The sequence below is a fragment of the Pseudomonas yamanorum genome, from assembly GCF_900105735.1.
Taxonomy (GTDB): Bacteria; Pseudomonadota; Gammaproteobacteria; order Pseudomonadales; family Pseudomonadaceae; genus Aquipseudomonas; species Aquipseudomonas yamanorum.
The window spans coordinates 6,950,090-7,007,760 of sequence record NZ_LT629793.1 but is presented as its reverse complement, the minus strand read 5'-3'; the positions used below and the strand labels follow the sequence as shown (position 1 = coordinate 7,007,760).

Below are 57,671 nucleotides of genomic sequence, written 5' to 3'. Positions count from 1 at the left end.
ATCAGCACGTTCTGCGCACCGACAATCCGGCCGCCGCCCTTTATCCGGTGTGCCAGCGTTGCCAGCCCTTCGACGTCCTTGTTCGCATAGCATTGCATCAACACGCCCATGTCCTCTTCCAGGCTGAGCGCCAGGTTCTTGATGATGGTGTTCACCGACTCTTCGTCGCCCCGCGCCAATTGAATCAGCGAGGTCAGGTCAAGGTTGATCCCCTGCCCCACCATCGCTATTGGCGCTTCATTCGGATGTATCAGTGGCTCGATGACAGTCAATCGGGCACTCAGTTCTCCGAGCCGGATGGGCTTGAATAGGCAATCGTCCATTCCGGCGTTCAGGCACCGCTGTTTCTCCTCCGGCTGGGCATTGGCGGTCAAGCCTACGATCACGCAGGGTTTCGAGTTTTGACGCTGCTCTTCGTCACGGATGGCGCGGGCCAGGTCGTAGCCATTCATGATGGGCATATGGCTGTCGGTGATCACCACGTCATACGCACCCTGGCGCCACGCTCTCAGGCCATGTGCACCGTCCTCCGCATCACCGACGTCATGCCCCAGGTAAGTCAGCTGCTGGGAAAGCAGCAGGCGGTTCGCCGGATAGTCGTCGACCACCAATACGCTCAAGCGTTTCGCACGCACTACCGGTGCTATCGAATCCACGATCGGCGGACCAAGGCTCTCAAGGACTGGCAAGCGCAACGCAACATCAATACGGGTACCGCGCCCCAGCTCACTGGACAAGGTCAACTGCCCGCCCATCATCTCGCACAACTTGCGGGAAATGGCCAAGCCCAGCCCGGAGCCCGTACGCATGGCTTCCGCTGGTTGGCCGACTTGGGTGAAGGGGCTGAACAACAGGGCCTGATCCTCCGGCGAGATGCCAATGCCGGTGTCGATGACACTCATCGTCAGGTCCAGCTCGGAGCCGGCCACAACCGGTGTGCAGCGCAGGAAAAAACGCACCTGGCCTTTAACCGTGAATTTGATCGCGTTACTCAGCAGGTTCGACAACACCTGCTTGACCCGCATGGCGTCGACGAGCACGTCGCAGTCGGCCTGGGGGTCGAGTTCAATCTGCAGTTCGAGAAATTTTTGCTGTGCCACACCGTCGAAGATGCGCGCGACCTTGAGTACCTCGTCATGCAAATTCGCTCTTTTCGGGGCCAGCGTCAGTTGACCTGATTCGATGCGCACGATGTCGAGGATATCTCCCAGCAAATCCACCAGACTGTTGGCCGAGCTGGAAGCAATGTCCAGTGACACCCGATCGATAATGCCTTGCTCGGCGCGTTTGGTGGCCATTTCGAGCATGCCCAGCACCGCGTTCATGGGCGTACGGATTTCATGGCTCATGGTCGCCAGGAACAAGGTCTTGGCGTTGTTGGCGTCGTCCGCTTCTTTTTGCGAGGCCTTCAACTGAATCATCAACTGCTCGCGGTCGCTGACATCGACCCATCCCGCAATCACCCCGACCGCTCGCCCCCGCGAGTTGAAACACGGGAAAATCCAGTAGAAAAGCGCCAGCGTTTCACCGTAGGGCGCCACCAGGCTACCGCTGCCGATCATCGGGATGCCGTCGCGCACGACCCGCAGGTAATGCTCATGGTACTGCCGGGACTCGGACAGCGGCATCAACTGCAACTCGGTAATTGGCTTGCCAATCACCTGGTCCAGGTCCATGGAAAGGAAGTCCAGGTAACTGTCGTTACACGCGACCAGCCGGCCCTCATGATCGCGGATGAACACCGGCCGCGGGACGTTATCAAGCATCAGGCGCATGTTGGCGACAAAGGTTGCCAGGACCCGGCGCGGGTCATCGGCCCTGCGTCGCCACAGCATCACCGCAAGGTGCCAACAGATGATGGAACCCACCCCTGCCAGCACCATGCCCCAATAGAGCGTGGATTTACCCTGGGTACGGAACACCATGTCGAGTTCGAAGTCGGAAGTCCCTGCGATGTGCGGTTCAGCGTGTACCAGCATCGGCAACCCGACCATCAGCAGCGCAGCAACAATCGTTTTGGCGGATTTCATCAGATAATACTGTTGCGCTTGGCCACTTCCGAAAGTGACACGACGGATGTCACTTCAAAGCGCTCCAGCAGTCGCGTCTTGTACGTGCTGATGGTTTTATTGCTGAGCAGCATGGAGTCGCCGATTTCCTTGTTGCTGAGACCCAGGGCAAGGTGCTTGAGGATCACCAGTTCGCGATCCGACAGGTTTTCGATCACCCGCGCTTCATTCATTTCGACGTCACTGCGACGAACCGAGCCGATCGCCAGGTTGGGGAAATGCGTGTAGCCGGACATCAGCACTTTGACAGCGCGACGCAAGTCGTCCAGGTCGTCGATTTTCGAGAGGAAACCGGCAGCACCGGCACTCATACAACGCTTGAGATACAAACCTGCTTCCAGGGACGTCAGTACCAGGATTCGCGTGGCGATATTCAGATCGACGATGCGCCTGATGACTTCCAGCCCATCGAGCTTGGGCATCGAAATATCCAGCACCACCAGATCCGGCAACTCCTGACGTGCCTGTTGCACGGCGTCGGCACCGTCGCCCGCTTCTACCACCGTTTCGAAACCTTCCTGTTTCAAGACCATTTTGACCGTCGCCCGAACTATCGGGTGATCGTCCACTACCAGCGCCTTGCGCATATCTATCTCACTTATTCTGTTTATCTGGACACAGATCACGAAACGAGAAGGCGTAGAGGGAGGCAAGCGACTACACCGGCAAAGTCTAGTCCAACCGCACCTGAACAATGCAGGTTATTTTGCCCTTCGCGCGTTGTGATTTTCAGATTGACTGAGTCATTCCAGCCACTCTTTCAAGCGGCGTGCACTCATGGGTTTGGCCAAGTGAAAACCTTGTGCAAAGGTCCCGCCCATGGCGAAGGCCTGGTCACGTATTTCTTGGCTGCTGACACCCTCGATCACCAGGTTGATATCCAGCGCCCGGGCCAACGCAATCGTGCTGAGCATCATGGCCCTGCTGTGCAGGTCGGACAAATCCTGCACCACCGAACTGTCGAGTTTCAACTCCTGGAAAGGCAACTGGCACAGCAGCGTCAACGAGGAAAATCCTGTGCCAAAATCGTCGATGGACAAGCCACATCCCAGTAGCCGCAAACACAGCAAACTTTTCTGGGTGGCCACCGACATATCCAGCAGGCCGTTTTCGGCCAACTCAAACATCAGTGCGCAGCCGGGTAGATCGTGCTCGATCAACGCGTTTTCGATGTGCAGCGCCAAATCGAAACGGGCCAATTGCGAGGCGTGGAGGTTGAACGCAACCTGCAGCGTGATATTACGTCCACGCAGCGCAACCAGCAGGTCAAGCCCCTGGGCGAAAACCTGCTTGAACATCTCGTCGATCAGGTCGTAAGCCAGCACTGCCGGCAGGAACTCACCGGGCAGTAACAAGCCACGGGTCGGGTGCTCCCAGCGCGCCAACGCTTCCACGCCGCACAGGGCTCCGGTGCGCAAGTCGAACTTGGGCTGGAACCACGCCTTGAACTCTCGCGCTTCCAGGCCCTTTCTAACCTCGGACTCGGTAGGCAACTTCAAGGAGTCCGGGGCCAGCAACGGTGCGAAGGTTTTGTGCTTGATGTAATCACGCAGAATCGAGCTCAAGTCATGCAGGGGCGCGTCAGGCCCCATCACGCCGATCAGCCTGAGCAGTGAAAACTGATTGATACACTCCACCGCGCGCAAAAACTGAGGCTCAAGCGTCGAGCCTAAAACCAGCGCATTGACCAGGTGTGCCCGTCCTGCGGCTAACAGGAAATCGAAATAGCCACGTTTCTCGTGGCTCAAGTCGCAGATGACAATGTCCACGCCTTCTGCACGGGTGATGAGGTCCAGGGCTTTGTCACATTCGGCTGCATGGAAAACCGCGCGCACACCCAGCTCCGCCAACATCTGAGTAATGGCTTTGCGGCGTGGCAGGCGATCCTCAAGTACGAGGATTCTTAAAGAAATCATGTCGGTACAGGCCTTGTTTTCGTTGCGGCCATGCTGCCGTCTTTATTGACGAATTACGAAAGCCGTTTTCCTGCATATCGCACGGAAATTTCCGAGGGTATGGCAGAAGGCTTTTATTCGTCGGACTGGACACCATGGGTCCATGGCCCTGCCTGTAGAAGGCGCCTACTGATAAACGAACGTAACGCCGATAATGGACTGCACATTTCCTGCGACTACCTGCCCACTGGTCCTCGCGTAGGAGGCCGTCATCCCAAGTTCCACGGGACTGACCCCTACTGAACCCATTGAGATACTGTTGTTGGTAGCAATCACGCCATTGCGGTTAGATAGCTGCACACCAATTCCTGCTGCGGGGGAGATGGAAGCCGTATTGCTGAAGATTGTGTTGGCGCTGTCTGTCGTCGGGCCCGTCAGGTAATAGAACAGATTTTGGTTTTGCGCACAGTGCACGTTCAACGGGACTGCCGCTGTTCCCGGGTAATCAGGAAGGGTGACGATTACATCGTGCGATGAGACATCACAGCCTCCCGTGGGAACAACAACTGTGTTATTGGCATAAATATTCCAAGTATATATTTCATCTGCGATGGGAGGTGTGTTGAACTTCGTCATTCTGATGACGGCGAGCATCTGCCCGGCATTAACAGCGATTCCAGCGGCGTTGGCACCGATAACTTTCAAATAGAGCATGGTATTCCATGGCTCGGGCGTGCCCCACGTATGGTTGACTGTCTTGGTGGCTGAGTTAATAGGGAAATTATAGGGCGTTCCATAATAGCTTATGCTGCCTGTAAGATTATTGAGTGGCCCAGTGTACTGGCCGGAAGTAATAGCTACAGGGTCGAGAAAGCGGGTAGGGTCTAAGTTCATGCACGAGATGTTTTCGCCGAGGTTGACGACGAGATTTCCTCCTACTTGAACGGACGGGTCCAGATTTACATAGATGTTGGAGACGTTGGAAGAGTCGGGAACTGAAATAACTCCGTTCGCATAGCACAAAAAAGCATTGGCACTGGTTGAAAGCCCCAGGGTTAGTAACAGCACTAGCACGGCGCTGATTTTCATCTTCATTGGTCACACCTTTACTAGGAGTATGTATACGTAACGTTAATCATGGCTTGAATACTGCCTTGCTTTGCATTGCCATTAACGGATAACGCACGCACCTGTAGCGACAGGCTCGCTGACTGCTTCGACTCATCTACATGGACGGTAGTCGAGCTGCCATTATTCAAATTGTTGCCGTTGGTATCCTGCAACTCCAGCTGAAGATTGAGCGCGTCGCCCTGGTTCTGGTAATAGCCGGTGTCGTCAGCGACGCCTGTAAATGTCGCTGTTACGCTTGATGTTCCCACCGGGCAGTTAGTCAAACCCAGCGTCACCGGGTACCAGCCTGAACTTGATCCTGCCTGACTGAAATCAGCGGCAAACAGGTCTCCCAGAGCAACGGCTGCCGGTGGGGTTGAGACCGTACAAGGTTGCGCTACAACTCGCCCATTGACCGTAATGGTCACGTCTGCCGCATGGGCGTTGATGATTCCGGCAATCAGTAATAATCCTGCTAACAGGGTTGTCTTCATAGCGTTCATTCCCAGCCTCCTTTTTTATTGGAACTCGAGCGTGAAATTGGCAGTCGCATTCACGACTCCCGCCGTCACAGGGGAATGGGTCGCCATCAGGCGCGCATAAAAATTCAGGGTATTTGATTGGCCCGCGATCAGGTGCGTCCAGCTGAGGGACTGTTCAGCGGTGTTTAAAGGGATCGCCTGTTTGTCACTGTTCAGTATCTGTATGCCCATACCGCTGGCGGCATTAACGCCATCGTCAATTTTAAGCAGTGCGATATTGTCATTGTCTGATGTGCCACTGTAGCCAACCCTGACGCCAGTCGTTGAGCCACCGCATTTATCAAAGACTATCGTGAAGGGAACAGGAACAGTCGTCGTCCCCACATGATTGAGTTGTTTGGCCGCATTGCTCGTCAAGTCCACAGTAAAGTCTTTGGAATCGACCGACACGGAACAGGAATTGTCTTTAAGGTAACCGGTGATAGAAATGCTAGTGTCCGCTGCATAAGATTGATTCGCGAGGCACGGCATCAGGCACAGGATACGAAGGTACTTTTTCATGGCTGGAGCATCCTGGTTTGATTACTGGCACGTCGCCGAGGCATAACTCAAGGCTTGCGCCAGGCTGTCGGCCGGCAGGCTGTACGTTGCGGTACAGCGATCGTTCGTACCGTCCCCCCACTTCACGTTTACTTGCCCTGTCGGCGACAGTCCGGTCAGATAGACTTGGCCACCTTCGGCAACAATGCTCCCCACCAAGCCCTCGTCGTATGAGGCGATTGAGCCGAATGGCACCGGCTTGTCGTTGTGGGTCAGCGTCATCAGGACTTTCATCCCGACACGGGCTTTAAAATCAGCACGCACGACGGCCCCACGCGTCGGCACGACGCTTAATATCGGGTCTTCCAATTCAATGTTATTGGCCAGCGAGTTAGTGTTCAGGGCTATCCGGTTCTCACGATAATCCGTCGCGTACGGGAGCACGGCATATCCCCTCCAGTCGGTGCGTATGCCGGTCTGGTTTTCGACGGCGACATGCTCTGCCCCCGGTACTTTTATCAGCACCATGGTGTCGTTCAGCGGCTGACTGAAGGTCACGCCATCCGCGTGCGCCAATACGCCACCGCTGACGCCGTAATACACCTGGCTGTAGTTGTCACTGGTGCTGTACCCGATATTGGAGTTGCCGTAGGGGCCGCGATAGTTCAGAGAAGTGTTGCCGGTTTTCGAAGCGCCTTCGACACCACCACTGGCGTATCCGGTTTGCACGCTGTAACTGAGGTTGTGATCATCAAGCAGCGTGCCATAGAGCCCCGCCGTACTGGTGTTCCGACCTTTTAAATCACTGGCTGTATTGAAGCTGGCATTGGTGTTTTTAAAGGATGAGTGACTGTCTGAACGCATCCAGTGGCTAAAAGGAATACTGATATTGATCGCCAGCAACTGATCTTTATTGTCCGCCCAGGCGCTCTTTGTCAGGCTGTAGCTCACCCCCCAACTGATGTCTCCGATTGTGCTGTTGTACCCGAGTTGGAGTTGTTCGTCCGACTGCCCCGTTCCCCAATAGCTCTGTTGGCTACCGGTTAAATACACCGTAGACGTCTTGCCCACCTGTTGCGTCAACGTGGCCTGGAAGCGACCCCGCTTGCTGTAGTTCAGATTGTAGGCATCCGTGATTTGCGGCGTTATTTGAACCGGTTGATTCTGGCTGACCACCGTGAAGCCGCTCATCTGGCTCCATGCCGTGTCAGCCAGGGTGTAGAAATTTTTCGTCGAGTAGCGATAGCCCAACAATTGCAGGTTGGTCCCCCACTGGTTGATGGACTTGTTGTAAAGAAACCGCAGGGACTGCCCTTGGTGTTGAGTGTCGTCAGGCAATGTCGCACGGGCCTCCGTCAGGTCGGCCGATATCGCACCGAGGTCGCCCAGGTTCTTGCCCAAGCCAATGTCCAGGGCGTGATAATTGTTCGAGACCTGCGTGCCTCCGAAGACTGTCCAGTCATGAGGCAAACCCCAGAATGCAGTGCCCTGAAGAAACTCCGGCGTGTGTTGCTGCGCATTGCCGCTGCGATACTGCCCCCCCGTCATCGAATACTTCAGTTGGCCTTCACGCTCCAGCATCGGCACAGATGAATAAGGCACCGTGAACGATTGCGTTGAACCGTTAGCCTCTACAACCGTGACCTGTAAATCGCCGCTGGTGCCTGGCGCATAGATGTCGTTGATGGTGAAAGCACCGGGGGGCACGGTGGCCTGATAGATTTCATACCCATTCTGTTTCACCGAAACCTTGGCTGTGCTTCGCGCGATGCCGCGCACAACGGGTGCAAAGCCTCGCTGACTGTCCGGGAGCATGTTGTCGTCCGACGCAATTTGAGCGCCGCGGTAGTTAATGCCATCGAAAATGTCGCTAGCGGTGAAACCGTCACCCAGGGTCAATCGGCTGTGCCACGAGGAAATGCCCCGCTCCACATAGGTGTTGGTGTGTTGCCACTGGTTCTGCGTCACGCCCGCGCCGTGGCTGTAGCTCCACGTAGTGGTGTCCCTTAATCGCCAGGCGCCCAGGTTGAGGCCGCTTTGCAGGCTGAGGTATGAATAGTTGGACACCCCGCCCTGCTCGCTGCGCACTTCGCTGCCGGTGTAGTTGTAATTGAGCAATCCCGCGGTAATGCCGTCATCCCATAGATCTGGCGAAATATACCCACGGGCCTGGCTACCCATGAATGCCTGGGGAACGCTGAGGTACAAGCGTTGCAGACCAACGTCAAATCGGCTGGACGCATCATTGATAAACCGGGTGAATGGAACACAGGCGCTGCTCTTCATGGCGACGACATCGGGCAATGCGAGCGTATTGACGCCAAAGGAAGACAATTGGGAACGCGTCAGGCACGGTTCCAGTTTCTGCCCATCAGCGCTTTTATTAAAGGCAACATCCCGGGTCGCCATGTACCCATCGTTCATATAGATGTCGACGCGGTAAGTGCCGGGAGGCGCCTCCAGGCCTTTTTCAAAGCCGGACAGATCCGCGACTGATGCAGGATCATCGGACAGGAATCGAGGATTGAAATAGTTGTCTGCTCGCGCAGAAAAAGCGGGGCCTACCAGAAGCAATGCCAAGGCTGACAACAGTAATCGTTTAAGTGCTGATTCCCGGGTTCCATTTTTCATTTTGCGTTATCGCCAGTTCCATAACCCAGGTACGACATAGCCCCTCCCGCACAAAAAAACCGTGCAGGCTCTGGATTGATCCGCCTGATGCAAGATCCATAATCAAGGCTTGATGAGCACAACAGTGTTTACTGAAGAGTTCCCTTCATCACTGCAGTCAATGCGCCGTAATCGTTGATAGTTCGATAATTAAGCGCACTGGCTGTACTTCCAAGCAGGTCGACGGTCACAAAACCCATTGGCGGAACCATGGTATTTTCCAGCGCCTGTGTGCCGGCATTCAGTTCTGTAATGGTCAGGAAGTAAGGGGTTGGATTAGTAATAAGCAGCGATTTTCCTCTGCGCTTGAACGTCAATTTTGCCGGTGCATCTTCCGGGGAGATGCTGAGGTCGCGTGGGCGATACAGGAGTTTTATCCGGCTGGTAATCGCCAGTTGCAGCGTATTGTCTTTTTGTTGCGCCTTATCTGCAGAAGGGATTGCCTTTACGTTGATCCAGAATAAACTTTCCCGATCTTTTACCAGGCTATTGTTGGTGGCATCGACAATGCGCAACGTATTGTCTTTTTTTCCCTGCATCACAAACAATGGCGGTGTAATGACAAACCTGCCATCTTTCTTGCCATCACTGTTCTCAACCCACGACTGGATAAGGTAGGTGTCTTTGTCATTGTTATTGCTCAAACCCAGCGCCGTCTGTTTCTGATCGGCCGGGTAAATAACGCGCGTCGCACCCAGGGCCACGCCCGCTTCCACGCGATTGGCGAGGAGCACCACCGCCAACGCGAGCAGGGTTCTAATTGTCTTTGCGGTCATCATCATTTTTTCACGTCAATCTTGTAGGCGAACAAAAACCTTGTGCGAAAAGTTGGCCTCCCTGGCCTGCGCACATCCTTGTCAGTTGCTTGTTACTGGTACTGCACTTTGAAGTTTGCGTTGGCGTTGGCAGTACCCGCAGTGGCTACGCCTGTCGCGATGTAACGCGCCTGGAACGGCAAGGTGTTAGTGCCATCATTCAGGGTCAACGGCTCGCTGAACGTAGCGCCGTCGAACGTCAGAGGAGTACCTACGCGGTCCAGTACCTGAACGCCGACGTTGGTGGCAGCGCCGGCAGCGGAGCTTTCCAGTGCCAGTGCTTCGGTGTTGGTAGGATCAGTTACACCGGTGAAGGCGACGGAGGCTTGACTTGAAACCTTGGTATCGCAGTCATTCAACTGGATATTAAAGCCAACAGGGCTGCTGGTCTGGCCGGCCGTGCTCAGTGCTGCGGTTCTTACCTGACCCAGTTGCACGGTCTGGTCAGTAGAACCGGTGTCTACGGCGCAAGCCGCGTTAACAACTTCACCCTGGAAATGGATGGTGCCGCCATTAACGGTTGCATCAATGGTTGCATCGGCTCGAGCCACGCCAACTGCAAGCAAAGAGGCAGCAATTACACTGTTGATCAGATTAATTTTCCGCATAAATCTAAACTCCATATCTTTGGGGATTCCAGTGCTTGGTATAAGACAACTCAAGCACACGAACTATAAATAGATCGTTCAGGAATAAGAATGGAGGGAAGTCCCGCCGGCTCTTGTGAAAGTTCCGGGGTTTAAAACGATAATTCGGCACGCAGGAGAAATTTCCGTACACGTGCCGGGAAGACGTTATTACAACTAGTCACGCACTGTCAGTAGTTCATTGGCGAACTACTCACTACCCGCAGCGCCAAGCCTTCATACGCATCCAGGGTGATGGTGAAATCGCCCTCGGGCGTCAGATCGCCTTCCACCCGCTCATTGATGATGTCCACCACCGGCCCTGGCGCGATATTGGGCAGGTGCAGGGTTTCCGTGATGGGCGTGGAGCCGAAATTAAGCGCCGTGATCTGAGTACCTTTGCCCGCCGGCAGTTCGTGAACCATGATCAGCAGCCCTGGGTGTTGCACATCCGGCACCAGGATCTGGCGGCTGGCGGCGATGTCGTAGGCTCGGCGCACCGCGAGGATTCTTTGCAGTTGCGAGGCAAACGAATCCGGGTCGGCCAGTTGGGTGATCAAGCTGCCATACAAGGTTTTCGGACGCGGCATCTGCCCGGCGGATTGCTCCGCGTCGGGGTTCAGGTCCACCAAGTCATAGGCACCGCGATGGATCCAGCGTGTGTCGCCATCGAGCATCAAGTGGGCCACCTCTTCCGCCGGCAAAGGCAGTGCGCCCACCAGGTCCCAGCCGGACAGTGCAAACACCCCAGGTTGCATCGCGTTGTACATCACCAGCAGCAGGTGAATCTGGCGGATCTGTTGGATATCCGCCGGGGTAATCGCTTCAAGGTCGCGAATGCCCAACGCCGCCGTGATGATGCTGGCGGTGGTGCACGACACGCCGTTGGTCACGAATTTCAGGTTATAGGGTGCGTGTTCGCCGGCGAGGCGTTCGTACATCTGCTCGCGGATATGCTCGCGCAGGATGCCGCCGGGAAAGGTCTGCCCCTGATAGAGGTAGGTGTCATGGGCGTGCAACGTCCAGAAGTGCACCAGTTCCAGGGTCAGCTCGTCATGGTTCTGCAAGGCATGGATCAGCGAGCCGGGGTCGATGCCCAGAGTGTGCATCTCCCGCAGCATCAGGCGCAGGAATTCGGTGTCGCCCATCAGTAAGGCGTGCTGATACGCCGGCCGGGTGATGAAGTCGTAGGACAGGTCGGCGCCGCCGTGGGACATGGCGGCGATGTCGTCCACCGTCAGGTTCAGCTCCTGGAAACTGAAACCGCCCGCCTTGCGAATCGCGCCCCCCAGGATCTGGTTGCCGGTGATGGACAGCGGATGGCTTTCAGACCAGGCGTTACCTTCCAGTTTACGTTCCACACCGAGGAAACCGTTGGCATCCAGGCGCAGGATTTTCGCGCCCATCACGTCGATGGCGTGCAAGGCGTCGCCAATGATCATCTGCTGCGCGGCGAAGGTCGGGTCCAGCCAGTTCAGCGATGGCTGCCCTTCCTTGAAGTAATGCAGGTACACCCAGCGCCGGGGCTTGCCATCTACGCCCATCACCACATCGGTGGCGCTCCAGTCGGTTTCCTTGACTCCGGGTTCGAAGAAGATAACCCGTTGCAACTGGCCGACGATGTAGTGCTTGTCCCTCAGTACGTCGACCTGCTGCGGGCTGAGGTTCTGCGCATCGCGGCCCTCGCTGATGTCGGGCAGCAGTGGCCAGTCTTCTTCGCGGATCTCCACCATGTGGTAGAGCCCGGGATAGTCTTCGTAGGCCATCTCGGCCAGGCGGAAGTCCGCGCCCTTGCCGGTGTGGGACGGGATCACGTCGTCGATGATTACCGCGTTGTGCGCGGCGGCCATGCGGGCCAGCGCCTGAAGCTGGGCTTCGGTGCCCAGTTGCGGGTCGATGTCGAAGCTGATGCGGTCGAAATTGCCGTCAATGGTGGGTGTGTGCTCGGTGCCGGAAAGACCGCCCGAGCGTTTCAATGGGCCGTTGTGAATGCCCTGGATGCCGATTTTTGACAGCGCGTGCCACAAGGTTTCATCCCCCAGGGCCTCCAGTACGCTGCCGTTCTCGCGGGTGACGATGGACGCCGGGTAGGCCGTGAACCACACCGACGACAGGGCTGAAGCATCACGGGGCCGGGTATGGGCATACGGCTGTTGCCACAACCGGCCCTGCCCCGAGTAGAGCTTGGCGCGCTGCTTCGCAGCCTGCAGCATCGATTGTTCCACCAGCCAGGCCACATGTTTCTTATCGGCGTCCGTCATAAATCAATCACCTGAACCCATGAAGTAGTCGGTTGCGGTGGCTGCATGTGAACCACCGTTCGTTACTGTATGAGGCCCCGGGCGACGATTCGTTGCATCCGGGATGGCGACCCTTCCCCGGCCTAGACCCAGCCACCGTCCACAATGAAGTTCTGTGCGGTGCACATCGCCGATACATCAGAGGCGAGGAACAGCGCCATATTGGCGATATGTTCCGGCTCCACACTGCCCGGCAGGCACTGGCTGCGGGCGATCAATTCCCGGGCCGCGTCATCCACCCACATCGCCAGTTGTTTCTCGGTCATCACCCAGCCCGGCACCAGCGTATTGACCCTGATCCGGCTCGGGCCCAGCTCCCGCGCCAGGGCCCGGGTCATGCCGTGGGCAGCGGCTTTGCTGGCGGCGTAGACCGGGTAGCCGCTGGAAGCCATCATCCAGCCAATGGAGCCCAGGTTGATGATCGACCCACCGCCTGCGGCCTTCATCATCGGCACCACGGCCCTGGCGGCAAAAAAGGCGTGCTTCAGGTTGACCGAAATCAGTTGGTCGAACCGCTCTGAGTCGATTTCATCCAGGGTGTGCCGAACGTCGTTGGCGGCATTGTTCACCAGCACGTCGATCGGCCCAAGGCTCTGCGCCAGGCACGCTATCGCGGCCTTGTAAGCGATCTCGTCGGTGATGTCGCAATGGGCGAATTCGACGGCATGGCCCTCGGCCGACAGGATTGCCGCCAAGCGGTCGCCCTGCCCTTGCGCCCGGTCCACGAACGCGACCTTGGCCCCCTGGCGTGCGAAGGCACGCACCATCGACTCGCCGATCCCGGAAGCACCACCGGAGATCAACACGGTTTTATTCCGCAGGTCCGGGTACATCGCTTGGGCGCCGGGCTGTTTTGCAGTGTTCATGGGGCAGTCACTCCGCTGTATTTAGTCTTATTTTATATTGCATGTTTCGCGATATTGGCTATAAATCAGCCTTGCAGCCGAATAAATAGTAGAACTATTTAATTAACAACAATAAAGGTAGCTCAGTCATGCGGCAATCCCGATTCCTGCTTACCGGCCTCGGCCTCTCCCTGGCGATGGCCAGCCTTGGCGCTCAGGCGGCTGGCCTGTCCAGCGAACACAAACCCTTCGGCAAAACCAATGACGGCACCGCCGTCGAGCAGTACGTGTTGCGCAACAGCCATGGCGTACAAGCCACGGTGATCACCTACGGCGCTGTGTTGCAGTCGCTTAAGGTACCGGACAAACACGGCCAGTTCGCCGACGTGGTACTGGGCTTCGATGACGTCCAGGGCTACCAGGCCGGCACCGCGTTCTTTGGTGCGACCATCGGCCGTTTTGGCAACCGCCTGGCCAAGGGCAGCTTTGAACTGGACGGCAAACGCTATCAAGTGCCCCTCAACGATGGGCCGAACTCGCTGCATGGCGGCCCGCAGGGTTTCGACAAGCACGTGTGGAAAGCCCAGCCGGTCAAGCAAGATGACTCTGTGGGCGTGACCCTGAGCTACCTGTCGAAAGATGGCGAGATGGGTTTTCCCGGCAACCTGAAAGTGGATGTTACCTATAGCCTCAACGACAAAAACGAACTGCACATCGACTACAAGGCCACCACCGACAAACCCACGGTGCTGAACCTCACCAACCACAGTTACTTCAACCTCGCCGGCGCCGGTAAAGGTGACGTGCTCAAGCAGCTGGCCACCTTGCACGCCAGCCATTACACACCGGTCAACAGCACCTTGATTCCCACCGGTGAACTGGCCCCGGTGGCCGGTACACCGATGGACTTTCTCAAGCCCACCGCCATCGGCCAGCACATCAAGGACGATCATCCCCAACTGAAATTCGCCGAGCCGAAACAAGGCGGCTTTGACTTCAACTGGGTGCTGGATGCCAAGGGTGATATCGGCAAACTGGCCGCCGACGTTCGTGACCCGCAGTCCGGTCGGCGCTTGCAGCTGTATACCAGTGAACCCGGTGTGCAGTTCTATACCAGCAACTTCCTCGACGGCTCGATCAAGGGTAAAGGCGGCAAACCTTATGCCCACTGGAGTGCGTTTACCCTGGAAACCCAGCATTTTCCTGACGGGCCTAACCAGCCGAACTTCCCCTCTACCCGTCTCGATCCGGGCCAGACCTACACCCAGAATACCGTGCTGAAATTCTCTGCTGACTAACCCTGTGGGAGCTGTCGAGCTTTAGCGAGGCTGCGATGACGTCGGCACTATCAATATCCAAGGTGACTGACCCACCGCTATCGCAGCCTCGCTGAAGCTCGACAGCTCCCACAATACCGGCGTTAACAGGGCTGCCGGGAAACGTCAGCGGCCATCAGTTCCACAAACCGATCTTTTCCAGTTCCTGCTTGAAGTTCTCGCGGGTGATCAACGTCACCTCGTCCATCGCGGTGTACTTCGGTGGTTCCTTGCCGGTGGTGACCCACTCGAACATCATGCTTGCGGTGTTGTAGCCCTCAATGTGCGGGCTGGGCAGCATGGAGCCGAAGAAGCCGCTGTTGGCTTTCTTCAGCTCGCCGATGGCGTCGGTGCCGTTGATGCCGATACCGATGACGTTGGCGGCTGCAAAGCCGGCGCTTTCGGTGGCGCGCACGCCGCCGAGCACCGTGTTGTCATTCATGCCGCCGATGATCAGGTTTTTCGCGCCGCTGGGCAGTTTCACCAGCGCCGAGTTGGTGGCGTCCATGCTGCCGGGGACGTCGAGGGTCTTGAGGGCTGCATACAGGATGTGGTCGTCCGGAATACCCGCGGCCTTCAGGGATTTGACTGAGCCGTCGGTGCGCTTTTTGCCGGTGTCGAGTTCGTTGTAGGTGTTGATCACGGCATAGGTGTCTTTCCAGTCCCAGCCGCGTTTTTTCGCTTCCGTGGCCATGGCACTGCCCTGCTTCTCACCCACTTCAAAGGCGGCCATGCCCAGATACGGCACGTCTTCCATGAAGTTGCCCTTGGCGTCCACAAACCGGTCATCCACGGCGATCACTTTCAAGCCATTGGCTTTGGCCTTGGCCATGATGGCCGGGCCGAGGGACACGTCCGGCGGGCAAATCACAAAACCCTTGGCGCCGTTGGCCGCCAGGCTGTCGATGGCCGAGAGGGTTTTCTCGCCGTCGGGTACAGCAATCTTGATCACTTCAAAGCCCTTGTCCTTGCCGGCCTTTTCGGCGAAGGCCCATTCGGTCTGGAACCAGGGCTCTTCGGCCTGCTTGACCAGAAAGCCGATCTTCACCGGCTCGGCCGCCAGCAACAGGCTGCTCAGGCTGACGGCGGATACCGCCACAGCGGCGCAGCACAGGGAACGGATACCACGACGACGATTCATAGGGTGACTCCTTGTTGTTGTATTTGAATGCGTTAAACAGCCTGTTGGTTATCCTGCAAAGCGGTGACAGATTTTCCCCGGCACATCGACCTCGATCGCCAGCACCGCGCCGTCCAGCGGGTGATTCAGCGGGCTGGCGGCACTGGTGATGTACAAGGTCTTGAGGTCCGGGCCTGCGAACACGCAACTGGTGGGACGACTGACCGGCAGCTCGATCACTCGGTCGACTTCACCGCCCGGCGTCAAGCGCAGCAGGCAACTGCCGTCCCAGCGGGCGTTCCAGATATAGCCTTCGGCGTCCATGGCCGAACCGTCCGGGCCACCCCGGGAGTGAGGCCCGAACCAGACCTGCGCGGGTTCAAGCTGACCATCGTCGGTGATCGCGTGCCGATACAACGTGCCGTCCAGGCTGTCGCCGAAATGCACATGGGTAGCGGCGTCGTTCCACAGCAAGGTGTTGGGAATCCCCAGGCCTTGCAGCAACGGCGTGACCTGCCCGTCGGCATCGACCCGGAACAGGCCGCCGGAACGCTGCAGCACCGGCAAATCTTCACCGTGCGCGCCGATGTTGTTCTGCATGGTGCCCAGCCACAGCCGGCCCTGGGCATCACAGCGGGCTTCGTTGGCGCGGTTGCCCTGTTGCGGGTCGGCGACGCAAAGCAAGGTCAGGCGGGGATCGCTCGGCGCCGAATCGAGGTCGAGGCGATACACGCCACTGCTCAGGGTTACCAGCGCATCACCGCTGGCACACGGGATAAACGCCGACACAGGCTCAGGCAGTTGCCAGGTGTGCAGTTGCCCGTCTTTCAGGCGTAACGCCTGCTGGCCGATGATATCCACCCAATACAGCGCCTGGCCCTGCTCGTCCCAGAACGGGCCTTCGCCGAGCCGAGCGCGGTGCGGTGTGACGGCATTCCACGACATGAAACCTCCTGCTTTCTTGTTGTTTTCAGGTGGCACGGTTACAGCGCGTCGCGCGACGGCTGCCCATCTACCAGACGCTGAATGCGCAACGGGTTGGCATTCTTCAGCGCGTCGGGGAGCAGGCTATCAGGGTAGTTCTGAAAGCACACCGGTCGCAGAAAGCGCTCGATCGCCAGGGTGCCCACCGAGGTGCCACGGGCATCGGAAGTCGCCGGATAAGGCCCGCCGTGGACCATCGCGTCACACACCTCGACGCCGGTGGGATAACCATTGAGCAGGATGCGCCCGACTTTTTGTTCCAGCAGCGGCGTCAACTCGCCGAACTGGGTGAAATCCGCCGGCTCGCCAATGATCGTCGCCGTCAGTTGGCCATGCAGGCCGTGCAACGCGGCACTCAATTGCGCCTGATCGGCGACTTCCACGAACACGGTGGTGGGGCCGAACACTTCTTCCTGCAGCACTTCATCGCCGTTGATCAACAGGCTGGCATCCGCTTTGAACAGCTGTGGCTGCGCCTGATTGCCGGCTTGCGCCTGGCCCGCCAGGTGCTCGATGCCAGGATGGGCGAGCAGCGTGTGCAGGCCTTTGCCGTAGCTGCTCAAGGTGCCGGTATTGAGCATGGTTTGCGCCGGCTGGTCGCCGATCAGTTGGGCGACCTGTTGGGTGAAGGCAGTGAACGCTGGCGACGCAATCCCGATCACCAGGCCCGGGTTCGTGCAGAACTGGCCGCACCCTTGCACCACCGACGCCACCAGGTCGCGGGCGATGGTGTCTGCCCGGGTTTGCAGGGCTTGGGGCAAGACGATCACCGGGTTGATGCTGGACATCTCGGCGAACACCGGGATCGGTTGCGGACGTGCCGCTGCCATATCACAGAGGGCCCGGCCACCCTTGAGCGAGCCGGTGAAACCCACGGCGCGGATCGCCGGGTGCTTGACCAGTGCTTCACCCACCCCGCCGCCGAAGATCATGTTGAACACGCCGTCGGGCATGCCGGTGCTCTGCGCCGCGCGCATGATCGCATCGGCGACCCGCTCGGCAGTGGCCATGTGGCCGCTGTGGGCCTTGAACACCACCGGGCAGCCGGCCGCCAGCGCGGCGGCGGTGTCGCCACCGGCAGTGGAAAAGGCCAAGGGAAAGTTACTCGCCCCAAACACCGCGACCGGGCCGAGACCGATGCGGTACTGGCGCACATCCGGGCGTGGCAAAGGCTGGCGATCCGGCAGCGCCAGATCGATCCGCGCCCCGTAGAAATCACCGCGCCGCAGCACCTTGGCGAACAGCCGCATCTGGCCGCTGGTGCGGCCGCGCTCGCCCTGGATACGCCCGGCGGGCAACGCCGTTTCGCGGCAGACCAAGGCGATAAAGTCATCGCCAAGGACGTCCAGCTCATCGGCTATTGCCTCCAGGAACGACGCACGATGCTGCGCGCTCAGGCTGCGATAAACCGGGTAAGCCGCTGCTGCGGCGTTGGCTGCCGCGTCCACTTCCTGCGCCGTCGCCTGGTAGAAATCATAGGGCAACGCTTCGCCGGTAGTGGCGTCGACGCTGTGCAGCGTGACGCTACCGGTGGCGCTGCGCTGGCCGCCGATGTAGTTGTGGCCGTAAATCCGGGTCATGCCTGTCTCCTTCAAAGGGTGCCTATGCCGCCAGGTGCGACGCCGCCATTGGCCACGGCAATGCCGTTGATCAAGGGCGCGCCGAATTCGGCCTGGCTGATTTCAAACACATCGCCTGGCTGGCTACGAATGCCGTCGGCAAACGATAAGGTTGCGGTGCCGAAAAAGTGGATATGCACATCACCTGGGCGCAGGAACTGGGTGTATTTGAAATGGTGATATTCAAGGTTCTCGAGGCTGTGGCACATGTTGGCTTCGCCACTGAGGAATTCGTGCTGCCACAGCACCTCGCCGTTGCGCAGGATGCGGCTGGTGCCCGCCAGGTGCTGGGGCAGTTCACCCAGGCGCAACTCGGGACCATAGCTGCAACTGCGCAGTTTGGAGTGGGCCAGGTACAGGTAATTCTTGCGCTCCATCACGTGGTCGGAAAACTCGTTGCCCACCGCGTAGCCCAGGCGATACGGCTTGCCGTCGTGACCAATTACGTAGAGCCCGGCAATTTCCGGCTCTTCGCCGGCGTCTTCGGCAAACGCCGGCCACGGGAACGGCTGGCCCGGGCGCACCACGATGGTGCCGTCGCCTTTGTAGAACCACTCCGGTTGTACACCGGTCTGGCCAGAAGCCGGTTTGCCGCCCTCCACGCCCCATTTGAAGATGCGCATGCTGTCGGTCATCGCGCTTTCGTCACTGGCGTTCTGGTGCATCTTGTCCCGCGCCGCCGCACTGCCCAAGTGAGTCAAGCCGGTACCGCTGACCAGCGTGTGCGCCGGGTCCGGGTGATCCAGCGGTGGCAGGATCTTGTGCCCGGCCAGCAGTTCGGCGTAGTCGTGGCTCTCGCCCAGGCCGAGGTGATCTATTTGCTGTTGCAAGGTGACGCCGGCCTCGATGGCGGCAAGTGCCAGGTCACGTACCGTGCGTGCGGCGCGCACCTCGCGTACCTGATCACCCTCGACCACGCCCACCCGGCGTTCGCCGTTGCTCAATTCAAACTGCACTAAACCCATGAGTCTTCTCCTGATTGCCAATTAAGTACGGGTGGCGCCACGGGCGCTGGCGGCGAACTGGTCCGGCGGCAGTACGTGCTTGCGCTCCAACAGCCGATAGACCACAGCCGTCAGCACCACCCCGAACAGCATCACGCAGGCCAGGAAGTACAGGCCCGACGCAAGGTTGCCGGTGTACTCCTTGAGGGCGCCGATCACGAACGGCCCGATGTAGCCGCCGAGGTTGCCCACCGAGTTGATCAAGGCGATGCCCGCCGCCGCACTCGCGCCGGCAAAGAAACGTCCCGGCAAGGTCCAGAACACCGCCGTGCAAGAGAACAGCGCAAACGCCACCAGGCACAGCGCTGCCAGTTGCCACAGCGGCGCTGTCAGCCAGGCGCTGAGGAACAGGCCGATGGCGCCCAACACGTAGAGCACGGCGAGGTGGCCGTAGCGATCATTCAGGCGATCGGAACTGCGCGGGACGATCAGCAAACCGATGATCCCGAAGATGTAGGGCACCGCCGACACGAACCCGGTCGTCAGGTCGCTGCCGCCGAACTGCTTGATCAAGGTCGGCAGCCACAGGCCCAGGCCATAAATGCTCAAGGTCACCGGCAGGTAGAACAGCGCCAGCAGCAATACGCGTTTGTCCTTCAGCGCATGCAGCGGGTTGCCGTGCCGGGTCTGGCCGTAGGCCTGCAGGTCTTTGGCCAGCTCGCCGGTGAGCCAGTCCTTCTCGGCCTGGTCCATCCATTTGACCTGTTGCGGCCCGTCCGGCAGATAACGCAGCACCGGCCAGGTCAGCAGGATCGCCGGGGTGCCGATGACGATGAACAACCACTGCCAGCCGTGCAGGCCGAGAAGCCCGTCCATGCCGAGCAAACCGCCCGCCACCGGGCCGGTGATCATCATGGCGATGGGCTGGGACAGGATGAACAACCCGAGGATCTTGCCGCGGTGGCGCACCGGGAACCACTGGGTGATGTAGTAGAGGACACCCGGGAAAAACCCGGCTTCGGCGGCGCCCAGAAGGAAGCGCATCACATAGAAACTGTGGGGACCCTGGACGAACGCCATGCCGATGGTGATGGCGCCCCAGGTGACCATGATCCGCGCGAACCAGCGCCGCGCGCCGAAACGGTCGAGCATCAGGTTGCTGGGGATTTCCAGAAGGAAGTAGCCAATGAAGAACAGCCCTGCCCCCAAGCCATACGCCGCATCGCCGATGCCGACATCCGCGCCCATGTGCAATTTGGCGAAGCCCACGGCCGAGCGATCCACGTAGGCAATCAGGTACAGCAAGATCAGGAAGGGAATCAGTTTCAGCGTGATGCGACGTATCAGCCGCTGTTCCTGGCTCATGTGAGCAGTCTCCGATTGTTATTTTTATAGAGCATTGCGGGTCGCCTCTCGCGGAAATCCGCCAGGGCCAAGCCTCGTTGAATCGGACTATATAGTATTACTATTTAATCAACAACACTTCCAAAGCGTCGAATTTACGCCTATGTTAAGCCAGGATTAGATCAATATAGTCTTACAATAAGAGAGTCGACCATGTCCGAGAAAAAGCCCGTCCTGCGCTCCGCCAGCTGGTTTGGTACCGCCGATAAAAACGGCTTCATGTACCGCAGCTGGATGAAAAATCAGGGGATTGCCGATCATCAGTTCCATGGCAAACCGATCATCGGGATCTGCAACACCTGGTCGGAACTGACGCCCTGCAACGCGCACTTCCGCCAGATTGCCGAGCATGTGAAGCGTGGGGTGATTGAAGCGGGCGGCTTTCCTGTGGAGTTTCCGGTGTTCTCCAACGGCGAATCGAACCTGCGCCCCACCGCCATGCTCACCCGCAACCTGGCCAGCATGGACGTGGAGGAAGCCATTCGCGGTAACCCCATCGACGGCGTGGTGCTGCTGACCGGCTGTGACAAAACCACCCCGGCGCTATTGATGGGTGCCGCCAGTTGCGACGTGCCGGCAATCGTTGTCACCGGCGGGCCGATGCTCAACGGCAAGCACAAGGGCCAGGACATAGGCTCGGGCACCGTGGTATGGCAGCTCAGCGAACAGGTCAAGGCGGGTACCATCACCCTCGACGATTTCCTCGCGGCCGAAGGCGGCATGTCCCGCTCGGCAGGCACCTGCAACACAATGGGCACCGCTTCGACCATGGCGTGCATGGCCGAAGCACTCGGCACTTCCCTGCCCCACAACGCGGCGATTCCGGCGGTGGATGCGCGGCGTTATGTACTAGCGCACATGTCCGGCATGCGTGCGGTGGAGATGGTGCGTGAAGACTTGAAACTGTCGAAGATCCTGACCAAGGAGGCCTTCGAAAACGCGATCCGCGTCAACGCAGCCATTGGCGGCTCAACCAACGCGGTGATTCACCTGAAAGCCATCGCCGGGCGTATCGGCGTCGAGCTCGACCTGGACGACTGGACCCGCATGGGCCGTGGCATGCCGACCATCGTCGACCTGCAACCTTCCGGGCGCTTCCTGATGGAAGAGTTCTACTACGCCGGCGGCCTGCCGGCGGTGCTGCGCCGCCTCGGTGAAGCCAACCTGATCCCGCATCCGAACGCGTTGACCGTCAACGGTAAGTCCCTGGGCGAAAACACCCGGGAAGCGCCGATCTACGGCCAGGACGAAGTGATCCGTACCCTCGACAACCCGATCCGCGCCGACGGAGGCATTTGTGTGCTGCGGGGCAACCTCGCGCCACTGGGTGCGGTGCTCAAGCCTTCGGCCGCCAGCCCCGAGCTGATGCAGCATCGCGGGCGCGCCGTGGTGTTCGAGAACTTCGACATGTACAAGGAACGCATCAATGACCCGGAACTGGACGTGGATGCCAACTCGATCCTGGTGATGAAAAACTGCGGGCCCAAGGGTTATCCGGGCATGGCGGAAGTCGGCAACATGGGCTTGCCCGCCAAACTGCTGGCCCAGGGTGTGACCGACATGGTGCGGATTTCCGATGCACGCATGAGCGGCACGGCCTACGGCACCGTGGTGCTGCATGTGGCACCGGAAGCGGCGGCCGGCGGCCCATTGGCCACGGTCAAGGAAGGCGACTGGATCGAGCTCGATTGCGCCAATGGCCGCCTGCACCTGGACATCCCGGACGCCGAACTGGCGGCGCGCATGGCTGACCTTGCGCCGCCGCAGCAGCTGATTGTCGGGGGCTACCGCCAGTTGTACATCGACCACGTACTGCAGGCAGACCAGGGCTGCGACTTCGACTTCCTGGTGGGCTGCCGTGGTGCGGAAGTGCCGCGTCATTCCCACTAATTGGGACGGGAGCAATGCTATGATGCCGCCTATTTCGCCAGAGTAGCCTCCCTGTTATGGATCAGCAGCCGACCAAGCCGCGCAAGAGCATGCACGCCCAAATCGTTCAGGACTTGGGCATGCACATCGTTTCCGGACGCTTCAAGCCGGAAGAACGATTGCCCATGGAGGCCACCTTGTGTGAGGAGTACAAGGTCAGCCGCTCGGTATTGCGTGAGGCGACTCGGGTGCTGAGCGCCAAGGGCCTGGTGATTTCCAAGCCCAAGGTCGGCGCTGTGGTGCGCCCTCGGGTGCAGTGGCACTTGCTGGACCCGGACGTGCTGTCCTGGCTGATGCAGTCGACGCCCCACAGCGAGTTTTTCAACACCCTGGCCGGTGTACGTCGGATCCTGGAGCCGGAAATCGCCGCCATGGCTGCGACCACCGCGACCGACGACGACATTGCCACCATCGAAAAAGCCTACCTCGGCATGGAAACCGCCAATACCCACGACGCGCTGTTACAGGCCGACCTGGACTTCCACCGCGCAATTGCCGATGCGACCCGCAACGACTTGCTGGCCTATATGTGCAACATGCTGTCGCTGCCACTTCGCGAGTCCATCAACATCACCAACCGCCGCCCCGACATCCAGGGCCTCAGCCTGCCCCGGCACAAGGCGATCCTCACGGCGATCAAGAACCGTGACGCCCTCGGCGCGCGGCATGCCTCCCTGGTGCAACTGGACGATACCCGGGTCGCGCTGGACACCGTGATGAATGTGCTGACGCCGCTGTAGGCCAGGCAACCCACCGTCAAGATCGAGGCCGCCCTTGGATTACTTCGCTGCGTTAACCGCCTTTGTCGAAGCCGCCGAGGGCAATAACTTCTCCCGCGCCGCCGACCGGCTTGGCATCAAGGCCTCCACGGTTTCCCGCTACGTGAAGGACCTTGAACAGGACCTCGGCATCGCCCTGTTCAACCGCTCTACGCGCACGCTGCACCTGACTGAGGGTGGCCAGACATTCCTGATGCACGCACGCCGAGTGCTGGACGAACTGGAGCAAGCCAAGGCCGCCACCTCCGCACTGAACGAGCACCCACGGGGCGTACTCAAGCTCAACCTGCCGCCCGCCTTTGCCCGTCACCATATCCTCCCCACTTTGAATACCTTCCTGGCCCGCTACCCGCAGATCAAGCTGGAACTGGTGCTGGACGACAGCCACGTCAACCTGATTCATGCCGGCGCGGACCTTGCGATCCGTATTGGAACCCTGGCGGATTCCACCTTGAAGGCGCGCAAAATCTGCGATGAGCGCTACCGGCTGGTGGCCAGCCCGGGGTTTTGCCGGGAACATCCGGCGCCTTCCGTTCCTTCGGAACTGGCGGCGCTGCCGGTGATTCTGGGGAGAGATATCGCGGCGGATATTGCGTTTGCCAACGGGCATGAAGTGTCGCCATTGGTGCATAAAGACGCTATCCGCATCAACGACCTCGACGCGCAGTTGATCGCCGCACAACAAGGCCTGGGGTTTGCCTTGCTGCCTGACTGGCTGGTGGCCAAGGGCATTGAAGCCGGCGAGCTGATGGTGTGGCTGCCAGAGTGGACTATCCGGATCGCCGGCCGCGCACCGGCGGTGTGGTTCGTCTATCCACCCAAGCGCATCGTGTCTTCCAAAGTGCGGTGCTTCATCGACTTTATCGTCGAGCAGCTGGGCGAAACACCGCACTGGAAACGTCTCAACTGAAGCGGATATCCAGTGACCGCAGATAGGTTTGCAGCCCGGCATCCTGGATCGGAATCAGGAAGGCTTCCGTATCGGACTCGTTGAAGTGAGCATGCCAGTAGCCTGGCGGGGTGACGAACGCCAGGCCCGGCGACCAGTCGACCCGCACCGGGTTGCGGATCTGCCCATCGGCGTCCAGTTCGGTGCCCACCAGCGAGTAGCAACCTTGTGGGCAATCGATGATGAAATCCAACGCAATCGACTGGTGCCGATGAGGCTTTTGAATCGACCCGGCCGGCAGGATGCCGTACATCGCCCACAGCACATGGGTCACGGTTCGGGTCTGCGGGAAGTTGCGATTGCCCAGCAGGATGCTGATACGGCTGCGGTCCTGGGCGCGGGGATCATCGGCGGCTTCGCGCAGTTTTGCGTTGGCCAGTTCTGCGGGATACAGCGTCGGAACGAAGCGATCGGTACAGCGGGTCACACCCAGGTAACACAACAGCGGCTCATCGTGGACGTAGTACAGGCGCGCATCCTCAGATGCACTGAACTGCGCTTGCTGCAGGCCTGGCAGCGCGATGAAGCAGCCTTTGGTCCAGTCGATGCGGTGCTCGCCCTGGACCACACTGCCCTCCCCGGCGATGACATAAAACACCTGTGAGGTGGCGTTGGGTTGCAGCTCCAGCGTGTCGCCTGCGTTCAGGCGCATGAAGTTCGCACACAGCCCCGGCCCGGTCGCCGGGCCTTCGCAGCCCAGTGCCTCGCTGAGGTCCAGCGGGACCACCCGGGACGGTCCGCTGTCATACAGCGAGGCCGGAAAGCTGTGGTAGGGAATGCGAGTGATCAGGTTGGCGCTGATGGGGTTGGCGGCCTTGCTGTATTCGAAGTACTCGGCGTCGAGCAGGTGCAGGGGTTGGGTATCGGTCACATCAGGCTTGAATTCGCTATTCATTATGATCACCTCAATCTACGGCTGGATTTCGCAACGCTCCGTGGGGCGCTGCGGCGGTGAGAGGACTATAGGCACTGTACGGCAGTGGATTAACCCCCCAAGTCGCACAGCAGTTGTGCGACCAGGGGCAGGTAGATTGTTAAAAGTAGTACTTGGCGACCAACTCATACTCATCCTGCCCCGTATAGTCGCCTTGCTTGTTCCTGGCCATATCGAACTTCCTCTCCAGGCCGATCGCCAAAGTGTCATGCAAGGTGATCAGGGCAAAACCGGCCACCGAGTAGCCGCTGCGCCCTGAGCTGTTCTTGTCCGAGAACAGGTTGATCCCGCCATACGCCTTGAAGAATCCCAGCTCGCCCATTTCCGGAAACGAATAGCTGCTGTAGGACTCCAGTGCCTTAGCCTCGCGATAACCACTGGCGGTGGGTGCTGATGCATTCAGGTTGCGGTACTCGCCGTAAACCACCGCGTGATACCAGGGCGCATTGGTGTAGGTCACCCCCGACAACCAGCCTTCGACATTCGGGTGCCGGGTGTTGAGTTGAGCGTGGCCGTCCAGTGAACGCTCGCTCATTTCGGTGTAGCCGTAGGCCAGGCGCAATGACCAATTATCTGCCGGGCGCCAGACAGTACCCACCTGGTACAGCGCATCGCGGGAGCTGTCGACGAATTTTCCGGCGCCCACGCTGCTGGGGTTGACGGAGTTGTGTACCGGGCCGGTGCCCAGGCCATACATCACGCCAAATTCGAAATCGTCGCTTCTTACCCGGTAATACAGGGTTTTGTTCGGCCGGGAGAAGCCCAGCAACTGGTTGCCGCCATAACCATTGAACGTGCCCTGCCCTTTTGTGCCGTAGCCCAAATACCAGTCGGTGATCGAACCCACCATGTCGAAGGTCAGGGACTTTTGCTGCCCGTAGCTCAGTTGCCCCCAGCGCGCATTGCGTACGAACACATACTGGAAACGCTTGGTCTGGGCGGCGGTGCCGTCGTAGTAGAACGGGTCGTAGGCCCATTCCTGACGCATGCCCACGGCCCACTGCGAGTCGAGCTGGTGGGTGTAGATCATGTTGATGCGGTGGCCGATGCTGCCGGTGTGACGGCCCTGGATGTAGACCTTGTCGTTTGACGCGAAAATGCCCTGGGCGTGCAGCTCCAACCGGTCACTGTCGGTCTTGATCAGGTCGATGGCCATGGCTGGCTGCACGCTGCACAGCGCCAGGAAGCACGCCAGGATAAAACGATGACGCACGCAAAAGCCTTGTCCAGTTGGACGAACAGAGAAATTCATCGGTGAAAGCTCCCGCTGCGCCACCAGGCAATGGCGCAGACGTTCAAGAGGTAGGTGACGCTAAAGCCTGGATATTTTTATTTTTATGGGGTGTAACGGTCAGAACGAGACGGCGTGGCTGGCCTTCACGTTGTCCGACGCACTGGCGAGTTTCAAGGTGCGCTTGCCTCGCGGCAGCTCCCAGGATTGGGTCTTCACCGCCCAGTACTGGAGCTTGCGCAGCGGCACGGTGATGGACAGCTCCCGAGTCTCCCCGGCCTTGAGGCTGACCCGATCAAACCCGACCAGGGTCTGCGGCGCGAACTCGGCACCTTCGACCTTGTGTTGCGGTGCACTCAGGTACAGCTGCGGTACTTCATCTCCCGCAACGCCACCACTGTTGGTCAGTTTGAAATCAACCTTGAGGTCGCCATTGCCCAGGCGATAGGTTTGCAGCGCGCTGTAATCAAAGCGGCTATAGGACAACCCATAACCGAATGGGAACAGCGGTGCCTTATGCTGCGACTCAAACCAGCGGTAGCCGATATTGACGCCCTCGGTGTAACGGACCACGCCATCCAGTTGCTGGCCACGCTCGGGGTACTTGGGATCGGTGGCGGGATAGTCCTGCAGGCTGCGGGCCCAGGTAAACGGCAGGCGGCCTGCGGGGTTGCTGCGGCCGGTGAGGATGTTCGCAGTCGCAGGGCCGCCTTCATCACCTGTCCACCACATCTGCACCAGGCCCTTGACCTTGTCCAGCCATGGCAACGCGACCGGGCTGCTGGTGTTGAGCACCACTACGAGATTGGGATTGATCGCGGCGATTTCTTCGATCAGTTTGTCCTGGTCGCCCGGCAGGCCAAACTGTGGGTCGGTACGCGCCCAGGCAAAAAATACGACCTTCTTCGCGCTGCGGGCAGCAGCCAGCGCCTGCGCCCGGTTGGCTTCACGCATGGCCGGCGTGACCCACGCCAGGCGTACTTGAACCGGTGCACCAGACGTGTCGTTATAGGTGCTGACTTCAATCAGATGTTCGCCACGGCTGAGCTTGGCCATGCGCCGCACGTTGTTGAGCCCATCGGTGGTTGGCATCAGGGCATCCTGCCCCGGATGCACCACATCACCGTGCAGGGCGTTTTTCAACGAGCTGCTTTCACCGATGATTTTCCCGTCGACCTTCAGCACGGCACCGGCGCCAAGCATGTGCAGGTTGAGGTTGTAGTCGCCTTCCTGGTCGATGGTCAGGTGGGTTTTCCAGCTTGGCAAGGTGTTTGCCGCCAGGGCATTCGCGCCAGTGAACTGCAGTTGATTGTCACGCTGGTTCTGCCCCTCCTCGACTCTAACCCAACCTGGCTTGCCATCGAACGAAACCCGGTCTGCCGGAATCACGACGCCGGTCATGTCATTGGCCACCGTCACGCTGATCGCGGCATTCGGTTCGATTGCCTTTAGTGCATTGGCCGGCCCGACTTGTAGCTGCGGCATACCGATCGCGTGCTCGGCTGAGACGCCTAGCGCAACCGGCTGGACAGCGCCCGGGCCGATCATCGCCACGCCCGTGAGGTCGTCCTTCGATAGCGGCAGTACGTTGTCCTGGTTTTTCAGCAGCACCGCCGAATGCTCACTGGTGCGGCGCACGATGGCGGACAACCCGGGAACCATCGGGGTCGACTGTGGCTGGTGGCTGCCCTTGTCCAACAGGCCGAAACGCTCCATCTGCCCGAGCACGCGCCTGGCGGCCTTGTCGATGTCCTGTTCCCTGACGGTTTTATCCCGCAGGGCTTCAAACAGGTTGCTCGGCTTCTCGTCGTTGGGGAATTGCCCCAGCAGCACGTTTGGCCTCTGGCCGACCATCCACTCCTCCGGCATGGGCCGAGCGAAGACCTTTTTCATGCTACCCATGGACGTGTGCAGCGCAGGCTGTTGCTGCTCGGTGTTGTCGTAGTAGGAACGCATGATGTCCCAGAATGGGTGCTGTTCATCGATGCGCCCGGGCATCTCCATGTCCATGCCCCGCTTGATGTATTGCGCACTGTGCACGCCGCCCCAGTCAGAGGTGACAAAGCCCTTGAAGCCCATCTGCTTGCGCAGCACCTGTTCCAGCAATTGTTCGTTGCCGCAGGCGAATTCGCCGTTGAGCTTGTTGTAGGAGCACATGATTGACGCTACGCCGGCGTCAACGGCATCCTGGAACGGAGCAAGGTACACCTCGTGCAAGGCTTGCTCGGGGATGCTCACGTCAAAGCCGGTCATGTCATAGCCGACCAGGTGCTTGGCTTGCGCCATCACGCCCTGGCCCTGGATGCCCTTGATCAATCCAGCGCCCATGCTGCCGGTCAGTAGCGGGTCTTCGCCATAGGTGTTCCAGCCGCGCCGAAAGCCCGAGTCGCGGAACATGTTGATGAAGGGCTCCAGCGCCACGTCGATGCCCAAGCGCTTTGCTTCCTCGCCAATCACCGTGCCGTTATCAAAGGCATCCTGTTTGCTGAAGGTGGCGGCCAGGCCCATGGTCGAGGTGGGAATGATCGAGGCCTTGCGGGTCAGGATACCGGGTGGCCCGTCTGCCATGCGCAGGGCTGGCACGCCGAGGCGCGGTACGCCCGGCAGGTAGCCGGCCTGGCCCTGGTTGGTAGCATCCGCTTCGGTCATGCCGCGGATCAGGTTGAACTTGTCGTCCAGGGTCATCTTTTTCAGCAGGGCATCCACCCGGGCCTCATCGGTTTCCCTGGCCATGGACGGCCCCGCCAGGGTTGAACACAACACCGCCGCTGCCAGCGTCGACAGTCGGAAAAAACCAGGGCGTACGCGCCCGTACCGCGTTATTGAGGTAGTCATGAAAAGCTCCGTTACTTCTGGGTTAACGTTGAGTGGGTTCTTTGACAAGCGCCAGGCCCAGCAGGGAAACCAGCCCGCACACAATCAGGTAGAACGCCGGGGCGCTGGGGTTGCCGGTAAGTGAGATCAGCAGCGTGCAGAAGAACTGCGCAAAGCCGCCGAAAATGATGCTGGCCAGGGCATAGGTCACCGAGAGGCCTGTCGCCCGGACCTGGGCGGGGAAAATTTCGGCAAGCAACACCAGCGACGGCACGGTATTGCACACCAGCAACGCCGCCAGGGTACTCGCCACAATCACCAGCGCGGGCAAAGTGGGCGAGTGCTGCAACAGCACGAACGCCGGGTAGATCAACAGCAACAAGGCCAGCCGCGACCAGAAAATCATGCGCTTGCGCCCCCAGCGATCACAGGCTCGGCCGGAAGCCACCGCCAGCGCCACTTGCACGGCACCCGCTGCGCAGCCGGTCCAGATCCCGGCAGACAGCGGCAGGTGTAACTGGGCCACGGCAAAATTCGAGAGGTAATGCAGGATTACATAGGAGGCCGAAGTGCCGCCGATGGCGATCAGGATTCCGGCGACCAACGCACGTTTATGCTCGCCCCAGCTCAAGCGATGGCTGACGTCGTGCTTCACCTGGTCACTTTCCTGCAGGTGCCGGCGCATATACGAGCCCACCGGGATCACCAGCAGCCCGATCACAAATGGCAGACGCCAGCCCCAGGCCATGACCTGTTCCTCGGTCAGGGCGTAGTTCACGCTCAGGCCCACCACTGCACCGAGCAACACGCTCAGGCCTTGGCTGAAGAATTGCCAACTGGTGAAGTAACCTCGTTCGTGGCTGTCAGCTTTTTCCATCAGGTAAGTCGTCGACGCGCCGACCTCGCCGCCAATCGCGAAGCCTTGCAGCAGTCGGGCAAACACGATCAGCAATGGCGCGGCGATACCTATCTGGCCGTAGGTGGGCGTCAGCACAAAAATCAGCGAACCGATGGCCATCAGCCAAAGGGTCAATATCATCGCGGCCTTGCGCCCTACCCGGTCGGCATACTGGCCGAGCAAAATGCTGCCCAACGGGCGCATGAAAAAACCGATGCCATAGGTGGCGAACGCCAGCAGCAGTTGGTTTGAGCCTTCCATGGGAAAGAACTGCTTGCCGATCACCGTGGCGAAAAAGCTGTAGACCGTGAAGTCGTAGAACTCCAGGCCATTGCCGATGGTGACGGCGGCGATGTTGTTTTTCCTGCCGGGCTGGGCCGGTGCCGATGTGCGCGCAGACACGGCGGACGCTTCAGATAAAGTAGTTTCCATGATCGGGTCCGGGCCTCAATTGACAGCAGCAGTGTGCTTGAGCATTTTTTCCACCAGCTTGACCCAGTAGGACGCACCGACCAAAAGGCACTGGTCGTTGAAGTCGAATTTGGGATGGTGACACATGACGTTCTCCGCACTGTCGCCATTGCCGATGATCAGGTAGGAGCCCGGGCATTTTGCCAACATAAAGGCGAAGTCTTCGCTGCCCGTGAGCGGGCGCATATTCTCGATCAGGCCGTCTTCCCCGCACCATTCCAGAGCTGCACTGCGGGCCAGTTCCGTCTCCGCCTCATCATTGACCAGTACCGGGTAACGCCGGTTGTAATGCACGTCTGCGTTGCCACCGTAACTCTGTGCGATGTGCTGCGCCAGGGTAGTAATGCGGGTTTGCAACAGGTCGCGAGTGTCTGCTCGCAACGACCGAACGCTGACCAGCAGCTTGGCGGATGCCGGGATCACATTCGCAGCGGAACCTGCATGAATAGAGCCAACGCTGACGATTGCGGTATCCAGTGGGTCGATATTGCGCGATACCACACTTTGCAGGCACAAGGTCAAAGTAGCCGCGATCACTACCGGATCCACTGTCTTGTGGGGCACTGCTCCATGCCCTCCCACGCCGTTCAGGGTGATCGTCGCCGTGTCGGATGAGGCCATGAACGGCCCGGCGAGAAAGCCCAGCTTGCCCGGGGGGTAGCCCGGCATATTGTGCATGGCGAAGATCGCATCGCACGGAAACAGCTCAAACAAACCCTGTTCGACCATTTCACGGGCGCCGCCCAGGCCTTCTTCCGCCGGCTGGAAGATCACGTTCAGGGTGCCGCTGAAGCGCCGGGTGTTAGCCAATACCCTGGCCGCTGCCAGCAGCGTTGCGGTGTGACCGTCATGGCCGCAGGCGTGCATCTTGCCGGGTTGGGTGCTGGCGTATTCCAGGCCGGTTTCCTCGGCAATTGGCAGCGCATCCATGTCGGCCCGTAAACCGATGCGCGGACCATCACCGTTGCACAACTGCCCGACTACACCGGTGCCCGCCAACCCGCGATGCACCTCAAAGCCCCACTCCTCGAGTTTTTGCGCCACAAGGTCACTGGTTGCAAACTCTTCGAAGCCCAATTCCGGATGCGCGTGGATAGCGTGCCTGATGGCTATCATCTCGTCCTGAATCTGCTCGATCTCTGCCAGAATCTTCATTTTTGTTGTCTCCTCAGACTCGATATTGGGCAGATTCTGACCCGTATTGACAGAATGAAAAGACAACCTTTAGGCTCGATGACAACATTTAGTTGTCATTAGGGTCGACATGAAAACCAACCAGTTCACCGCCTTGGTCGCCGTCGCCGAAACCGGGAGCATCCGCAGTGCGGCCAAATCAGTCGGGCTGACCCAAGCGGCAATCACCCGCACCCTGCGCGACCTTGAGCAGCAGCAAGGGGTGGAACTGCTGGAGCGCACCCACACCGGCGTGCGGTTTACCGAGGCTGGCAAAAGCCTGCTGCACCATGCGCGCCTGATACTCAGCGAGATCGAGAAAGCCAAGGCCGACTTGAACCTGATCCGCAGCGGGCAGGCCGAACGACTGCGCATCGCCATCGCGCCCTTTATCAACTTCACCTTTTTGCCGGAATGCCTGAGCCTCTATCAGCAACAGTATCCCCATGTCTTCCTGGAAGTGTTCGAGGGGTTGCACGGTATTTCCGTGCCGCAGTTGCGGGATGGCTATCTGGATTTCGCGCTGATCCAGGCAAGTAACTTCATCACTGAAAACGAGTTCTCGATCGAACCGTTGTTTTCCTATCAGGCCCATGTGGTGGGGCGTAACGATCACCCACTGCGACACTCCGGCTCTATCGATGAACTGAATGCCATGAAATGGCTGGCCAATTACCCACCTTCGCTGCACAACACCTTTATCAGCGACCTGAACCGCGAGTTTCGCTTGTCACCGCCACCCAGCCACGTGGTGAGCGTGCACTCGGCGGGGATTCTGCTGCCGGTGCTACTGCAGACGGATTCGCTGACGGTGCTGCCGGACCTGCTGCTCAAGTCCGAGTGTTTTGCCGATGCGGTGGCGCCGTTGAGTGCGTTCAAGGGTTCAAAATCGAGGATCCTCGGGGTGGTCAGCCGCCGAGGTAACGTGCGCAGCAAGGCTGCCACTGCGTTCGTTGCCGTGTTGAAGCAGGTGATCAAGCAGCACGCCAGGAGGCCAGGCTCACCGTTCAGCGAGATGCTGTCACCGAAGGATCTGTTCTATTAAATCGCCTATGGTTAGTTGGCTCTTAATAACTATCAAAGTGCCACTTTGTAAAAGATTAAATATATCTACATCCAGCGCCCATAAAAAAACCGCCGCAGAGACTGCGGCGGCAAACCAAAGGATGTTGTCGAAGCAGAGCGGCTAAGACAGGGTTGAAACTACAGCAACGTGCGCGTACGCACAGTGAATTTTAATTAATCGAGTTTAATCAGTCGTGCACCTGTGCATGCAACTATTGGCAATTAAACTATCCACGAAAACAACAGGTTAGTTAAACAAACACGGTTGATCGTGGACTTCCGTTTTACTTTGCTGTTTCGCCGAAAAGGCTCAGGTTTGCCCTGGGCCTTTTTTTCGGGGACCATATCGGCCTTCTTTCTGACGTCATCCAAGGGAATCGCATGGCCAACAACGACCTCGCCTTCACCCCCGACCTCGACCCTGACTCCATCTCCTCCGACGTCATCGGCTTCAACGGCATCCTCGTCTCCACGCAAATCCCTACCCGCGCCGACGGCAGCCTGGAGCTTGGCGATATCACCCTGCAAAGCGAATGCACTCTGCAAGCCCTGAAGGTTGCGCTGGAACGCGCCGGCAGTTCGATTGACCGGGTCATGCATTTGACCATCTACCTGACCGACATGGCCGACCGCGCCGCTTTCAATGAAGTCTACAAGCGCTACTTCGCCAAGCCTTGGCCGGTGCGTGCGGCGGTTGGTGTTGCCGCCCTGGCCGTCGAAGGCATGCGGGTTGAAGTCACTGCGATGGCCGCCAAGGGCTGATCAGGAGCGTCGTTCAATATTCGACGCCGCCGGTAGCCAGCGCAGCAGATCCACATCATTCATGGGCCGGGCGAACAGGTAGCCCTGCCCTTGAGTGCATCCCATCGCGAGCAACGACTCGCGCTGCTCCTCCGTCTCGATGCCTTCCACTACCACGGACATCCCCAGGGTTTCACCCAATGCCAGGGTACTGCTGACGATTGCCTGGCAGCGCGGTTCGTGGAGCAAGGTGCGGATAAACTCCCCGTCGAGCTTGATCTCGTTGAACGGCAACTGGCACAGGCGCTGCAACGACGAGAAGCCTGCACCAAAGTCGTCGATGGACAACTTGCAGCCCATCATGCGCAGGCGCACCAGGGTTTCCAGGCTGGTGGCCGGGGCTTCCAGCAGGCCACTTTCGGTGAGTTCGAAGGTCACGCTGGCAGGTGCCGTCTGGTGCAGCGAGAGGATGCCCTTGATCACTGCGGTCAGGTTGCTGTTGGTCAACTGGCTGGCATTCAGGTTGAACGACAGGTCAAGCGCCAGCCCGGCGTTTTTCGCCAGTCGCTGCAGGCTCAGGGCCTGGTTCATCTGCATGAACAACAGCGTATCCAGCAAGCCGCAGCGCTCCAGCACCGGCATGAACACGGCCGGCGACAGGATGCCGCGCAACGGGTGCACCCAGCGGGTCAGCACCTCTACGCCGCAGACGTCATCGGTATGCAGGTCGACCTTGGGCTGGTACCAGGCCTGCAGTTGCTGTTCGTTGAGGGCCCACCGCACTTCTTCATCGCTGGCCAGGCGTACCGGTGCAGCCTTGGGTGGCGCGACACCAGGGCCACTGGAGCGCTTTTTTAGCAGGGTCTCCAGGGCGTGGGCCTGCAACGGCTTGCCGACGTCACCGAGCATTTCCAGGCCCAGCAACGAAACGATCTGCTGCACCGTGCGGCGCACATCGGCCGACAGTGAGCTGCTGATAATCACCGAGCCGACCAGTCCCGAGTGCCCCACCTGCTGAAGAAACTCCAGGCCATCCATGCCGTCCATGCACAGGTCGCACAGGGCAATATCCACCCCGCCCACCTGTTGCAGCACCGTCAGCGCCTGCACACCGTCTGCGGCCTCGAATACCTCGTGGCAACCCAGTTGGCGCAGCAGGCTCACTGCGACGGCACGTTGAAAAGGATGATCCTCGAGTACCAGCACGCGTATGGGAAAACTCGTCATTGAAGTCGGCTCATCTGAAAGGAATAAGGTCGCCCGGGTATGACGCCGGGCGTGTCGCAGCGGTTTAGAGCACGGGCAACTTGACGATTTGCTCGGTGGTCATCACATCGCCGAAGGTGTCCTCGACTTCGGCCAGTGCCGATTGATGCAAGGCGTCCTTGTCGACGCTTTGGCCATTGAGACGGGTGATCGCACGGGTGGCAGAAGCATCGGAAGCAACGATCACGTTGAAACCCAGTGGCGCTGCATCACGGGCGGCACCGGCGACACAGGCGTGGGTCATCAGGCCGCTGATGATCAGCGTGTTGATCCCGGCCTTGCTCAGTTGTGTGGCCAGGTCGGTGCTGGCGAACACGCTTACGGTGTTCTTCTGCACCACGTGGTCCTGAGGGCGTGGCTGCATGTCCTTGTGGAACTTTACGGTCTCGCCATCAATGGCGAATACCGCAGCACCGGCCGGCGACACGTGCTGCACGTGGTAGACCGGGATCTTGTGGCTGTCGGCGTAGTTGATCAGCTCGCGGGTTTTCGCCAGGGCACTGGCGCCATCCGGGATTGGCATGCGCCCGGTGAAGTATTCGTTCTGGAAGTCGATCACGATCAGCGCGGTCTTGGCGGCCGGCAATTGCTTGATCTGCTCGGCACCCGACATGGCGCGGATGGTCGGGTGATCGTTGGCAATAGCAGCACCGCTGGCAACCACGGTGGAGAGCACGCAAGCGGCCATGAAGCGACGGGTAAAACGTTGCATGGGGGTTTTTCCTATTTGTAGGTGATGGTGAAGTTCGCGGTGGCGTTGGCAATACCGGGCTGCGGCCCGGAGGCGTCGCCGGCGGTCTGGATGTAGCGGGCACCGAACTGCAGGTTGGTGGTGCCGTCCTGGACCGGCATGATCGGTACGTCGACGCCCAGCGGCAGCACGGTTCCGTCCTGCTTGAGCACCTGTACCGCCACGCCGCTGGCGGTGGCTTCGGAGTTGAGCCCCAGGATTCCCTGGCCGGCATCGACAATCACCGACCCCTTGGCGCCATCCAGGCGGATGTTGGCGGTGTTGCCCTGGAAGTAGTTCCAGGTCGGGTTCCCCGCGTACGTCCCGGCAATGCAGTTATTCAGCGGGATATTGAAACTTTCGGTTGGCGTGACGCTGCCGGGACCGTTGAACACGCGCTTTTCCCAGTTGTTCAACGGAACGTCGATGATGCTGCCCACGCCTTCGGGCATGCTGCAGCCGGCCACGGTCACGCTGCCGGTCAGGCGACCGTCGATCCAGTCGAACGGCGTACCATTGTTGTTGATCGTGACGGTGTACACCTGCAGGTTCCCAAAATCATTGACGCCTGCCGGGATCGGTCCGGTTTTGATCAGGATCAGGCTGTTATTGGTATTGGAGGCGAAACCACCGGTATTGCAGCCGACGTACGTCAGCGGGAAGTACCAGTTGCCGGAGGTCCGGCACAGAAAGCTGGGGCGGCTTTCGTTGACCACGCCTACCCCGATCCCCGGTATGTTCGTCGCGTACAGTTGGCTGCCTTGCACCGCGCCAATGGCAGCGGTGACTGCGGGTAACTTGGCACCGAGCATGTTGGCCTGGATTGAAAACGGTACCGTCGTCGTGCAGTTGATGATCGGGAAGCGGGTGTACTTGACCAGCCCGATGGTTGACCCCACCGGCGCATCCTGAGGAATGTACACATCCCCGATGGGGTGTACGCTCTGGGTCGCGCTGGTAGACGCACAGTCGGCCAACGCCATCTCTGACAGGGCAAACGGTGCCACCGCCAGCGCGCTCAACAGCACGCGTTTTTTCCACTTGTTTATCTGTTTCATGGACGAACTCCTACGCACACAGCGTCCATCACCCGATAACCGTCGGTGGCTGGCGTGCTGCTGATATCCAAATTGATTTCACACTGCTGCGCGGCTTTGCCACCCCATTTCATGGTGTAGGTGACACCTTTGCCCGCCGACAGCAGCACTTGTCCGGCCTGGCCGACCACGCCGACACTGGCGCCCTGGTCGTCCTGCACGGTGGTGCCGAAAGGCAAGAGCGAGCCGTTCTGCAGGCGGACGTTGAGCAGTATTTTTTCCGATCGGCCGGCGGCGAATACCGCCTTGACCACCGCACCGCGACGCGGCACCACGTTGGTCACGCCTTCGGCGATGTCGACGCTGGTGTCCAGTTCGCTGGTGTCCACGGCCACGCGGTTCTTGCGATACGGCGTGACGTACGGCACCAGGGCGTATCCGCGGTCATTGGTCAGGGTGCCCGGGGCATTCAGCAGGCCGACCTTCGGCGTGTCCTTGACCTCCACCAGCGCCACGGTTTCACCCAGGGTTTGGCCGAATTCCACGCCATCGGCATGGGCCAGCACCGAGCCCGCCGCGCTGACCGAGGTCTGCCGGTAGCCCGAGCCGACGCTCACACCGGCGCCCAACTGGGCAAACGGTGCACGGTAGCCCAGCAGTGCCGAACCGTTGTTACCGGTGTTTTCCACGCGGTTGGCGTTGACGTTGTAGTTCAGGTTGCCATCGCGACCACTGAGGCCGGCCCGTTGATCCAGGCTGCCGTCATTGTTGCGGGTGACGCTGAACGTACCGGTGCTGCGGGTTTGTCCCAGGGGCATGGACACAGTGAAGACCACCTGGTTGTTGGAGCCGAAGTCGTCTGTCAGGGTCTTGCTGGCGTACACGCCATAGGTCACGCCCTTGTACTGGGTGTTGAAACCCAGCTGCATCTGCTTGTCTTCACGGGACGTGCCCCAGTAGTTCTGCTTGCTCAGGTTCAAGTACAGCGAGCCGTAGTTGTCCAGGGCCTGGTTGACGCTGGCCTCGACCTTGCTGCGCTTGGAGAACTGGCTGTAGTCGTTGGGTTGCTGCAAATCCACGGCTTCGCTGAAGTCGCGATAGCCTTCGGTGGAATAGCGGTAACCGGCGAAGCGCACCGAGGTGCCGCTTTCAAATGCCTTCCCGTAGCGCAGGCCGATGCTCTGGCCTTTTTTGCTGTCGCCTTGGGTGGTGACGGCCTTGGGCACGTCGGTCTGCGCCTGGGTGACGTCGACCGAGACGGCGCCGATGCTGCCCAGGCTCTTGCCCACGCCAACCACACCGGCACGGTAAAAATCAGCCCCCAGAAAGCCGCCGTACAGGGTCAGGTCGAACGGCAAGCCATAGGCCAGGGACGCCTGGGTAAACATCGGCCGCTCGCCGCCGTTGGCCGAGTTGTATTCGCCCACAGTCGCGCTATAGCGCCAGGTGTTTTCCCGCAGCATGTTGGCCAGGGTTGCGTACGGCTGGGTGAAACGTCGTTCACGGCCGTCGGCTTCGGTGATGATCACTTCCAGGTCGCCGCTGCCCGAGGCGGCGTTGAGGTCGTTGATTTCAAACGCACCCGGCGCCACGTAAGTGGTGTACAGCGAGTAGCCGTTCTGGCGCACTTCGACCTTGGCCTGGGTTTCGGCAATGCCACGGATCACCGGGGCGTAGCCCTGCATCGAGTCCGGCAACATGCCCATGTCCGAGGCCAGTTGCACACCGCGAAACGGCACGCTGTCGAACACATCGCCAGGTGTGAAGCTCTCGCCCATCGTCAGCGTGGCCTTCAGCGGCGTGATGTCCCGTTGCGCGTAGGTATTGCTGCGCTGCCACTGGCGGCCACCTTCATCGCCCTGGCGGAACGAGGAGCTGGAGCGAAAACGCCAGTCGCCGAGGTTGAAACCACCGGTGGCATACAGGTTGTACTGGTTGCCGGTGCCTCGGGCGTCGCTGTTGGTTTGCGCAGCGGAAAACTGGTAGTTGAGCATCGCGGCGTTGATGCCGCGGTCCCATTCCGACGGTGCCACGTAGCCGGCCGCATCCCGGCTCAGGGCGATCTGCGGCACGCTGATATCCAGGGCCAGGTAGTTGGCGTTGAAGGTCACCGAGGCGCCTTCGATCAGAGCTGCCAGGTCGATGCACGCGGGCAGTGTTTCGCCGGGCACCTTGAACGCCTCCAGCTTCACCCCGAGTTCCTTGAGAAAAGCCTCGGACAGGCATACACGTACGTCACTGCCCTGCTCATCCTTGATGAAGGTCATGTCACGCCGGTCGAAAAAGCTCTGGTTCAGGCGAATCAGCACCGGGTAGGTACCAGGACCGATGCTGCCGCTGTTGGCCACCGCATCCAGGTCAAGGTTGGGCCCGGCCCCGGCGCCGCCAAACGACTGCATGAAGCCGGCGTCGAACTTGGCAGGCTCACCGGCCACGGCCAACTCACCGGCACAGGCGGCGGCCACGGCGACCCACAAAGGCAAACGACTAAAGCTGAAGGAGTTATCGATTCGCATGGCAATACCCGGCCGCCGCGCCACAGTCGTGGCACGCGCAAACGTCTACAGGAAGAAAAGGAATCAGCGGTTCAGTGGCACGGTCTGCGGCTCGCTGTAGCCGCCGTAATCATTGATGGCCGAGAACACCACTTCGCCGGTTGTGCCTTTGAAGCCCGGCAGCGGATAACGCTGGCTGCTCATCGGCGCGACCATCGTCGGCTCGTTGACCTCGACGCTCTGGCCGGCAGACTTGGCAGTCACGCCAATGAACGAGATATGGAACGGCGACGGGTTATTGACCACTAGCACGGCCCTGCCCTGTTCCTGCGCGAGGCTCCAGGTCAGCTGCGACGGTGCTTCCATCGCATTGCCCTTGAGACCGGCCGGGCGATAGAACAATTTGACGCGGGTGCGCATGGCAATCTTCAGCGTATTGGCGTTGCCTTCGCTGGCCACCGGGATTTCCTGGGCGTTGAAATAGAACACCGATTCACGGTCGCTCGGCAGGTTGCCGGCGACTTTCTGGATTCGCACCATTTGCTCTTTGCGCGGGTCCAGGCGGAACAGCGGCGGCGTCGACACAAAGGGCGTGGCGGTGGTCATGTCATCGGCTTCGGTGTTGACCCAGGTCTGCACCATGTACGGCTGCGCCGTGGTGTTGCTGACGGTGATCGACGCGTCGCGTTTGTTGCCGTCGAACACGATCCGCGTGCCGCCGAGCATCACACCGGCCTGGCTGGCCGTGCTGAGCAGCGCAGTACTGAGCAACAGCGCCAGGGCCGATGCCTTCTTGAAGGGGGAAACGTTCATTTCGATCATCCTCTTGCCGTGAGCGAGGGGATGGCCGCTGCGCGCTTCAGCGCTGCAGCGGCGCATCAACAGGGCTTACTGGTACTCGACGGTGAACGCAGCCTTGGCGTTGGCCGGGCCGGAGGTCGCAATGCCGGTAGCGATGTAGTTGGCGGTGAAGCGCAGCGGTTGGGTCAGGTCCAGGTACGGAGCCGATTCCAGGCCCAGTTGCACGTCCCTGTCCGTGGCGTCCTTGATCTGTACCGCAACGTTGGTGGCGTGACCGGCGTCTGGGGTGATGCCGATCCACTGGCCGCTGGCGCCGGCAGTGCCGCTCAGGGACAGGAACTTGACCACGGCGCTCTTGCCGGTGACGCTGCAACCTGGGGCGTTAGTGTCAATAGTCAGGGAGAACGCGCCGCCACCGGCAACAGCACCAACGGTAGCCAGGGAAGTGGCGGGCACGTCGCCCAGGCCCACATCGCCAGCACCGACCGAACCGTTCAGGTCAGTCACGACCACCGGGCAGGTGTTGTCGGTTACGGAACCGACGAAGTTGATTTCACCGTCAGCAGCCATGGCAGCCTGGGAACCAGCGGCGAGGATGACAGCGGCAAACAGACCTTTAAGCGCAAACTTGTTCATAACGTAATCCAGATAGTGAGGAAAGTCTGAAGCCCGATGAGGGCTTCAATCAGGTTGCAAGGCCCGGTCCGCTTGGTCGGTGGGGCCGTTCAACGAGGCTCAGTATCGGGTGTGGGGTGGGTTGACTACGTATGAATGGTGCCGCGTTCTTGTAGGAAATTTCCTACCGGTAATTCAAGCCAGATAGCGCTCCAGCCGTTCGCCGAGCTGCTCCATCTGTTGATGCAATGCATCCACTGTCTCGGTCAGTCGCATGGGGTCTGCTTGTCGGGTGGCGGCTTCCAGGTCTTCGCAGCAGCGGATCAGTACTCGGGCCTTGATGATCCGCGCGCCCCCTTTGACCCGATGCGCGATGTCCGCCAGGCCTTGCAGGTCGTGGCGGGTGAACAGTTGCATCAGGCGCGCCATGTCCTGCTCATTGCTGGCGGCGAGGTCACCCAACAAGCTTTTGATCGAAGCAATGTTGCCGCCGGCCAGGTGCTCGACGCTGGTCAGGTCAATATCGTCATCTGCGGCAAATCCTGGGTGTCCACTCCCCGGCTCCGTTGCCAGGCCTGCCAGGCGCGCGCTCAAATCCTTGAGGCTGATGGGCTTGAACAGGCAGTCATCCATGCCGGCGGCCAGGCACCGGCCCTTCTCTTCCGGCTGTGCATTGGCGGTAAAACCAAGGATCAGGCTCGGTGGCAATCCACGGGCCGCCTCGTCGGCACGAATGGCCCGGGCCAGTTCGTAGCCGTTCATCAGGGGCATATTGCAGTCAGTGATCACCACGTCGAATTGCCCGTTGCGCCAGGCCCGCAAGCCATGGGCACCGTCCTCGGCATCCTCGACCCGGTGGCCCAGATAGTTGAGTTGCTGGGTCAGTAACTGACGGTTGGCCGGGTAATCATCAATCACCAAAATGTTCAACGCGTGGCTCATTACTGTCGGCTCGTCCTCGACGGGAGCAATGTCTGCCAACGGCTCAAGGATGGTCAGGTCCAGCCTCACGTCGATGCGCGTGCCCTGGCCCAAGGTGCTGTCGAGGGTCAGTCGCCCGCCCATCATTTCGCAGAGTGTGCGGCTGATGACCAAACCCAGGCCGGAGCCGCTACGTGCGGACTGGTCATTGTTGCTGGCCTGGGTAAAGGGGCTGAACAGGCGTTTCTGGTCCTCTTCGCCAATGCCCATGCCCGAGTCTTCCACCTGCAGCCTTACGCCCAGCTGTTCCTTGCCCGCCTCCGTTCGCACACTCAAGCGCACGTGGCCCTGGGCGGTGAACTTGATGGCGTTGCTCAACAGGTTGGACACGATCTGCTTGAAGCGCAGCGGGTCGATCAACACATCACGGTTGACGCCGGCATCCAGGTCCAGTTGCAGTTGCAGCTGTTTCTGCCGTGCCAGGCCTTCGAAAATGCGCACCACCGACTCCAACAACTCCCGCAGGTTGGCGCGCTCGGGGTTCAGGGACAGACGCCCGGACTCGATGCGGGCAATGTCAAGGATGTCGCCGATCAGGTCCAGCAAGCCGCGTGCTGCGCCGGATGCGACATCAATCGCGAAGCGATCCATCACGCCCTGGTCAGCCTTTTTCGTCGCCAGCTCGAGCATGCCGATCACCGCGTTCATCGGTGTGCGGATCTCATGGCTCATGGTCGCCAGGAAGGTGGTCTTGGCGCGATTGGCGGCGTGAACGTCCTCCAGCAGGCGCTGGCGCTCGCTGATATCAATCCAGCCGGCAATCATGCCGCTGACTTCGCCGGTACTGCTGCGGTACGGCAGCATCCAGTGGTAAATGGTCAGTACGCGGCCATCGGGCATGATCAGGCTGCGATCCTGCAACTGCGCCTCACCGCTTTCCATCACTTGCAGGTAATCCCGGTGATATGCGGCGGCCTCATCCGGGTCGCCCAGCACACCGTCCAGTACGGTCTTGCCGATCACCTGCTCGCGTTCCACCTGGAACACTTCCAGGTAACCACTGTTGCAGATCAGCAACTTGCCCTGGCGATCACGCACATAGATCGGGTGCGGCGTGCCGTTGATCAAGACTCGCATGAACTCAACCTGATCGCTCAACGCCTGCTCGGCCTGCTTGCGCTTGCGCATCAACATCCGCAGGTAGGCGATCCAGCCCAGGGCAGTCACCAGCAACACGGCGGCAATCCCAAAGCCCTGGATAATTGCGCTGCGGTTGCGCAGCCAGTAGCTGTCGCCTACCACCACTTCGCTGCGCCAGCGATTGGTCAACTCGTCCATTTCCTCGGGGGCGATGCTGAGCAGCGCCTTGTCCAGGATCGAGAACAATTCCAGCGAGCCGCGGGCCGTGGCAAAGGCCATGCGCGAGTTGGTTACACCCACGGTGCTGGTGATACGCAAGCGGTCACGGTATTGCCGGGAAATCATATAGCGCGCGGTAATCAGCGAATTGACTGCCGCATCGGCCTCGCCATTGGCGACTTTCTCCATGGCGTCATGGGCGCTGTCGGCATCTACCAGGCGGATGTCCGGGTATTGCTCGGTCAGCATGTCGCGGCTGGAATCACCGCTGATCACCGCCAGGCGCTTGCCGTGCATATCGTCCAAGGTATTGGGGCTGCTCGGTGCAGTACGAGTGACCAGGACAAAGGGCGTGGCCAGGTACGGACGGGTAAAGCGCAGGACCGCTTCGCGCTCCTCGCTGGGGGTGATGGTGATGAGCAGGTCGGCCTTGTTGCTGGTGATGGCGTCGATCATCTCGCGCACCGAACTCACCCGCTGGATATCGAACTTCAAGCCCGTGCGCAGGGCCACCTTGGCCAGGACGTCGGCACTGATGCCGCGGAATTCGCCTTCGGCGCTGTAGAACGACATCGGCAGGAAGTCTTCATCAATCGCCACGCGCAATCGGGGATTCTTGTCCAGCCAGCGCTGTTCACTGACACTGAAATGCAGGGGATGCTGGCCTGGCATGCTTGCCCCCCCGGCGCTCCAGCGGCGCAGGATGGTCTGGCGCTCGGTGACCGGGATCGCCGCCAGTGACGCATTGATAATCCGCAGCAGGCGCGTGTTGTCGCGCTTGACCGAAAAGGAAAAATTGCTGACCTCCATGCGCGAGAAGTCGGCCAGTTGCACGTTGTTCAGGTAGTTGCGGTTGATCAGATAATTGGCGCTGATCGCATCGCCCAGGTATACGTCGGCCTGGCCGAATGCCACGGCGCCGATGGCGCTGAGGGTGGACGGGTAAAGCTGCAAGCTGGCCTTGGGGTAGAAGTCTTCGACCGCTTTGGGCGGCAGATAGTGATAGAGCATCGCCACACGCTTGCCGGCCAGTTCCGGGTCGAGGTTCTGGCTGTCACCGACCCGGCTGACCAGGGTCGGCTGATCCTCGGCATAGGCGTCGGAAAGTTGAAGCTGCGGGTCGGCTGCCTCAAAACCGTTGGAGCTGCCCAGCATATCGACATCACCCGCCTTGAGCGCAGCCAACACCCCATTGCGTGAGGCATACCGTTGCACCCGCACTTTCACGTGCAGCAACTGCTCCATCAACTGCGCGTAGTCGGCCGTGATGCCTTCGTAGTCATGGCGATTGCTGGTGATGCTGAACGGCGAGTAGTCCGGCGCCGACGAGCCGAGCACCAGCGTGCCTTTGCCGCGCAGCCATCTCCAGTCGGCCTCGTCGAGGCCCACACTGTAGTCGCTGACGTCGGAACGCCCGTGCAGCTTGAGCATTTGCGGCGCCGCCAGGGCGTTGCCCAGGCCACAGAGCAACAGGAAACCCAGCAGGCCGTGTCGAAGAAGTGTGTTCATTCAGATGAGGTTGTTGCGCTTGGCAAAGTCGGCCAGGTACACCACCGATTTGACGTTGAGTTTTTCGATCAGGCGCGTCTTGTAGGTACTGACCGTCTTGTTGCTGATCAGCATGGCGTCGCCGATTTCCTTGTTGGTCAAGCCCTGGGACAGTTGTTGCAGGATGGTCAATTCGCGGTCAGAGAGGTTCTGGATCAGATCATGATCAGTGGCTTCCAGATCACTGCGCCGTACCGAGCTGTGGGCCAGGTTGGGGAAGAAGGTGTAGCCGTCCATCACCGCCTTGATCGCCTTGGTCACCTCCTCCATGTCGTTCGTCTTGGAAATGAACCCGGCCGCACCGGCTTTCATGCAGCGCATGGAATAGAACAGTGCCGACTGAGAGGTGAACACAAGGATTTTGCTCGGCAGGCGCAGGGATGCGATGCGGTTGAGCACTTCAAGGCCGTCGAGCTTGGGCATGCCGATGTCGAGAATGATCAGGTCGGGCACATGCTCCCGGGCCAGTTGCACCGCATCGGCGCCATTATCGGCCTCGGCGACTACTTCGAACTGAAACTGGCTGAGCAGCATTTTGACGGAAGAGCGAATGAAGGGATGGTCGTCCACAACCAAAGCGGTATACATGTAACCTCCTGTAGGGCGCGCCGGAAAGCTCCGGTGACAGAAGCACCTGTGACGCAAAACGATGGATAAGCGACCAGCCGACGCCTCGCTCAAGTTACACGAACACGACTGAAGTGTAGGAAAATTCTGAAGTTTTGCCGCCTAGCCCACCGGCGAACTTAACGGCTGCACATCTTCCCGCGCCAGCCAATGCAGCAGGTCGTGGCCGGTCATCGGCCGGGCGAGGAAAAAACCCTGCCCCACCTCGCAGCCCAGGCTGATCAGCGCGTCGCGAATATGCCGGTTGCTGACGCCTTCGATCACCAGGCTCATGTCCAGCGAGCGGGCCAGCGCCAGGGTGCTGCCGACCATGGCCTGACTGCGTGGTTCGTTGAGGGTGCGGATAAGGTCGCCATCGAGCTTGATCTGGTTGAACGGCAACTGGCACAGCAGCTTGAGTGACGAGAACCCCACGCCAAAATCATCAATCGACAAGCCGCAGCCCATCAAGCGCAGGCGCAGCAGGTTTTCCTGCGTCGGCGGCTGCAGGTCCAGCAAGCCGTTTTCGGCCAGCTCGAACACCAGCACCGAAGCGCACAGGCCGTGGCGTTGCAGGGCACCCTGGATATGCTCGATCAGGCCGTGGCGGGCCAGTTGGGATGCATGCAGGTTGAACGACATTTCCAGCACGGCGCCCTGGCGATGCAGCACGGCGAGCAATTTCAGACCTTGCTCCAGCAGTTGCTTGAACATTTCATCAATCAGGTCATAGGCCAGCACTGCCGCGAGGAAATCCTTGGGCAGCAGCAAGCCCCGGGCCGGATGTTCCCAGCGTACCAGCGCCTCGACGCCTGCGAGGCTGCCATCGTTCATCATCCGCTTGGGCTGGAACCAGCCGCGGAACTCGCCCAGGGCCAGGCCCAGTTGGATCTCTTCTTCGCTGGGCAATGGGACCCGGCTCGCGGGGTTGAGTACGGGCGGCGGTGCCGCGCGATAGCGTTTAAGCAAGTGATCCAGTGCCGGCAGTTGCAACGGCGTGCTCAAGATACCCAACAGCTGCACACCCGATAAAAACTCCAGATGCCCCAGGGCCCGGCGCAACTCCGGGCGCAGCTCATTGGACAATCCAACGGCCTGCACCAGGCCGATCTGGCTGGCATAGCGCAGGAATTCCACCTGCTCGGAGCCCTTGTCCCCCAGGTTGCAAAGCACGATATCCACGCCGCCCGTGCGCTGCATCTGGATTATTGCCTGTTCGCTATTGCTGGCTTGCAACACCTCCCGCACCTCGAGCCGTCGCAACATATTGACCAGGGCGCTGCGCTGGGAACTGTGGTTTTCCATAACCAGGACACGTGGTGGGGCCATCGTCATCAACCGTTTTGCAGACTCGAAGGCCTTAATAATGGCGAGGCGGCGTAACCTTCAGCGAAGGAAGTCGCCTGCCAATATGTAGGAAATTTCCCACGCAAAGCATCTGCCACCGGGCAACTCGCGGGTGCCGGTCGGGCATTTCGCAGCTACAATGCCCGCCTCCGTGACAAGCCTGACTAAAAAAACTATGTCCTTGCCCAAGCATCACCTGGAATTGCTCAGCCCTGCCCGCGATGTTGCCATCGCCCGCGAGGCCATCCTGCATGGCGCCGACGCCGTGTACATCGGCGGCCCGAGTTTCGGCGCGCGCCATAACGCCTGCAACGACGTGAGCGATATCGCGCAGTTGGTGGAGTTCGCCCGGCGCTACCATGCGCGGGTGTTCACCACCATCAACACGATCCTGCACGACAACGAGCTGGAACCGGCGCGCAAGCTGATCCACGAGCTTTACGATGCCGGTGTCGACGCGCTGATCGTTCAGGACCTGGGGGTGATGGAGCTGGATATTCCGCCCATCGAGCTGCACGCCAGCACCCAGACCGACATCCGCACCCTGGGCCGGGCCAAGTTCCTCGACCAGGCCGGGTTCTCGCAACTGGTGTTGGCCCGTGAGCTGAACCTGCAAGAGATCCGGGCGATTGCCGATGAAACCGATGCCGCCATCGAGTTCTTCATCCACGGTGCCTTGTGCGTGGCCTTCTCCGGCCAGTGCAACATCTCCCACGCCCAGAATGGCCGCAGCGCCAACCGCGGCGATTGCTCCCAGGCCTGCCGCCTACCCTACACCCTCAAGGATGACCAGGGCCGTGTGGTTGCCTTTGAAAAGCACCTGTTGTCGATGAAAGACAACAACCAGAGCGCCAACCTGCGCGCCCTGGTGGATGCCGGCGTGCGTTCGTTCAAGATCGAAGGCCGCTACAAGGACATGGGCTATGTGAAGAACATCACCGCCTATTACCGTCAGCGCCTGGACGAGATTCTTGAAGACCGTCCGGACCTGGCCCGCGCTTCCAGCGGCCGCACCGCGCATTTCTTCCTGCCGGACCCGGAAAAGACCTTCCACCGTGGCAGCACCGACTACTTCGTCACCGACCGCAAGGTCGACATTGGCGCCTTCGACACCCCAACCTTTACCGGCCTGCCGGTGGGTGTGGTGGAGAAAGCCGGCAAGCGTGACTTGCAAGTGGTCACCCATGAGCCGCTGTCCAATGGCGACGGCCTCAATGTGCTGATCAAGCGCGAAGTGGTGGGTTTCCGCGCGAACATCGCCGAGCCAAAAGGCGAGTTCGAAGAAGACGGTGAGAAGCGCTACCGCTACCGCGTCGAGCCCAATGAGATGCCGGCCGGCCTGCATCAACTGCGGCCGAATCATCCGTTGAACCGCAACCTGGACCATAACTGGCAGCAGGCGTTACTGAAGACCTCCGCCGAGCGCCGTATCGGCGTGTCGTGGGCGGCTCGCCTGCAGGAAGACCGCCTAGAACTGACCGTCACCAGCGAAGAAGGCATCAGCGCCAGCGTTGCCCTGCCCGGCCCGTTTGGCGTGGCCAACAAGCCGGAACAGGCCCTGGAAACCCTGCGCGACCTGCTGGGCCAACTGGGCACCACCCAGTACCACGCCACCGCGATCGAGCTGGATGCGCCGCAGGCGTTCTTCATCCCGAATTCGCAGCTCAAGGCCCTGCGCCGTGAAGTGATCGAGGCGCTGACCGAGGCGCGTATTCAGGCTCATCCACGGGGCGGCCGCAAGGCGGAAACCACGCCGCCGCCGGTGTACCCGGAATCGCACCTGTCGTTCCTGGCCAATGTCTACAACCAGAAGGCTCGCGACTTCTATCACCGCCATGGCGTGCAACTGATCGACGCCGCGTACGAAGCTCACGAAGAAACCGGCGAAGTGCCGGTGATGATCACCAAGCACTGCCTGCGCTTCTCGTTCAACCTCTGCCCTAAACAGGCCAAGGGTGTGACGGGGGTGAAAACCAAAGTTGCGCCAATGCAGCTGATCCACGGCGATGAAGTGCTGACGCTGAAGTTCGACTGCAAGCCTTGCGAGATGCACGTGATCGGCAAGATCAAGGGCCACATCCTCGGCCTGCCGCAACCGGGCAGCGTGGTGGGTTATATCAGCCCGGATGACCTGCTCAAGACCATCCCGCGCGGCGCACACTGAGTCGCCGGTGAGCGTCATGCTACGGCTTGACGCTCACCGCTGTTTTCGAACGCCACCACCAACCCCGCTGCAACCCCGCCGCCGCGAGCAAAATCGCCGCCACGCCCAGCCATTGCAACCAGCCCAGGCGATGCCCAAAGGCAATCCAGTCGACCAAGATTGCCGCAATCGGGTAGATAAACGACAGCGCCCCGGTGATTGCCGTCGGCAACTTCTGGATCGCGCCATACAGCAGCACGTACATCAAGCCGGTGTGCACCACGCCCAAGGTCAGCAATGCCGCCCAAGCATCCATCGAGGCAGACAGGCTGTGCCACTGCATCAGCGGTGCCAGCAGTAAGGCGCCCGTGGTCACCTGGATCAACGCCATCAAATGTGGCGGCACTTCTTTCAAGCGTTTGATGATCAGCGCCGCAATCGCATACAGAAATGCCGCGCCCAGCGCCAACGCCACACCCATCAAATAGTCATCCCCGGTGTTTTGCTGACTGCCATGGGCGGTGACAATCGCCAGCATTCCCACGAAAGCCACGCTCAACCAGGCAAGCTTTTGCACGGTGATTTTCTCCCCCAGGAACACCGCGGCCAGCATCACCAACATAAACGGCTGGACGTTATACACCGCCGTGCTGATGGAGATTGAAGCCCTGGCGTAGGACTCGAACAGCAGCAACCAATTGCCCACAATCGCCACGCCGCTGAGCATCGCCAGCCCGAGCTTGGTGTAGTTCAGCAAGTCCAGACGCAGATAACCCAGCAACCCGCACACCACCAGCAGCGTCAGCGCGCCGATCACGCAGCGCCAGAACACCACTTCGACCACCGGCACACCCGACACCAGTACGAACCAGCCGATGGTGCCGGATATGAGCATGGCGGCGACCATTTCCCATGAACCGCGACGTATGGATTTGTCCATGATTGAGCTCCTCAAGTGAGGCTCAATTATGGCAATCTGGCCGATAGCGACTCCAGATTCTAAATAAGGCGAACCTTGCATTTCGCCTATTCTTATTAGGCAAACCTGAGCAATCGCTTTTGGAGCGACCATGATTGACAGCATTGACCAGCAACTGATCGCCGCGCTGATGGATGATTCGCGCTTGTCCCTCAAGGCCTTGGCGGGCATCACCGGCCTCTCCTCCCCCAGCGTCGGCGAGCGGCTGCGGCGCCTGGAAGAGCGCGGCGTCTTGAAGAACTACACCGTGGACATTGACCCCAAGCATTTTGGCTATCTGCTGCAAGCCATCGTGCGCATCCGCCCGCTGCCCGGGAAACTGCAGGAAGTGGAGCGCCAGATCCAGGCGATCCCCGAGTTCACCGAATGCGACAAAGTGACCGGCGATGACTGCTTCATCGCACGCCTGCATGTGCGCACCATGGACCAACTGGACACACTGCTTGACCGACTCAACGCGTACGCCGAAACCAACACCGCCATCGTCAAGAAAACTCCGGTAAAACGCCGGTTGCCACCACTGAGTGATTCATGATTTTGAGTCACTGATGCAGTGACGGGATCGCTATTCTGTCAACGCAGAGCGGTGTTTATGCTTGATCCACACATTGGAACAACAGGCGTAAACACCATGTATGTCATCACCGGAATCACAGGCAAAGTCGGCGGCGCCCTCGCGCGCTTTCTCCTCAACGATCGTCAACCCGTGCGCGCAGTCATTCGCGATGCCAGCAAAGGCGTCGAATGGGCCGCCCTTGGTTGCGAGGTCGCCATCGCCAATATGGACGACGCCGCCGCCCTCACTGAAGCGTTCAAGGGCGCCACCGGAGTGTTCATCCTGCCGCCTTCGGATTTCGACCCGGAGCCCGGCTTCCCCGAGGCGTGCAAGGTGATTGCCGCCGTAGCCCAAGCCATCGAGGCGGCGGCACCGCAAAAAGTGGTGTGCCTGTCGACCATCGGCGCCCAGGCCGAGCACCTGAATCTGCTAACCCAACGCACCTTGATGGAACAGGCGCTAAGCGCGTTGAACGTGCCGGTGACCTTCCTGCGCCCGGGCTGGTTCATGGAAAACGCCGCCTACGACGTAGCCACGGCCCGCGAACACGGAGTGATCCACAGCTTCCTGCAACCGCTGGATAAGACCGTACCGATGATCGCCACCGCCGACGTCGGGCGCCTCGCTGCGCAATTGTTGCAGCAACACTGGACTGGCCGCCGTGTGGTTGAGCTGGAAGGTCAGAGGGTCAGCCCGAACGACATCGCCCGCACGTTGACCGAAGTGCTTGGTCGCGGTGTGACTGCACAGGTGGTGCCTCGCGATGCGTGGGAGCCGATGTTTCGTGAGCAAGGCGCGCAGAATCCAATGCCGCGCATGCGCATGATTGATGGGTTTAACGAAGGCTGGATCTGCTTTGAGCAGGCGGACGTGGTCAAGGGTGAGACCACATTGCTCAAGGTGCTGCGCGAACTGGCTGCCAACGTCTAAACCTGGGCTGGAGGGCTTTTTGTGGCGAGGGAGGTTGCTCCCGTTGGGCTGCGCAGCGGCCCCAAAAACCGTGGGAGCGCTTCGCCCTCCAGCGGGAGCAAGCTCCCTCGCCACACGCTGAGTTTTCGATCAGTTACGCCCGGCAGTCACGCCGCCATCGACGGGCAACACGGTCCCGGTAATCCACGAAGCCTCACTGGACGCCAGGAACAGAATGGCCTGGGCGATATCCGCCGGTTGGCCATTGCGCCCCAGCGGGTGAAAAGCGTTGAAGGTCGGCAGCACTTCCTTGACCTGGTTTTCGTCCATGAACGTGCCGTACACCGGAGTTTCCACCACGGCCGGGGCCACGGTGTTGATGCGGATGTTGGACGACGCCAGTTCAATCGCGAGGTTACGGGTCAGCGCATGCACCCCGGCGTTGGCCGCCGAGTACGCAGCCGACGGTGTAGCGCCAATGGCCTGGATCGCCCACAGGGAACCGGTCTGCACAATCACACCACCGCCACGCTGCAACATGGCTTTCGCCGCCGCCTGGGCCATGAAGAATTTGCCCTTGAGGATGGTGTCGAGAAACCAGTCGTATTCCTTGGCATCCACTTCGAGGAACGGTTTGGGACGGAACACTCCGGCGTTGTTGACCAGGATATCCACACCACCGAAAGCCCTTACCGCTTCGTCTACCAGCGCCTGGGCAGTCGTCGGGTTGGCGATGTCGCCAGCCAACGCACGAATCGAAGTGCCGCTCGGATCGATTTCTTCGGCAGCACGCTGCAGCTTCGCGGGATCACGACCACCGATCACCACATTGGCCCCCTCCTCCACAAAACGGCGTGCGACTTCTTTACCGATCCCCGAACCGCCCCCGGTGACGATCACAACTTTGGAAGAAAACCTTTGCATGACGAATAACCCCTGAGCGTATGGTTTGCCAGCGTGTGTAGCTTGTATCGCTGGATTGCCTGCTATTCTTGCGATTCAGCGTCAGGCCAACAAACCAGATCTCTTTCGTCGCCATTAAAGAAATTCTTTAGATGAACCCACTTGGATACCTCAATGCCTTGCGTGCTTTCGAAGCAGCGGCCAGGCATCAAAGCTTCACTGCGGCGGCCGAAGAGCTGAACGTCACCTCCGCCGCCGTCGGCCAACAAGTGCGCAGCCTGGAATCCTGGCTGGGGCTGCCGTTATTCACCCGCGCCAGCAGCGGCAATGCCCGACTGTTGCTGACGGACGTGGCCCGTTCTGCGTTGCCGGATATCCGCGAGGGTTTTGATCGGTTGCGAATGGGATTGGCACGTCTCAAGGAAGCGTCACAGAGTACCGACCTGACCGTGACGGTCAGCCCGGCGTTCGCCGGCAAATGGTTGCTCCCCAGACTGGAGCGTTTTCAGCAGTTGCATCCGGAAATCGACGTACTGCTGAACACCAACCTCAAGACCCTGGATTTCCTCACCGAGCGTATCGACATCGGCGTGCGTTATGGCGCCGGTAATTGGCCTGGATTAGCAGCGATCAAGTTGATGGATGAAGACCTTTTTCCCGTCTGCTCCCCGAACTATCCAGCGCTGGCGGACGGCAAGCTCAGCCTGGAAGCGCTCGCACAGTGCACGCTGATTCACGACCTTTCGATGGCCGGCGACCCCAGCTTCCCAAGCTGGCGAACCTGGCTGGACGCGATGGAGCAAACGGGAACGGATGCCAGCCACGGGCTGCGTATCAACAACTCAGCGGCCGTGGTACAGGCCGCGATCGAAGGACAAGGCATCGCGTTGGGCCGCAGCGTCATGGTGCGCGACGACCTGGCATCCGGGCGTCTGATCCGGCCGTTTGGCGAAGTCAAAAGCGCCGTGGCCCTCGCCTACTACGTGGTCTACCGGCCAGAGTGCGGCGAGCTGACAAAAGTCCAAGCGTTCCGCGACTGGATATTGACCGAGACTGCTACATAGATCGCAGACAACTGGTTTTTTCAGATAAACCGAGGTGATGCCATCGCAGGCAAGCCAGCTCCCACATTTGACCGTGCCCGCTTTAGCTTTAGATTTTGCTCTTCAACACTCAAGCCGGCCGGTAGGCCGCTGTGCTCTTGCTCTTGCTTTTGCTTTTGCTTTTGATCTTGATCTTGATCTTAGGCGCCCCGTTAAACCACGCTGGCCGAACGCAGGCTTTGGAGCGTGGGTAACCTGGCAGGACGCCAGGTTAGCCGTCCTGGGCCAGGGATGGCCCATGACGGCGGCCCACGGTCCAAAGCCGGAGTGAGGGCACACCGAGCCTGGGCGAGATGCCGAGTGGTGGGGCAAGAGCGTTTTGCTTACTTTTGCGCTGTTCAAAAGTGAGCCGCTGTAAGAGCGGAACCATAAGCGGCCGTTACCTAAATAACGGATATACACCCAAAACTTAGCTAATCGTGCAAAGCCTTAGCCGCCCCCAACAGCCCCTGAAACTTCCGATAACGTGCCTGCAACACACCCGCTTGAGCACCATCCGGAAAAAACCGTGCCTTCACCGGCATCCCCGCCTGCAACAGCGCCCCACCCCGCCCAATCGCCACAAATCCCAACTTCGCCGCCCCAATACACGCCCCCAACTCACTACCGTGCAACGTATAGATCTCCCGCCCAAGAATATTGGCCAGCAACTGCGCCCAATACTCACTGCGGGCCCCACCCCCCACCAACCCACAAGCCCCCACCGAGGCCCCGGCCGACTGCACCGCACTCAGCGCATCCAACAACCCGAACCCAACCCCTTCCATCACCGCATACCCCAACATAGCCGGCGTGCAATCATGCCCCAGATTCATAAACCCACCCCGCAACAGCGGGTCGTTATGAGGCGTACGCTCCCCCGCCAAATACGGCAAAAACAACGGATTGGAAACCGGCACGCACTGCCCGATCGGCAACTCGGCCTGCACCCGATCCAACAACGCCTGCTCATCAACCGACCCCGTCAACCGCGTCACCCAACGCAAGCAACTGGCCCCGGCCAACATCGCCCCCATGGTGTACCAACGCCCAGGCAACGCATGACAAAAACTATGCACCGCACTCGCCGGATTCCCCGCCGAGTGATCAGTAATCGCCACGATGGCCGCACTCGTCCCCAACGTGATAAACGCATCACCGGCATTCACCGCCCCAATGCCCACCGCCGCCACCGGGTTGTCCCCGCCACCGCCAGCAATCACCAGGCCCTCAGCCAAGCCCAGTCGCCCCGCCACCGCAGCATTCAAACAAGCACTGGCCGCGCCACCTTCTACCAGCCGTGGCATCTGCGCCATCCGCAAACCCGTGGCCTGCAGCATCGGTTCAAACCATTCCCGGTTGGCCACATCCAGCCACAACGTCCCCGCACCATCAGACACATCACTCACGCGCTCACCACTCAAGCGCAAGCGCAGATAGTCCTTGGGCGACAGCACGCAATCAATGGCGCTGAATACCGCCGGCTCATGCTCCTGCAACCACAGCAGCTTGGGCGCCGTAAGACCGGCCATCGGCAAGCTACCGGTGACGTCGGCAAACTCACAGCCCAACGCTTCAGCCTGGGCCATGGCACGGGAGTCATCCCAGAGAATCGCCGGGTACAGCACCCGGTCGTCTTGCCCCAGCAATACCGCCCCGTGCATCTGCCCGGACAAACCGATACAGCCGACACGGCCATAGGCATCCGGCTGGTCAGTACGCAGTTGGTCCAAGGCCTTCAGGCACGCTTGCCACCAGTCCTCAGGCGCCTGCTCGGACCAGCCCGTGTGCGGGCGCGAGACCGTCAGCCGCGCCCCCGCATGAGCGAGGACGCGGCCTTGCTCGTCCATCAGGATCGCCTTGAGTTCCGAGGTGCCGAGATCAATGCCAAGGGAAACCGGGTTGTTCATATCAGGGGCAGCCGCATGAATTACGAATCTTCAGAGTGGGCGCGAGCCGCACACTGTGTGTTTTACGCTTGGGCGACGCCATGCGCTCAAGCAGCAGGTTGACCGCACGGGCGCCCAGTTCCTGGACCGGTTGCGCGATCAGGGTCAGGCGCGGCACAAAGAAGTCCGCCCATTCAAAATCATCGAAACCCACCAAAGCCATTTGCCCGGGCACATCGATATGCGCATCGCGCAAGGCATGCATTGCGCCGAGGGTCATCAGGTTGTTGCCCGCCATGATCGCCGTGGGCGGTGTGTCCAAGGCCAATAACTGCGCCGTCGCTTGCCGTGCAGGTTCGCTGCTCGACCCACCATTGACCAGCAACTGCGGATCAAACGGTAACCCCGCCGCAAGCAACGCGGCTTGATACCCGGCCACGCGCTCACTGGAAGTGCCCAGCCCCGCCCGCCCGGAAATAAAGCCGATGCGCCGGTGGCCATGCTCGATCAAGTGCGCCACCAACGCCTGGGTCGACAAGGTGTTTTCCACCCCGACCTGATCAAAGCGATCGCTCATCATCCGGTCCACCAGCACTGCCGGTACTTCATTGGCCTGCAAGTATTCCAGGGCCAGGGAACCGGTAGACGGCGCCAGCAAAATGCCGTCCACCCGTCGATGGTGCAGCGTCGTAACCACCCGCAACTCCTGCTCGGGATCGTCGTGGGTATCGACAAACAGCATCATGTAGCCGTGTTTGGCGCACTCGGTTTCAATCGCGTGCACCGTTTCACTGAAGTAGTGGTTGGACAGCGCCGAGATCGCCACGCCAATGGTATTGGTGGTGGATCGAGCCAGGGAGCGCGCCAGCGTGTTGGGGATGTAGCCCAACTGCCGGATCGCGCTCTGCACCGCTTGCACCGTGTCCGGGCTGACCTTGCGGGTGCCGTTCAAGACGTGGGAAACCGTCGACGTCGACACCCCTGCAATTCTTGCCACATCCTCCATGGTTGCCACGGTGTTCACTCCTGCGCGCTTTTAATGTTTGCTGGACCAACCGCTGTAGGAACCGACGTTGTCGCGGGTGATCAATTTTGGCGCCAGCAGGGTAACCGCTTCGGCGGGTTGTTTGTCATTGAGAATGTGATTGCCGACGTTAACCGCGGTCTGGGCCATGGCCCATGGGTCCTGACTGGCAGAGGCCTGGATCAGGGTGTCGGTCTTCAGGGCATTCTCGATGTCCGGCGCGCCGTCCACGGAGGTGATGATGATGCCGCTGCGTTTCAGCTGCTTGGCGGCCAGGTCGCTGCCGATGGCTTGCGGGTCGTTGATCGCGAACAGGCCGTCGATTTTCTGGAAGCGGGTCAGGTAGCCCTGCATCACGTTCAAGCCGCCTTCGCGGGAGCCTTTGCCGTCCTGGTCATCAGACAGCACCTTGATATCCGGCGCACTGGCCAGCGCAGCTTTACAGCCTTTGACGCGATCGGTCACGGCGGTGACCTGCGGGCCATTCTGGATAATCACGTTGCCCTTGCCCGACAGTTTGTCGACGATGAACTGGCAGGCGAGCTTGCCGGCTTCGACGTTGTCGGTCTGCACCGTGGCATTCACGCCCTTCGCATCGACGTCCACCGCCACCACCACGATCCCGGCGTCACGGGCTTTCTTGATCGCCGAGGCCATGGCCGACGGGTCGACGGCGTTGAGCAGGATCAGGTCGACCTTGGACGAGATGAAGTTGTCGATCTGCGAGAACTGCTTGCTCAGGTCGTAGTCAGCCGACACCGAGGTGACCTTGACCGCCGGGTTCAGCTCCTTGGCCCGGGCCGTGGCACCGTCGGCCAGGGTCACGAAATACGGGTTGCCCAGGGAACCCATGCTGATGCCAATGGCTTTCAGTTCACGGGCCTCCACGGCTTGGGACATCAACACGGCAACGCCCAGGGAGGCGACAACAGGAAACATGCGTTTGAAGTTCATGATGACTCTCTTGTGATTGTTGTTTGAGTGAAATCAGGTCCGCGCACCGGACTGGCGATAGCGATCCAGCGCTACGGCGCCAATGATCACGATGCCCTTGATGATGTACTGCCAGATATCCGACACCCCCAGCAGCACCAGGCCGTTGGTCAATACCGCGATGATCAGGGCACCAATCAGCGTGCCGCCGATGGTGCCGACGCCGCCGGTAAAACTGGTGCCGCCGAGGATCACCGCGGCAATTGCATCCAGCTCATAGGATTGCCCCAGTTGCAGGCCATTGGCGGCGAACAGGCGTGACGCGCTCATCACCGCGCCGAGGCCGGCTAGGGCACCGGACATGGCATAGACGAACAGCAGGACTTTCCACACCTTGATCCCCGACAACCGCGCCGCTTCCGGGTTGCCGCCCACGGAGTAGATCTGCACCCCCATCACCGTGCGCCGCAGGATGAACCACGACAATGCGATGACGGCCACGGCAATAATCACCAGCCAGGGCACGCCCAGCACCGAGTCGTTGCCGATAAACGCGAATGGCAGGTCAGGGTTGAACACGGTTTTGTCGTCGGCCAACAGACGAGCCAAACCGCGCATGGCCGTCAGCGCACCGAGGGTGACGATAAACGGCGGCAGGCGCATGAAGGCGATCAGGCCGCCATTGACCAGGCCCAGCAACAGGCCGAAGCCAACCCCGGCGGCAATCCCGAACATGCCGAATTGCGGCGACATTGAGGCTTGCAGCGCGACCACGGCCGAAGCCGCGAGAATCGCGCCTACCGAC

Annotated in this window: 46 protein-coding genes (2 of these 46 running past the window's edge); 10 read left to right on the top strand and 36 right to left on the bottom strand. The window is 60.0% G+C overall.

The window, feature by feature from the left end:
- From BLU46_RS32370 to BLU46_RS32320, 11 genes are all read right to left on the bottom strand, one after another.
- On the bottom strand, nucleotides 1-2,030 hold the 5' portion of the coding sequence (locus BLU46_RS32370; RefSeq protein WP_093209939.1) for an ATP-binding protein. It extends 121 nt beyond the left edge of the window; 2,030 of the gene's 2,151 nt are visible here — the first part of the coding sequence; its start codon is at nucleotides 2,028-2,030; its stop codon lies beyond the left edge, outside the window.
- Nucleotides 2,030-2,656, bottom strand: coding sequence for a response regulator transcription factor (locus tag BLU46_RS32365; RefSeq protein ID WP_063030202.1), 627 nt, complete (start codon nucleotides 2,654-2,656; stop codon nucleotides 2,030-2,032). Before BLU46_RS32365 ends, BLU46_RS32370 begins: the two co-directional genes overlap by 1 nt.
- 156 nt (nucleotides 2,657-2,812) lie before the next feature.
- Nucleotides 2,813-3,985: an EAL domain-containing response regulator gene (locus BLU46_RS32360; protein WP_231988845.1), complete on the bottom strand. Its 1,173-nt coding sequence runs from the start codon at nucleotides 3,983-3,985 to the stop codon at nucleotides 2,813-2,815.
- A 165-nt stretch (nucleotides 3,986-4,150) separates the two neighbouring features.
- On the bottom strand, nucleotides 4,151-5,059 hold the full coding sequence (locus BLU46_RS32355) for a fimbrial protein (protein WP_063030206.1): 909 nt from the start codon (nucleotides 5,057-5,059) through the stop codon (nucleotides 4,151-4,153).
- A gap of 14 nt (nucleotides 5,060-5,073) precedes the next feature.
- Nucleotides 5,074-5,577: a type 1 fimbrial minor subunit FimG gene (fimG, locus tag BLU46_RS32350; RefSeq protein WP_093209935.1), complete on the bottom strand. Its 504-nt coding sequence runs from the start codon at nucleotides 5,575-5,577 to the stop codon at nucleotides 5,074-5,076.
- 15 nt (nucleotides 5,578-5,592) lie between these two features.
- Complete coding sequence (fimF, locus tag BLU46_RS32345) at nucleotides 5,593-6,117, bottom strand: type 1 fimbrial adaptor subunit FimF (RefSeq protein WP_093209933.1); 525 nt, start codon at nucleotides 6,115-6,117, stop codon at nucleotides 5,593-5,595.
- Nucleotides 6,118-6,138: 21 nt separating this feature from the next.
- Complete coding sequence (locus BLU46_RS32340) at nucleotides 6,139-8,727, bottom strand: fimbrial biogenesis usher protein (RefSeq protein WP_093209930.1); 2,589 nt, start codon at nucleotides 8,725-8,727, stop codon at nucleotides 6,139-6,141.
- Between the two features lie 128 nt (nucleotides 8,728-8,855).
- Complete coding sequence (locus BLU46_RS32335; RefSeq protein ID WP_093209928.1) at nucleotides 8,856-9,548, bottom strand: fimbria/pilus periplasmic chaperone; 693 nt, start codon at nucleotides 9,546-9,548, stop codon at nucleotides 8,856-8,858.
- Between the two features lie 86 nt (nucleotides 9,549-9,634).
- Complete coding sequence (fimA, locus tag BLU46_RS32330) at nucleotides 9,635-10,189, bottom strand: type 1 fimbrial major subunit FimA (protein WP_093209926.1); 555 nt, start codon at nucleotides 10,187-10,189, stop codon at nucleotides 9,635-9,637.
- A 209-nt stretch (nucleotides 10,190-10,398) separates the two neighbouring features.
- Nucleotides 10,399-12,468 (bottom strand): maltose alpha-D-glucosyltransferase, encoded by a 2,070-nt coding sequence (treS, locus tag BLU46_RS32325; RefSeq protein ID WP_093209924.1) that lies wholly within the window; start codon nucleotides 12,466-12,468, stop codon nucleotides 10,399-10,401.
- Between the two features lie 122 nt (nucleotides 12,469-12,590).
- The gene (locus BLU46_RS32320; RefSeq protein WP_093209922.1) at nucleotides 12,591-13,373 is read right to left on the bottom strand and encodes an SDR family NAD(P)-dependent oxidoreductase; all 783 of its coding nucleotides are present in this window, start codon (nucleotides 13,371-13,373) and stop codon (nucleotides 12,591-12,593) included.
- A 128-nt stretch (nucleotides 13,374-13,501) separates the two neighbouring features.
- Here BLU46_RS32320 and BLU46_RS32315 point away from each other — a divergent pair, with 128 nt between their 5' ends.
- Entirely contained in the window at nucleotides 13,502-14,650 is a 1,149-nt protein-coding gene (locus BLU46_RS32315; RefSeq protein WP_093209920.1) for an aldose epimerase family protein, read from the top strand.
- A 154-nt stretch (nucleotides 14,651-14,804) separates the two neighbouring features.
- On the opposite strand, the gene BLU46_RS32310 is transcribed toward BLU46_RS32315, so the two are convergent.
- From BLU46_RS32310 to BLU46_RS32290, 5 genes are read right to left on the bottom strand one after another with little or no spacing between them, the layout of a single operon-like run.
- On the bottom strand, nucleotides 14,805-15,809 hold the full coding sequence (locus BLU46_RS32310; RefSeq protein WP_063030218.1) for a substrate-binding domain-containing protein: 1,005 nt from the start codon (nucleotides 15,807-15,809) through the stop codon (nucleotides 14,805-14,807).
- Nucleotides 15,810-15,857: 48 nt separating this feature from the next.
- The gene (locus BLU46_RS32305; RefSeq protein ID WP_093209917.1) at nucleotides 15,858-16,733 is read right to left on the bottom strand and encodes an SMP-30/gluconolactonase/LRE family protein; all 876 of its coding nucleotides are present in this window, start codon (nucleotides 16,731-16,733) and stop codon (nucleotides 15,858-15,860) included.
- Nucleotides 16,734-16,771: 38 nt separating this feature from the next.
- Nucleotides 16,772-18,352 (bottom strand): aldehyde dehydrogenase (NADP(+)), encoded by a 1,581-nt coding sequence (locus BLU46_RS32300; RefSeq protein WP_093209915.1) that lies wholly within the window; start codon nucleotides 18,350-18,352, stop codon nucleotides 16,772-16,774.
- Between the two features lie 11 nt (nucleotides 18,353-18,363).
- The gene (gene araD1, locus BLU46_RS32295) at nucleotides 18,364-19,356 is read right to left on the bottom strand and encodes an AraD1 family protein (protein ID WP_093209913.1); all 993 of its coding nucleotides are present in this window, start codon (nucleotides 19,354-19,356) and stop codon (nucleotides 18,364-18,366) included.
- A 21-nt stretch (nucleotides 19,357-19,377) separates the two neighbouring features.
- A complete protein-coding gene (locus tag BLU46_RS32290) occupies nucleotides 19,378-20,700 on the bottom strand; it encodes an MFS transporter (RefSeq protein WP_093209911.1) in 1,323 nt (440 codons plus the stop codon).
- Nucleotides 20,701-20,892: 192 nt separating this feature from the next.
- On the opposite strand from BLU46_RS32290, the gene BLU46_RS32285 reads away from it, so the two are divergent.
- Genes BLU46_RS32285 through BLU46_RS32275 form a run of 3 tightly spaced genes read left to right on the top strand, consistent with a single transcriptional unit; the run spans nucleotide 20,893 to nucleotide 24,357 of the window.
- The gene (locus tag BLU46_RS32285; RefSeq protein ID WP_017480274.1) at nucleotides 20,893-22,629 is read left to right on the top strand and encodes an IlvD/Edd family dehydratase; all 1,737 of its coding nucleotides are present in this window, start codon (nucleotides 20,893-20,895) and stop codon (nucleotides 22,627-22,629) included.
- Between the two features lie 56 nt (nucleotides 22,630-22,685).
- Nucleotides 22,686-23,408, top strand: coding sequence for a FadR/GntR family transcriptional regulator (locus BLU46_RS32280; protein ID WP_063030227.1), 723 nt, complete (start codon nucleotides 22,686-22,688; stop codon nucleotides 23,406-23,408).
- A 34-nt stretch (nucleotides 23,409-23,442) separates the two neighbouring features.
- Nucleotides 23,443-24,357 (top strand): LysR family transcriptional regulator, encoded by a 915-nt coding sequence (locus tag BLU46_RS32275; protein WP_093209909.1) that lies wholly within the window; start codon nucleotides 23,443-23,445, stop codon nucleotides 24,355-24,357.
- Here the strand turns inward: BLU46_RS32275 and BLU46_RS32270 are convergent.
- The 5 genes from BLU46_RS32270 to BLU46_RS32250 form a co-directional block, all read right to left on the bottom strand.
- Nucleotides 24,350-25,291, bottom strand: coding sequence for a cupin domain-containing protein (locus tag BLU46_RS32270; RefSeq protein ID WP_093209907.1), 942 nt, complete (start codon nucleotides 25,289-25,291; stop codon nucleotides 24,350-24,352). The two genes, BLU46_RS32275 and BLU46_RS32270, sit on opposite strands and share 8 nt — an antisense overlap.
- A 139-nt stretch (nucleotides 25,292-25,430) precedes the next feature.
- Nucleotides 25,431-26,543, bottom strand: coding sequence for a porin (locus BLU46_RS32265; protein WP_093209905.1), 1,113 nt, complete (start codon nucleotides 26,541-26,543; stop codon nucleotides 25,431-25,433).
- A 138-nt stretch (nucleotides 26,544-26,681) separates the two neighbouring features.
- On the bottom strand, nucleotides 26,682-29,396 hold the full coding sequence (locus BLU46_RS32260; RefSeq protein ID WP_231988844.1) for a glycoside hydrolase family 3 protein: 2,715 nt from the start codon (nucleotides 29,394-29,396) through the stop codon (nucleotides 26,682-26,684).
- 22 nt (nucleotides 29,397-29,418) lie between these two features.
- Nucleotides 29,419-30,705 (bottom strand): MFS transporter, encoded by a 1,287-nt coding sequence (locus tag BLU46_RS32255; protein WP_063030236.1) that lies wholly within the window; start codon nucleotides 30,703-30,705, stop codon nucleotides 29,419-29,421.
- Between the two features lie 15 nt (nucleotides 30,706-30,720).
- Nucleotides 30,721-31,899: a M20 aminoacylase family protein gene (locus BLU46_RS32250; RefSeq protein ID WP_063030238.1), complete on the bottom strand. Its 1,179-nt coding sequence runs from the start codon at nucleotides 31,897-31,899 to the stop codon at nucleotides 30,721-30,723.
- A 109-nt stretch (nucleotides 31,900-32,008) separates the two neighbouring features.
- On the opposite strand from BLU46_RS32250, the gene BLU46_RS32245 reads away from it, so the two are divergent.
- Together BLU46_RS32245 and BLU46_RS32240 are read left to right on the top strand one after the other, a co-directional pair.
- Nucleotides 32,009-32,962 (top strand): LysR family transcriptional regulator, encoded by a 954-nt coding sequence (locus tag BLU46_RS32245; RefSeq protein ID WP_063030240.1) that lies wholly within the window; start codon nucleotides 32,009-32,011, stop codon nucleotides 32,960-32,962.
- Nucleotides 32,963-33,363: 401 nt separating this feature from the next.
- Complete coding sequence (locus BLU46_RS32240; protein ID WP_063030242.1) at nucleotides 33,364-33,744, top strand: RidA family protein; 381 nt, start codon at nucleotides 33,364-33,366, stop codon at nucleotides 33,742-33,744.
- Here BLU46_RS32240 and BLU46_RS32235 read toward each other — a convergent pair whose 3' ends face one another.
- From BLU46_RS32235 to BLU46_RS32195, 9 genes are all read right to left on the bottom strand, one after another.
- Nucleotides 33,745-34,950, bottom strand: a complete 1,206-nt coding sequence (locus tag BLU46_RS32235; protein ID WP_093209901.1) for an EAL domain-containing response regulator — start codon at nucleotides 34,948-34,950, stop codon at nucleotides 33,745-33,747. It abuts the gene before it with no gap.
- 64 nt (nucleotides 34,951-35,014) lie between these two features.
- Nucleotides 35,015-35,701: a cysteine hydrolase family protein gene (locus BLU46_RS32230; RefSeq protein ID WP_063030246.1), complete on the bottom strand. Its 687-nt coding sequence runs from the start codon at nucleotides 35,699-35,701 to the stop codon at nucleotides 35,015-35,017.
- A gap of 11 nt (nucleotides 35,702-35,712) precedes the next feature.
- Nucleotides 35,713-36,777, bottom strand: coding sequence for a fimbrial protein (locus BLU46_RS32225; RefSeq protein ID WP_093209899.1), 1,065 nt, complete (start codon nucleotides 36,775-36,777; stop codon nucleotides 35,713-35,715).
- Complete coding sequence (locus tag BLU46_RS32220) at nucleotides 36,774-39,272, bottom strand: fimbria/pilus outer membrane usher protein (RefSeq protein WP_093209897.1); 2,499 nt, start codon at nucleotides 39,270-39,272, stop codon at nucleotides 36,774-36,776. Before BLU46_RS32220 ends, BLU46_RS32225 begins: the two co-directional genes overlap by 4 nt.
- Nucleotides 39,273-39,335: 63 nt before the next feature.
- The gene (locus BLU46_RS32215) at nucleotides 39,336-40,064 is read right to left on the bottom strand and encodes a fimbrial biogenesis chaperone (protein WP_231988843.1); all 729 of its coding nucleotides are present in this window, start codon (nucleotides 40,062-40,064) and stop codon (nucleotides 39,336-39,338) included.
- A gap of 75 nt (nucleotides 40,065-40,139) precedes the next feature.
- Entirely contained in the window at nucleotides 40,140-40,688 is a 549-nt protein-coding gene (locus BLU46_RS32210; protein ID WP_063030252.1) for a fimbrial protein, read from the bottom strand.
- Between the two features lie 174 nt (nucleotides 40,689-40,862).
- Complete coding sequence (locus BLU46_RS32205) at nucleotides 40,863-44,456, bottom strand: transporter substrate-binding domain-containing protein (protein ID WP_093209895.1); 3,594 nt, start codon at nucleotides 44,454-44,456, stop codon at nucleotides 40,863-40,865.
- Nucleotides 44,457-45,083 carry a response regulator transcription factor gene (locus tag BLU46_RS32200; RefSeq protein ID WP_063030256.1) on the bottom strand — a complete coding sequence of 209 codons (627 nt, stop codon included), beginning with the start codon at nucleotides 45,081-45,083 and terminating at the stop codon, nucleotides 44,457-44,459.
- Nucleotides 45,084-45,224: 141 nt separating this feature from the next.
- Entirely contained in the window at nucleotides 45,225-46,406 is a 1,182-nt protein-coding gene (locus BLU46_RS32195; protein ID WP_231988842.1) for an EAL domain-containing response regulator, read from the bottom strand.
- Between the two features lie 217 nt (nucleotides 46,407-46,623).
- Here BLU46_RS32195 and BLU46_RS32190 point away from each other — a divergent pair, with 217 nt between their 5' ends.
- The gene (locus tag BLU46_RS32190) at nucleotides 46,624-48,612 is read left to right on the top strand and encodes a peptidase U32 family protein (protein ID WP_003217801.1); all 1,989 of its coding nucleotides are present in this window, start codon (nucleotides 46,624-46,626) and stop codon (nucleotides 48,610-48,612) included.
- Between the two features lie 19 nt (nucleotides 48,613-48,631).
- Here BLU46_RS32190 and BLU46_RS32185 read toward each other — a convergent pair whose 3' ends face one another.
- Nucleotides 48,632-49,531 (bottom strand): DMT family transporter, encoded by a 900-nt coding sequence (locus BLU46_RS32185; protein ID WP_093209893.1) that lies wholly within the window; start codon nucleotides 49,529-49,531, stop codon nucleotides 48,632-48,634.
- Nucleotides 49,532-49,661: 130 nt separating this feature from the next.
- Here BLU46_RS32185 and BLU46_RS32180 point away from each other — a divergent pair, with 130 nt between their 5' ends.
- Together BLU46_RS32180 and BLU46_RS32175 are read left to right on the top strand one after the other, a co-directional pair.
- Nucleotides 49,662-50,105, top strand: a complete 444-nt coding sequence (locus tag BLU46_RS32180; RefSeq protein ID WP_093209891.1) for an Lrp/AsnC family transcriptional regulator — start codon at nucleotides 49,662-49,664, stop codon at nucleotides 50,103-50,105.
- A gap of 96 nt (nucleotides 50,106-50,201) precedes the next feature.
- On the top strand, nucleotides 50,202-51,056 hold the full coding sequence (locus tag BLU46_RS32175; RefSeq protein WP_093209889.1) for an NmrA family NAD(P)-binding protein: 855 nt from the start codon (nucleotides 50,202-50,204) through the stop codon (nucleotides 51,054-51,056).
- Nucleotides 51,057-51,185: 129 nt separating this feature from the next.
- Here the strand turns inward: BLU46_RS32175 and BLU46_RS32170 are convergent, their stop codons facing one another.
- Nucleotides 51,186-51,959 carry an SDR family NAD(P)-dependent oxidoreductase gene (locus BLU46_RS32170; RefSeq protein ID WP_093209887.1) on the bottom strand — a complete coding sequence of 258 codons (774 nt, stop codon included), beginning with the start codon at nucleotides 51,957-51,959 and terminating at the stop codon, nucleotides 51,186-51,188.
- 131 nt (nucleotides 51,960-52,090) lie between these two features.
- Between BLU46_RS32170 and gcvA the strand changes: the two genes are divergently transcribed.
- Nucleotides 52,091-53,002, top strand: a complete 912-nt coding sequence (gene gcvA, locus BLU46_RS32165) for a transcriptional regulator GcvA (RefSeq protein WP_093209885.1) — start codon at nucleotides 52,091-52,093, stop codon at nucleotides 53,000-53,002.
- 452 nt (nucleotides 53,003-53,454) lie between these two features.
- Here gcvA and xylB read toward each other — a convergent pair whose 3' ends face one another.
- The 4 genes in view from xylB to BLU46_RS32140 are tightly spaced (at most 33 nt apart) and all read right to left on the bottom strand, a layout consistent with a single transcriptional unit that may run on beyond the window.
- On the bottom strand, nucleotides 53,455-54,930 hold the full coding sequence (gene xylB, locus BLU46_RS32155; protein WP_093209883.1) for a xylulokinase: 1,476 nt from the start codon (nucleotides 54,928-54,930) through the stop codon (nucleotides 53,455-53,457).
- Nucleotide 54,931: 1 nt separating this feature from the next.
- On the bottom strand, nucleotides 54,932-55,924 hold the full coding sequence (locus BLU46_RS32150) for a LacI family DNA-binding transcriptional regulator (protein ID WP_063033971.1): 993 nt from the start codon (nucleotides 55,922-55,924) through the stop codon (nucleotides 54,932-54,934).
- Nucleotides 55,925-55,945: 21 nt separating this feature from the next.
- Nucleotides 55,946-56,887, bottom strand: coding sequence for an ABC transporter substrate-binding protein (locus BLU46_RS32145; protein WP_093209881.1), 942 nt, complete (start codon nucleotides 56,885-56,887; stop codon nucleotides 55,946-55,948).
- 33 nt (nucleotides 56,888-56,920) lie between these two features.
- On the bottom strand, nucleotides 56,921-57,671 hold the 3' portion of the coding sequence (locus BLU46_RS32140; protein ID WP_003209708.1) for an ABC transporter permease subunit. The gene runs 218 nt beyond the window's last position; the window shows 751 of its 969 coding nt (coding positions 219-969); its start codon lies off the right edge, out of view; it ends in the stop codon at nucleotides 56,921-56,923.

Excerpts from the sequence above, each read along its gene's own strand:
- treS (WP_093209924.1), bottom strand. The coding sequence starts at position 12,468 with ATGACGGACGCCGATAAGAAACATGTGGCCTGGCTGGTGGAACAATCG.
- BLU46_RS32145 (WP_093209881.1), bottom strand. The coding sequence starts at position 56,887 with ATGAACTTCAAACGCATGTTTCCTGTTGTCGCCTCCCTGGGCGTTGCC.
- BLU46_RS32175 (WP_093209889.1), top strand. The coding sequence starts at position 50,202 with ATGTATGTCATCACCGGAATCACAGGCAAAGTCGGCGGCGCCCTCGCG.
- fimG (WP_093209935.1), bottom strand. The coding sequence starts at position 5,577 with ATGAACGCTATGAAGACAACCCTGTTAGCAGGATTATTACTGATTGCC.
- BLU46_RS32230 (WP_063030246.1), bottom strand. The coding sequence starts at position 35,701 with ATGCAACGTTTTACCCGTCGCTTCATGGCCGCTTGCGTGCTCTCCACC.
- BLU46_RS32305 (WP_093209917.1), bottom strand. The coding sequence starts at position 16,733 with ATGTCGTGGAATGCCGTCACACCGCACCGCGCTCGGCTCGGCGAAGGC.
- BLU46_RS32310 (WP_063030218.1), bottom strand. The coding sequence starts at position 15,809 with ATGAATCGTCGTCGTGGTATCCGTTCCCTGTGCTGCGCCGCTGTGGCG.
- BLU46_RS32185 (WP_093209893.1), bottom strand. The coding sequence starts at position 49,531 with ATGGACAAATCCATACGTCGCGGTTCATGGGAAATGGTCGCCGCCATG.
- BLU46_RS32235 (WP_093209901.1), bottom strand. The coding sequence starts at position 34,950 with ATGACGAGTTTTCCCATACGCGTGCTGGTACTCGAGGATCATCCTTTT.
- BLU46_RS32220 (WP_093209897.1), bottom strand. The coding sequence starts at position 39,272 with ATGCGAATCGATAACTCCTTCAGCTTTAGTCGTTTGCCTTTGTGGGTC.
- BLU46_RS32180 (WP_093209891.1), top strand. The coding sequence starts at position 49,662 with ATGATTGACAGCATTGACCAGCAACTGATCGCCGCGCTGATGGATGAT.
- BLU46_RS32270 (WP_093209907.1), bottom strand. The coding sequence starts at position 25,291 with ATGAATAGCGAATTCAAGCCTGATGTGACCGATACCCAACCCCTGCAC.
- BLU46_RS32210 (WP_063030252.1), bottom strand. The coding sequence starts at position 40,688 with ATGAACAAGTTTGCGCTTAAAGGTCTGTTTGCCGCTGTCATCCTCGCC.
- BLU46_RS32215 (WP_231988843.1), bottom strand. The coding sequence starts at position 40,064 with ATGAACGTTTCCCCCTTCAAGAAGGCATCGGCCCTGGCGCTGTTGCTC.
- BLU46_RS32245 (WP_063030240.1), top strand. The coding sequence starts at position 32,009 with ATGAAAACCAACCAGTTCACCGCCTTGGTCGCCGTCGCCGAAACCGGG.
- fimF (WP_093209933.1), bottom strand. The coding sequence starts at position 6,117 with ATGAAAAAGTACCTTCGTATCCTGTGCCTGATGCCGTGCCTCGCGAAT.
- BLU46_RS32250 (WP_063030238.1), bottom strand. The coding sequence starts at position 31,899 with ATGAAGATTCTGGCAGAGATCGAGCAGATTCAGGACGAGATGATAGCC.
- BLU46_RS32170 (WP_093209887.1), bottom strand. The coding sequence starts at position 51,959 with ATGCAAAGGTTTTCTTCCAAAGTTGTGATCGTCACCGGGGGCGGTTCG.
- araD1 (WP_093209913.1), bottom strand. The coding sequence starts at position 19,356 with ATGGGTTTAGTGCAGTTTGAATTGAGCAACGGCGAACGCCGGGTGGGC.
- BLU46_RS32360 (WP_231988845.1), bottom strand. The coding sequence starts at position 3,985 with ATGATTTCTTTAAGAATCCTCGTACTTGAGGATCGCCTGCCACGCCGC.
- BLU46_RS32195 (WP_231988842.1), bottom strand. The coding sequence starts at position 46,406 with ATGGAAAACCACAGTTCCCAGCGCAGCGCCCTGGTCAATATGTTGCGA.
- BLU46_RS32365 (WP_063030202.1), bottom strand. The coding sequence starts at position 2,656 with ATGCGCAAGGCGCTGGTAGTGGACGATCACCCGATAGTTCGGGCGACG.
- fimA (WP_093209926.1), bottom strand. The coding sequence starts at position 10,189 with ATGCGGAAAATTAATCTGATCAACAGTGTAATTGCTGCCTCTTTGCTT.
- BLU46_RS32225 (WP_093209899.1), bottom strand. The coding sequence starts at position 36,777 with ATGAAACAGATAAACAAGTGGAAAAAACGCGTGCTGTTGAGCGCGCTG.
- BLU46_RS32340 (WP_093209930.1), bottom strand. The coding sequence starts at position 8,727 with ATGAAAAATGGAACCCGGGAATCAGCACTTAAACGATTACTGTTGTCA.
- BLU46_RS32205 (WP_093209895.1), bottom strand. The coding sequence starts at position 44,456 with ATGAACACACTTCTTCGACACGGCCTGCTGGGTTTCCTGTTGCTCTGT.
- gcvA (WP_093209885.1), top strand. The coding sequence starts at position 52,091 with ATGAACCCACTTGGATACCTCAATGCCTTGCGTGCTTTCGAAGCAGCG.
- BLU46_RS32200 (WP_063030256.1), bottom strand. The coding sequence starts at position 45,083 with ATGTATACCGCTTTGGTTGTGGACGACCATCCCTTCATTCGCTCTTCC.
- BLU46_RS32255 (WP_063030236.1), bottom strand. The coding sequence starts at position 30,705 with ATGGAAACTACTTTATCTGAAGCGTCCGCCGTGTCTGCGCGCACATCG.
- BLU46_RS32285 (WP_017480274.1), top strand. The coding sequence starts at position 20,893 with ATGTCCGAGAAAAAGCCCGTCCTGCGCTCCGCCAGCTGGTTTGGTACC.
- BLU46_RS32335 (WP_093209928.1), bottom strand. The coding sequence starts at position 9,548 with ATGATGATGACCGCAAAGACAATTAGAACCCTGCTCGCGTTGGCGGTG.
- BLU46_RS32240 (WP_063030242.1), top strand. The coding sequence starts at position 33,364 with ATGGCCAACAACGACCTCGCCTTCACCCCCGACCTCGACCCTGACTCC.
- BLU46_RS32260 (WP_231988844.1), bottom strand. The coding sequence starts at position 29,396 with ATGACTACCTCAATAACGCGGTACGGGCGCGTACGCCCTGGTTTTTTC.
- BLU46_RS32355 (WP_063030206.1), bottom strand. The coding sequence starts at position 5,059 with ATGAAGATGAAAATCAGCGCCGTGCTAGTGCTGTTACTAACCCTGGGG.
- BLU46_RS32290 (WP_093209911.1), bottom strand. The coding sequence starts at position 20,700 with ATGAGCCAGGAACAGCGGCTGATACGTCGCATCACGCTGAAACTGATT.
- BLU46_RS32300 (WP_093209915.1), bottom strand. The coding sequence starts at position 18,352 with ATGACCCGGATTTACGGCCACAACTACATCGGCGGCCAGCGCAGCGCC.
- BLU46_RS32320 (WP_093209922.1), bottom strand. The coding sequence starts at position 13,373 with ATGAACACTGCAAAACAGCCCGGCGCCCAAGCGATGTACCCGGACCTG.
- BLU46_RS32315 (WP_093209920.1), top strand. The coding sequence starts at position 13,502 with ATGCGGCAATCCCGATTCCTGCTTACCGGCCTCGGCCTCTCCCTGGCG.
- BLU46_RS32190 (WP_003217801.1), top strand. The coding sequence starts at position 46,624 with ATGTCCTTGCCCAAGCATCACCTGGAATTGCTCAGCCCTGCCCGCGAT.
- xylB (WP_093209883.1), bottom strand. The coding sequence starts at position 54,930 with ATGAACAACCCGGTTTCCCTTGGCATTGATCTCGGCACCTCGGAACTC.
- BLU46_RS32280 (WP_063030227.1), top strand. The coding sequence starts at position 22,686 with ATGGATCAGCAGCCGACCAAGCCGCGCAAGAGCATGCACGCCCAAATC.